Origin of the sequence: Maridesulfovibrio zosterae DSM 11974, assembly GCF_000425265.1 — a bacterium.
GTDB classification, from domain to species: Bacteria; Desulfobacterota; Desulfovibrionia; order Desulfovibrionales; family Desulfovibrionaceae; genus Maridesulfovibrio; species Maridesulfovibrio zosterae.
Map to the genome: position 1 here is coordinate 346029 of NZ_AUDC01000011.1, position 57671 is coordinate 403699.

Here is a 57671-nt window from a genome sequence, read left to right on the forward strand (position 1 = left end):
CATTGCTGGCTTTTGGACGCAAAACTTTCATAAATTCACCTACCCATGGGTATATATCAATATCGGGAAGGCAAAAAATCATAAGAGAAGGGCCGCTTTCTTTAGCCAGAGCGGAATTTAGACTTCCGCTGACGAATTCATTATTTGCAAAATTCCCATATGGTGGTGCATAAAGGACAATCTGTCTGCGGGCATTCTTAAAAACTTTGTGAAGTCCAATCTCTTCAATACCGGCGAAGATCATGACTCCTCCTCAATGAAGTTCAATGCTGAATACGTGTCTTCAGAATATCCAAGTTGACGCATACGGTCTGGACTGAACAACTCGGCAATGATCTTCGGGTCAAGATCAAGTTCTTTTGCTGCAGCCTCTATAATAGAAATATTATTATCATCGGCATGTCGAGCAATCTGCTCTGCTTTTTCGTATCCAACATACGGAACCAGAATCGTGATTAAAGACTTTCCAGCATAAACATTACGAGTACATTTTTCTGCATCAGGTACTGCATTTTCAAGGCAAAGACGGTGCAGCATAGGGACTGCATTATTTAAAAGATTCAATGATTCCAGCAAACATTGAGCCATTAGCGGCATAAACTGGTTCAACTCCAGATTGCCAAGCGCAGCAACTTGTCCGGCCAAAGAATCGTTGGACATAACACGTAAAGCCGCCTGCGAAACAGCTTCTGGAATAACCGGATTAACTTTTCCAGGCATAATGGTTGACCCTATCTGCAGTGGCGGAATACACAACTCCCCCATTCCGGCACTGGGACCGCTTGATAACAGTCGTACATCGTTACTGATTTTAAACAGATTTACTGCGCAAGCTTTAAGCATAGCTGAAACTTCCACCAAACTGTCCAGATTCTGAGTCACATCCACCAGATTTTCGGCCCGTGCTATCTTTAAACCTGTTATATGACGCAATTCATCGGTTACACGTAAAATATAATCGCGCGGCGCTCCAAGACCAGTTCCAACAGCGGTCCCCCCTAGATTGACCTGCTTTATTCTTTCCCTGCATTTGAAAATACGCCAGCGGTCACGGGAAAGAGCCTCAGCCCATGCTCCAAAGGTCATTCCAGCTGTTACAGGGACGGCATCCTGCAATTGAGTTCGGGCAATACGAATCAGGTTATTGTATTCCTGTTCTTTTCTTTGCAGGGTTGCCTGCATATCGGCAATAGGCTGTTCAAGTCTTTTTAGCTCATGAAGAGCTGCGACTCGGAGAGCTGTAGGAAATGTATCATTAGTCGACTGGTGCAGATTCAAATGGTGCAAGGGATGAACTTCGTAAGATCCGTAAGGTTTGCCGAGAAGCATACTTGCACGATTGGCAAGAACCTCATTTATATTCATATTGGTAGAAGTTCCGGCCCCGCCCTGAAATGCATCAACGGTTATATGTTCGTGATGATCCCCTTCAATCATTTCAAGGCAGGCCATTTCTATAGCCTGAGCAATGTGCTGTTCTAAAAAACCGAGCTTGGTATTTGTTCTGGCGCAAGCCAGTTTTACCTCAGCATATGAACGGATAAATATAGAAGAAAGCCTTTGACCTGAAAGCTTAAAATTCTGCATTGCCCTTGCTGTATGCGGACCGTACATGGCTGCAGAAGGAATCTCAATGCTCCCGAAAGCATCATTCTCTGTGCGGAAATTAGAAGACATTTTCACTCCATAAAAAGCTCCGGCTGACGGGGACGTTTTTAACAGTCACCCCGCCAACCGATTACGATCAGAACTTAGATATATAAATCGCGCTCGCCCTGTTCAATGCGAAGCAGACTGTCTAAAAGTTTTTTACGGCCTTTCTGGGGTCCATTCTCAACTTCCGAATTAATCAGTTCACGGCCTAAATCACGAGTAGATTCACTCGCATAATCCTGCAGATACTCGTTAAATGTCATCAGGGCATTAGGACGACAGAAATTTTGAATAAAACCATTTTTAGCAAGTTTCATAAATTCTTCGCCTGTGCGGCCTTCACGATAACAGGCTGTGCACCATGAAGGAATATATCCATGCTGGACAATCTCTTTAATTACTTCATCAAGACTTCTGCTATCCCCCACACAGAATTGCTGAACTTCGGGACGGTCATAATCGGGGTCTGTATACGCTCCGGGATAAGTTCGGGACCCTGCACTGAGCTGTGAGACTCCTATATCAAGAAGTTCACGTCTCATCTCTTTGTTCTCACGAGTACTCAAAATCAGTCCTGTGAATGGAACCGCAAGCCGCAAAACAGCTACAAGCCTTTTAAACTGGCTGTCAGTAATCGGATATGGTGGATTAAAAGCAACTTCAGCATTGAGTGCTGGTTCCAGTCGTGGAAATGATAAAGTATGCGGCCCGACTCCGAATTGTTTTTCAAGTTCAGCAGCATGAGCAAGCAATGCAATTGTATCAAAGCGGTAATCGTATAAACCAAGCAGAGTTCCCATTCCAACATCATCAATTCCGGCTTCCATGGCCCTGTGCATAGCGTGCAGCCGCCAGAGAAAATATTTTTTATGCCCGCAGGGATGCAGGTCTGAATAGGTTTTAGAATGGTAAGTTTCCTGAAAACACTGATAAGTTCCTATACCGACTTCATGCAGCTTACGAAAACCATCCACATCCAATGGAGCACAATTAATATTCACCCGGCGAATTTGTCCGCTCTTTTCAGACAAAGTATCATATACAGTACGTACCGTTTCTGCGATCCAGTCTGCTCCGAATTTAGGATGTTCGCCGTAAACCAGAATCAGACGTTTATGCCCTAGGTCCTCCAGAACACAGACTTCTTTTTTAATCTCTCCAGCAGTGAGAGTTCGGCGGATAAGTTCAGAGTTGGTGTCTTTAAAACCACAGTAGGAACAACGGTTGCTGCATTCATTAGTAACATACAAAGGCGCAAAGAGAACTATCCGGTTACCGTATATAGCTTTTTTAACTTTGCGTGCTGTTTCGAAAATAGCTTCATTCAGTTCAGGATTTTCAACCTGAAGTAGAATTGCGGTTTCTTCTAAAGTAAGCCCCTTCGCTTCGAGGGCCTTATTTAGAATATCCTGTATTCTGGCAGGATCCGCATCTGTGTTTTGATTGACAATATTCCATATTTTATCTTCATCAATAAAATTATCAAGTTTACTTATATCGAGTTTCATTTCATCTCCACAATAGAGTCAATAGACCTTCCGGCTTTACAGGATTTCTCAATAATCAAGATCAGCCATCGTCAGCCTATAACCGGCTGGATTATATTTTTAATTTAAGTTGTTATATTTTTTACTTACTTTGAAAAATCAGTCTTTTTCTTATCAAGCCTGTAATAAAGCATGCGTATAGATATACCCAGCAAGGCCGCGGCCCTCGTTTTGTTACCGGAAGTAGACTTCAGGGTTTCATCAATTTCCTGATCCGAAGGTCTGTTACGTCGCTTCCTGCCGGTCTGTAGCAGCAAATTTTCAGCTTTATCGGCAGTAGAAACAGTTGATCTGTCAATATTCTGCATAATGATGCTCAAATGATCAGGGACAAGCTCAAATGCGTCATGCATAACTGAAATCCATTCAATAGTGTTTTTCAATTCCCGGACATTACCGGGCCACGAATGTTCATTGAGCTTCATTGCCGCTTCCGAAGATATCTCAGCAAATTTTTTGCCGCGTTTTTTTGCAAATGTTGTAAGGAAAAGCTTTGCCAACGGAACAATATCTTCCGGCCGTTCACGTAAAGGAGGAACAATAATGCTACCTACTTTCAGACGGTAATATAAATCCTTACGGAATAGATTTCGTTCAATACGCTCACCCAGATCCAGATTTGTAGCAGCTATAATTCGAATATCGGTGTTTATTTTTTCAAGTCCACCGACACGGTAAAAACTTTTGTCTTCAATAACCCGTAATAATTTTGCCTGCAGTTCAACAGGTATTTCCCCTATTTCATCGAGAAAGAGCGTTCCTCCCTTTGCCAGATCTATTTTTCCTTTTGCTCCACGGGCAGCACTTCCGGTAAAAGCCCCCGGCTCATAACCGAAAAGTTCACTTTCAAAAAGAGAAGCAGGCAAAGCTGCACAATTTATAGCAATAAAAGGGAGTCGGGACTGGTCGGGACCGTAATGGATGATTTTTGCTACGATATCTTTGCCTACTCCGGTTTCTCCCTGTATGAGAACTGGAAGCTCCCGGTCTTCGTGATATCTTCTGGCCTGTGAAACGACCTGCCACATTGGTTCGGAAAAGAAACCGATGTTATCAAGACCGGCCTGTTCTTCCAGAAGATCCTGCAACCGAGAAAATTCAGATCTTATATCACTTGTTGCTTCAGCCACAACCTCATCAAACTTTCTGGTCAGCAAATCATTTTCAGCCAGCAAAGATTGATGCTCGGCAACCCGGGATAAAATAACTCCAAGTTCTTCCAGATTAATTGGTTTTGTCAGATAATCGTATGCTCCGGCACGCAAAGCGCCTATAGCCAGTTCCAGATCTGAATGCCCAGTATATAAAACGACATCAGGCAGGTAGGGACGAGATATTTTTTTAACTTCTCGAACCAATTCTATTCCTGTTTTACCGGGCATCTGTATATCAGAGAGAACCATTTCAAAATCATGGCTCTGTAAAATATACAACGCCTTGTCAGCATCAGCGCATGAAATTACCGCATGATCCAGCAGGGTCAGATATTCTGCCAGAGACTCACGGGTGGCTGTATCGTCATCCACAAGCAATATACGCATCTTATGCTCCGTTCCGATCTGCAGCTGGCAGGATTATCTTAACCACAGCTCCTGCATCTGCACGATTTTCCGCCTTTATAGATCCTCCGGCAGCCTGCACAATAGTCTGTACAATAGACAGTCCCAGTCCCATTGAATTACCGGGAGCTTTAGTAGAAAAAAAAGGTTCAAATATTTTTTCTCCCAGTCCTTTTTTAAAGCCGGGACCATTATCGGACACAGTAAGTTCCACGGTATCTTCACCTCGGGCTGCCACATCAATTCGTATTATTTTATCATCCTGATCCACTTCATCCAACGCCTGCATTGCATTGGCCACCAGATTTGCAACGAGTTCTTCAAAGCGAATACAACCACCGTTTACGGAAGGCAGCCCTATTGAAATATTTAGATCAACTTTAATTCCTCTTGCCAGAACCTGTGCATTTATTAAAGAAAGCGCAGAACGCACAGCCTGCCCCAGATCACAGGTTGCAGTTGCAGTCGTCCTGTTCTGACGCAGATGTTCCCGTAAGTGATTTACAATGGAATCTATCCTGTCGACCTGTGAAGCAACATCTCCCAATATACGTGCCAGCTCACTATCCGGTTGCATAGATCTTTTTGCCAGCAGCTGAGCTGAAGCAGTAAGAATACGGATAGCATTTAAAGGCTGATTTATTTCATGAGCTATGCCGCCGCCGATAACGGCAAGAGTTGTTACCCTGCTGGCCTGTTCCATGGCAGTACGTGCTTCAGCTAATGTTGCCTCGGCCTGACGCTGAGTGGTAACATCTCTACCGACAGACTGATATTCAACAACATTTCCATTTTCATCAAAAATGCCGGATGTAATGTATTGTACAAAATGTATCTTTCCATCTGCCCCCTTATAGCTCGGCTCTGTGATTATTTCGGGATTTTCAGGAGAGATTGAAAAAACCTGCCGGACAATCGAATCTCGCTCATCATTACTAAGAAGATCCATGAACTTTGACCCAAGCAATTCTTCAGGCTTTTTATTATAAAAGCGACAGAAGGCACTGTTAACAAAAGTAAGTCTCCCGTCAGGTAAAAACCTGCGGATCATTTCTGTCTGGTCTTCAACAACAGCCTGATAAATGGATTCTTTTGGCGTCATCGGTTAAATTTACCTTTATTTATTTTCAAATGCTAATTGAAGTGCACTTTTGCGCCTTCGCTTACCGGCTATAAGTTTCAGCTCATCACTGGTCAGTATTTTTAGTGCTCCTGGTGACGGGCAGACTGAGACACACGCAGGACCGTCCTCACGTCCAGAGCATAGATCACACTTATGGGCTACCGGAGCATCAGAACTTTCATGAATACGGCCAACCTGCATGGCCCCGACCGGACAGGCCGCCAGACATGCCTTACATCCGAAGCAAAGTTCCGTATTAATCCGTACAGCCGTGCCATCGTATATTATTGCTCCGACAGGACATACTGAAGCACAGGGAGCATCTTCACACTGCCGACACTGAATTGGGGCTGTAACCTGTGCCTCGTGGATAATTTTAATACGCGGGGAAAATGCCAGTTTTTTATTTCCGGCCTCAACCATATCTTCGTCCATGTGAGCTGCAACACATGCTATCTCACAGGATCGGCAGCCTATGCAGCGTTCAGGATCTGACAGAACAAAAGTATGCACTATTCATGTCCCCCGGATTTATTTCCATAACTGGTATGAAGCAGTTTGTGGGAAAGGTGGCCCAGTGGTTTTTCAAGATAATTTTCATAAAGAGCTTTTACTGACGGATTTCTATGCGAAGCCCTGATCGGCAGTTCTTTGTCATGGTTATGCAGGCTTTGTCGGCGACGTAAAATGGCATCCTCAATATCTATCCCCGGAAGCAGCTTGGGTTGCCCTCCACCAGCCACACATCCTCCGGAACAGCACATGACTTCCATAAAATCAAAATCAGCTTTTCCAGCCCTGACTTCATCAAGAAGTTTTGCAGCATTGGCCAGCCCTGAAACAATAACGGCCTGAACTTTTCTGCCAGCCACTTCCATGGAAGCACGAAATACACCTTCGTCTGTTTTGTTAAATACCACACCACTTTCGCTGACTTCATTTCCGGTTGTGACGGCTATTGCTGTTCTCAGCGCAGCTTCCATAACACCGCCGGAAGCTCCGAAAATTGTTCCGGCTCCGGAATAAAGCCCCAGAGGAGTATCGAAATCTTCTTCGGGCAACTGCTCCAGAAAAATACCCTTGTTTTTAAGCATGCCTGCAAGTTCAGTCACAGTTATCACGGCATCAACATCAGGAGTTCCTGTCGTCTGCATTTCCGGACGGCCTGCTTCAAATTTTTTAGCAGTGCATGGCATAACGGAAACACTGGCAATATGACCTGAACTTTTTCCGGCTATTTCTGCGCCGTAAGTCTTGAAAAGGGCCCCGGCCATCTGCTGCGGTGATTTGCAGCTGGACAGATGAGAAAGAAGATCAGGCCATGCTGTTTCCAGATGATTGACCCATCCGGGACAACAGGAAGTGAACATGGGCATATTTTCATTAGATTCAAGCCGCTCCAGAAGTTCGGAGGATTCTTCCATGATAGTTACATCAGCAGCAAAAATGGTATCATAGACAAAATCAAACCCAAGACGACGCAAAGCTGCGGCAAGCTGTCCTGGAGTAAGCGTACCCGGGGCAAGTCCGAATTCCTCGGCAATAGATGCTCTGACGGCAGGGGCACACTGGACCATTGAAATTTTTGATTTGTCTGCCAGCATCTGAGCCACTTTCCCGCAATCATTTCTAAAGTGAGCTGCAAAAAGAATGGATCTGTCATCTTCAGGCAGTCCACGTTCCATACGTATCTGTGCGATATTCTCAGCCTGATCATCAAAGGGAGTTAAAAATGCTGAACAACGTAACACGCACTGACCGCACATTACGCAACGGGATGTATCAATTGTCTGCGCTTTATTCTGCTCCCCTATTACTGCATCCACTGGGCAGACTTCTGCACAACGACGGCAACCTGTACATAATTTTGGATCAATGGAAACAATCTGGTGTAAATCAGTCATTATATTTCTCCGCCAGCTCGGGCTCCAGCACCGCTAAGAGCCAGCGCTGCTTCTAAATTGCGTCGTTTTTTAATTTTAACAGGATCGACTAGATCCAGGGCTTTTTCAGGGCAAGCCTGCACACATGCAGGCCCGGCTTCCCTGCCACGGCATAAATCGCATTTGCTGGCTAAAAGAGCCGGTTCGAATTGCAGATCTTCCGGATTAGACGGGTCTACGACTCTTCGCATTGCAGGTTTACCATGCTTCCATATCTGAGCTATTTCCATAGCCCCCATTGGACAGGCCATAAGACATGTCTTGCAACCGACACACCGGTTTTCATCAACCTGCACACCATCATTTTCCGTTCGATAGATTGCTGCATTGGGACATACCGCTGCGCAGGGAGCATCTTCACAATGCCTGCATCCCACCGGGACACAAATGTCTCCAACACGCATCAGATATAATCTCGGAGATAATGGACCACTAAGACTTCCAACAGAGACCCCGCCCTGCATATGGGCTGCAGAGCATGCCAGTTCACATGCCCTGCAGCCTATACATTTTGCTGCTGTGGCAAGGATAAATGGGCTTAAACGTGTTGGCATGACATATTTTCCTCTTTATGAATTAAATTCGTATTTTGCTCTTCAGCTGAAAGTCTGCTGACTGAAACAGCGCAGACTTTCAGCTGCGGAGTTCCGGTAACAGGATCTGCTGCCGAAGTAGTCAGTATATTTGAAGGGCTTTCAGAAAAATGAAAGGTCATAAAAATTAATCCCTTACGGACTCTTCTGGTAACCCATGCTCTTGCTTTCACAGTACCGCGGCGAGATCGGACTTTAATAAGTTCACCATCAGCAATTCCGTATACAGCGGCATCGGATGGATGAATTTCAACCAGCTCTTCCGGCCATGTTCCGGCCAGACCAAAGCAGCGACCGGTCATTGTTGATGTATGATAATGAGCTACAACACGCCCTGTGGTAAGAGTAAGCGGGTATTCAGCATCCGGCAGTTCCGCAGGTTCTCTGTGAGAAAGTGACACAAATTTACCCGGTCCTCTCATACATTTTCCTACATGCAGTATGGGTGTTCCGGGATGACTTTCATCCGGGCAGGGCCATTGAATGCCTCCTGATTCAAGCCTTTCGTATGTTATTCCACTATAGCTGGGGGTAAGCATACGCATTTCGTTAAATACATCTTCAACATCATTATATCTTTCAGGCCTGCCAAGACGTTTCAACAACTCAGCTAATATCTTCCAATCAGGCAGACTGTCTCCTGCAGGAGAAACTGCTTTACGTACACGCTGCACCCTTCTTTCGGTACTGGAAAAAGTTCCATCCTTTTCAGCAAAACTTGCCCCGGGAAGCACAACATCTGCCAACTGTGCTGTTTCAGTTAAAAAGAGATCCTGAACAACCAGAAAATCAACATGCCGCAGGCAATGCTCAACATGATTTATGTCCGGATCACTTCGCATAGGATTTTCGCCAAAAACAAAAAGACCCTTCAACCGGTCTTCCTCTATGGCTGTGAGCATTTTAGGAATAGTCAGCCCCGCTTCTGCAGACAACTCAACACCCCATGCTTTTTCAAAGCTGGTTCTTACTGATAAATCCGCTACCGAGCGATAGCCCGTAAAGACATTTGGTAATGCCCCCATATCACAGGCTCCCTGAACATTATTTTGCCCACGGAGAGGATTAACTCCGGTCTTAGGTCTCCCTATGTTTCCTGACAGCAATGCAAGGTTGGATACAGCCAGAACATTATTTGTACCTGCGTTATGCTGGGTAATCCCCATGGTATAATAAAAAGCTGTGTTTGCAGAGTTGCCTATAAGCTGTGCAGCCTTACGGATATCGTCAGCATAGACATCGGAAATAGCGGCAACTGTATCTGGGTCAAATTTTGACAACCCTTTTCGGAAAATTTCAAAATCTTCATTTTCTGCGGCAACAGTCTGAAGGTCAGCCAAACCAGATGTAATTATTTCTCCGGCAATAGCCGAAAGCAGAGCTGTATCAGTACCGGGTCTCAACCGCAGCCAGACATCGGCAGATCTGGCAAGATCAATCTCTCTTGGGTCAATAACAATCAGTTTAGCGCCATTGCGTTTGGCTTCTTTCATGCCAAGCCCTATTACAGGATGGCAGGCAGTTGTATTGGTACCTATTATACACACGCAATCTCCGGCTCCCATATCCCATAACTCCCGTATGGAGTTGGTCATAGACCCGCTTCCCAGTGATGTAGCCAGCCCGGCCACAGTTGGAGCGTGTCAGAGCCTTGCGCAATGATCTATATTATTTGTACCGATTCCAGCTCGAAAAAGTTTCTGAAAGAGATAGTTTTCCTCATTCGTGCAACGGGCGCTGCTGAAACCTCCAAGAGCATCCGGCCCATGAGTGGAAGATATTTCTGAAAATTTATTTGTGATAAGTTCCAGTGCTTCATCCCAAGTGGCTGATTTCAGCTCTCCATTTTTACGTATCAGAGGAGTTGTCAGCCTGTCGGCATGGTGAACAAAGTCAAAACCATACCGCCCCTTAGAGCAAATAGAGCCTTGATTAACTGACGGCTCCGGTCCGGGAGAGACACTGACAATACGCTCGTCCTCAACTTTCAGGGATAGAACGCAGCCGACACCGCAGTAAGGACAGATAGTGGTAGTATGTTGCATAATATGAATAGAGCATTATACATGCCATTTGCAGGATAATTTTGAGGATAGTTTTATTCAATAAAAACGGGATTATATTTAAACAGATAAAGAATACAGCTCACACAACTGAATATTGCATGCAAAGCTGCATATGCAAAGAAGTAAATTGCATGCAGTAATATGTGGCGCTCGGAATTAATAATCAATCTCTTCTTAATATTTATATTTTTCCAGATGCGAGATTTCTTTTTGAAGGGATTTTATATTTGAAATAATTTTCGGAGACTCAAGGATTTGGAGCAAGAAGCCTCTGCATTAAACAACGTACTGATACCAAACCTGCAAATTCACCGTTTCGAGTTACCGCGATTGGATCAAATGTATAATTGCCTTCACGGGACAATGCATTTCGTGCCACTTTATCTAAGGAACTTTCATCTGGCAGTACCAAAAGTTCTTTATCCATTACCGTTGTTACAGGCCGTTGAAAAAACAATGCCTTATCAGTTTCCTTACGTACAATTTCATCCATACGCCCTTTAGTTATCATCCCGATCGGGTACACTCCATCCAGTACGATAAGGCAGGACCATTCTCCGCTTTCACGTAAAGACATCATAGCATCGGCCACTGTCTGGTCAGCTGTGACTGTGCGGGCGGGCCAGACCATTTCACCAAGTGGACTTGAGGAATCCTGACTTCCAGTAAGACCTCTGCCTATGACCTGATAAGTACGAATTGAATGCTGCACACCCTTGACATAGATCGGCGCACGCCCCAGACACCTGAAATCATCTTTAACCAATGCCCATGTTTCATGCGAAATCAAAATCTGATCAGGAGGTGCATTCTGTTCCAGTCTGGCGGCAACATTCACCTGACCACCTATGATAGTGTAATCCATAAGCTGTTTTGACCCGAAATTACCTACAGTACAGAAACCTGTATTGATCCCCATACGCACCTTAAACGGAGTCGAAATACCTATATCAAACCATTCCTGCTGCATTTCTTTAAGTGCATCACGCATTTCAATAGCCATATCGACACAAGCGAGTGCATCATTTTTATATCCTTTTGAAACAGGATCTCCGAAAAAGATAAGAACTGCGTCTCCGATATATTTATCGATAGTTCCACCGTGCTTAAGAGCAATTGATGCCATACGGTCGAGGTAACTGTTGAGCAGTGAGGTCATATCCTCAGGCTCCATGCGCTCTGTGGTGGAGGTAAATCCTACTATATCTGAGAAAAAAATAGTCAGTTTTTTACGCTTGGCTCCTATAAGAGAATCCTGCGTGCCTGCAAAAATAGATTCGTAAACCTGAGGAGAAAGGTATCTGCCAAGTTTATCTGAAAGATCGGCAAGCCTGTAAGTCTGTTCTTTCTGAATTAAGGCCGAAGCAATACGCCGGAGAACCATAGGCGGACTAAGAGGTCTTCGAATAAAATCCACCACTCCGGCACTGAATCCACTCATTTCATCCTCAGTCCGCCTGTCACCGGAAATCAAAATTACAGGAATATGCGTAGTGGCATCATTTCCATTAAGATTTTTGCAGACCTCGTAAACATCTATTTCCGGCATATCTACATCCAGAAGTATAAGATCTGGTTGCTCCTTAACTACTATTTCAAAAAGATGTGAGCCTTTCATGGCCATTAGAAGAGCATAATCTTCACGCAATATTTTTGCAAAAAAATCCATTTCAGATTTAATGGCATCAACAATGAAAAGTACAGGACGGTTCTGTTTCTGCATGATTAATCTCCCCTTACGATATACTTTATAAAAAAGACTTACCCAACTGCAAGAGAGATTAAAACATAAATATGACTATTTCCTTACCAATCTGAGTCTGTAGATCTTTCTGAGTCAAGTGTAAGAATATAAAGTTCAAAACATTAAAATAGTTCAAACCGTAGCCTCGCCTGCGAAGCCAGACTTTAAACTAAATTTCATGTTAGGATTAAAAGATATACCATTCATTTTAATTTGATCAACTAGTAGATTCAATGAGCACAATTTCAATTTATCACTCTGCCCACAATTATCATCTTTACTAAATTCATCGTATGTTTAAAAGCATTTGCTACCACGGGGTCCAAATGCTAACAGACCTTCCGTCAATCTCCATTTGTTAAATTTCTTTATATTTCAAATAACATACTAACGAAATTTAAAAGCACCATTTTTGGGATTATAAAAATTACTTTCAATTAGAATAAAATTTCTTATATTCAACCTAACCATCTAAAATAATTGTTTTACACAAAAATGATTAGTTAAAATAAAAATGAAGAATGTAATAAAGTATTTTTTGATAATAATAATCTTGTACCAAGCAGGTTGCTCTCGCATGGTCGTTCAGGAAATTGATAACAACTCTTCTTTTTCTAATATCTCTCTTGAACGGCAATTAGATATTTTTTGCAAACCTCTTATCAAAGATAGAATTGATACAGGCATCGTTGTTGGGATGTTTAATAGTAATGATACATCTTTTTATACATATGGTTACGCAAACTATGAAAAAAAAGAACCAATGCATAAAGATACAATTTTTGCAATTGGCTCGGTAACGAAATGCTTCGTATCCTCTTTGCTTCTTGTTTTGGAGGATAAAAACTTAATCTCTTTAGATGATACTATTGGAAATATCTTTCCAAAATCAATTAATTATCGAGATGATGACGTTAAAAATATTACTCTTAGAGAATTGGCTTTGCACACCTCTGGATTACCGCGTGAACCTAAAAATATAGACACGGTATGTGCAGGAACAAGATATGCTTTCACAGGCCACAATATATACGAACATTTAACTTCTGAATATGTTTATGAATACATATCCAACTTAAAACTCAATAAGAATAGGCTTGTGACCGCACAGTATTCTAATCTTGGATTTGGTATACTAGGTTATGCGATCTCATTGAAGATGAATAAAAACTTATCGGAATTACTTGATCAATATATTTTTAAGCCTCTAGAAATGAATGATACCACCCTTAAACAACCTCAAAATACTGACCGGTTAGCTAAAGGATATTCTGGTGATTTCCCAATTTTTATGGCGCGAAATAAATTACTTCAAAATTGGATTTTTACCAGCATGATGGTAGGTACAGGAGGAGCATATTCAACCGCCCCGGATTTAATAAAATTTTTCAGAGCACATCTGGGCTTATCAGGAACCCCATTAGATCGTATTTTCAAGAAATCCCGTCAGGTCTATGCCAGCGATGGAGAGCTTTCATATTCGCTGGGCTGGCAGGTGGACTCTCTTAAAAGATATGACACTTCGATATATTATAAATACGGTTTAATTGCTGGTTTCAGCTGCTATGTAGGTATGAACATACCTTCAAACAGTGCTGTTATCGTTCTTAAAAACAATTTTAACTGGGAAGATAGCATTGGACATAATCTGATTTTAAGAATGGTGAAAAATTATCATCTTAAAAACTCAAGATATAAAAATAATCTAGCTTCCTCTTTACCTAAACATTTATAAGGTGCTTGTATCATTCTGCTTTGTTTTCCAAATACAAAGTAAATGCTTAATTCATCCTCCCAGAAAAATAAAAGGCATGGCCATCGAGGCCATGCCTTTTATTACTTTTAATTGTTTCGACTACTCTCTTCCAATAAATACAGGATGTTGAAATATGGCTTACCGCTATGCAGGGTCAGCCCAGACTCGCAGGTTCTGGATGTGCTGTAACCTTCCTTGCAGGAGGCAACCTGTGTAGAAAGTGTGCTCAAAGCTGAAGCATTGACCTCGGGATGAGTAAAGCCCTTATCTCCGGCAAAACCGCAACAGTTAATATCTTCGGGCAGCACAACATTATCGGCACACATAGAAGCCACTTCCACCAGATTTCCTGTCAAGCCCATAGCCTGAGTAGAACATGTCGGATGCACGGCCACAGTCTTGGACAGCTGGATGAAATTCAACTTACTCACAAGAAACTTCTGAACGAATTCAATGGGCTCATACAGATCCAGATGCTTATCCAGATGCTTCTTCATACGAGCCAGACACGGGCTTGTATCGCACAGTACAGGCCAGCGACCATTTTCCGTAGCCTTGAGCAAGGCTTTGCTGAGTTCGTCAGATTTGCGATCTGCCTCTTCGGATAATCCCTTGGTTTCAAAGGCCTTGCCACAGCATAGATTCTTCATATCCTCAGGAAAAATAACTTCGTATCCGGCGCGGTTCAATAGCTCTACTGCAGCGTCCATAAGAGGCTTCTGGCCGGGCCCATCATCCACGTCATAGCCCATGGTACGCACAGCACAGGAAGGAAAGTACACAACCTTCTGCTCCGACGTCTTTGCCTTGGACGGAGGAGTAGAAGATCCGCCCCGGAGTTTCATATCAACCAGATCAGGTACATGCTGACCCACTGTTTTTTGGGACAGACTATCCATGACGGAGATAATACCATGCCCCATAAGACCTTCAACAGCTCTACCGGTGCTCAGAGCCATCGACGCCATACTGGCTGCCTTGGAAAAATTATTGCCTATACGACGGGCCGTATCTTTGGTGAAATCACTCAAATTTTCATGGCGTAAGTACCGCATGTACGAAGCAGTATCCACAGCCAATGGACATCGTAACTGGCAAAGGCCATCAGTGGCGCAGATATCAAGACCATACTGTCTGAAGACCTGCTCCCAGTGATCGGCCCGTTCACTATCACCTTGCTCATGCAACCTCGCGATAGTGCGCTTAACGTAAATACGCTGACGCGGCGCAAAGCCGACTTCTTTCGTAGGGCATACGGAATCGCAGAAACCGCATCCATTGCATCTGTCAACAGACTCATGCAGTCCCCAAGGCTGCTTCAACCCCTTAAAATGTCCATCAGGATCATCATTGAGAATAACGCCTGGGTTTAGTATCCCCTGTGGATCTAAAAGGGCTTTCAGCTCCTTCATCATAGAGTAGATTTCCGGTCCCCACTCGCGAGCAACATAGGGAGCAATTGAACGCCCAGTTCCGTGCTCTGCTTTTAAAGATCCTTCAAAATGATTAATCATCACATCGACAATATCATCTGTAAGCCCTTTCAAATTATTCACTGCGGCCTGATCACCCAACGGAACAGGAAGGATGAAATGCATATTGCCATGGAAGGCGTGGCCCATTATCCCCCCGCGGAAACCGTACTTTTCAAGAAGAGTCTGTAATACTTCGGCAGCCTCACCAAGCATTTCAGGTGGGACACACCAATCCTCGGTGACGGTAAAATCATAGGGGCCGCCGACCCCGGTAAAAGCAGGATAGGTGTTCCGCCGCATATCCCATAAGCGATCGTATTCTTCAGGGTCCTTTACAAATTTATGATCCGTAAGGCCTGGAATATCCTTCAGACACTCTAAAATGGTGTCAATGCGCTCCTGTAAGATTTTTTCGTCCTTAGCCTGAGTCTCCAGAAGCACGCCGCATGCCTTATCATCCAGAGTGCGGACAATATCCGGTGTTGTAGAGAAGGACTCGACAGCCTTAAGAGTTATCCGATCCATGAGCTCAGCGGCCCTTGCAAGAGCTCCTTCCTGACTCAGCACGGAAATAGCTTTGATAGCATCTTCCAAAGTGGGGAACAGCATCAAAGATGTTGCTCTGCATGGTTCCAGAACTACAGTCTTAAGACTCACATCCAGAATACATCCCAAGGTACCTTCAGAACCTATCATCAAATGCTCGAGAATATCCAAGGGGTCCTCAAACTCAGTAAATGCGTTCATGCTGTATCCAGACGTGTTGCGAATGGAATACTTGCGCTTAATTTTTTCGACAAGCTCCTTATTGACCATGATGCGCTTGCGTATGTCCGTCAGGCCGTCCAGAAGTTCAGCATGGCTTTTACGGAACGCTGCACAAGAATTCTCATCTGCGGTATCCAGAAGTGTGCCGTCGGCAAAAAGTACACGCATGGACTTCACAGTATGGAAAATATTTTGCTCAATGGTACAACACATACCAGTGGAATTGTTAGCAGCCATCCCCCCCAAAGTAGCAATGGAGATAGAGCCGGGATCAGGACCGATTATACGTCCATAGGGCCCCAAAGCCTTGTTGACCGATCCGCCAGAAGCCATACTCTGAGCCCAGATAAAGTTGCCATTATCTAGGACTTTGATGCCGGTCCACGCCGGCCCACTGAACCGGACCATAACATCTTCTCCTACGGTCTGGCCGTTTATGGCAGTACACGCTCCTCTGAAGGTCAGACCAGCTCCGTGCTCACGCGCTAGGGATAACAAAGTCTGCAATTCACCTTCACTACATACATCCACTAACATTTTAGCTCTTGGTTCGAAGGGGCTGGCATCCAGTGACAACGCATGCACAAGCACCTCGTCCAAATAGACTTGATCCTTAGGGAAATATTCTACAACGGAATCAATAAATTTCTGGCTGGGCATAAACATACTCCAAATGATGAACTAAAAAACGCACCGCACAGTATTCAAGTGCAGTACGGAATACTTTAAATTTTCTAATATCAAAAACTCTCGCCTACTCGACGTCCCCCAGATGGTCAATGATCATGTGGTAATCCATCGAAAAAAATAGTTCATAAAATTAGAATTTCACGTAATTAAAATTAAATATATTTTATTATTTTAATCAGAAGAGTTGAAAAATGAGTGCGGTAAGTTGCAAATCCTCAGAAAAAAACATCTGTAAATTTTGGCAAAACTGTGGACCATGTAATGGCATTTAGGATTTGTTCTTAAATGTTATTTGTCATCAGGTTGTTAAATTTGATTATTGCAGCTTTACTGCAAAGAGCAATCCTTGCCCCGACTCTCCTGTTTAATAGGAAACGTCAGAAAAAAAGTTGTTCCCTTATTTTCTTCTGAGTTAAACGCAATTGTGCCACCGTGTTTTTTAACGATGGTATGGGTTATTGATAAGCCTTGGCCCGTTCCCTTTCCGACTTCCTTTGTTGTGAAGAATGGATCAAAAATTCTGTGTTGATTTTCTGGAGGAATACCCGTGCCTGTATCGCTGATACAGATTTCCACGAATTCTCCATCCAAGGCTGTGGAAATAGTGATGGTTCCTTTACCTCCATTCTTTTTGACCATGTCAGAATTAGCATGAGCAGCGTTAACCAGGATATTAAGGATAGCCTGATTAAAATCTCCAAGCACCCCCTCAATCAGGGGAAGGTCTTCTGCGAGGTTCATTACTATCTCAGAGTGATATTTCCATTCGTTGCTAGCTATTGTAATAGTGTTCTCCACGGCATCATTGACGTTCATCGGCTTTACTGTGTTAATGTCCATATGCGAAAAAATCTTCATGGCTTGAACTATGTGCGAAACACGCTCAGTGCCTTCCTGAGATTCGGAGAGAGCTTGGGGTATTTCATCCAACAGGAAATCAAGTCCTGCAGTCTCCATTGCCTGCTCTATGCAGGGCAAAAGGGAGGATACATCTTGATTATCTTTGACAGCTAGATAAAGTTTATTTTGTTTTTCAAGTAGTTGAGATATATTATCGAACGATTCTTTGAGAAACTTGATATTTCCAGATATGTACATAATTGGAGTGTTAATCTCATGAGCAACACCTGCGGCCAGTTGGCCTATGGATTCAAGCTTACGGGCATATGCTAGCTGTTGTTCTAGATTCTCTTTTTCAGAAATATCTCTGATCAACCCCATAAATCCAGTTACATCCCCTTTAGCATCATAAATTTTAAAAATAGCGGTCTCACCCGAGAATACTTGCCCGGATTTCTTTTGGTAATGAATAGTGTAAACGATATTATCATTAGGATTATCATTTTGCCGAATTAACTCACCCAACCGTTTAAATTCAGATTCATCCTTATAAATCGTTACGGTAGGTTTTCCCTTGAGGTCATCCACCGAATATCCAAAAAGGTCATTGAAAGCAGGATTCATGTCGACGATATTACGATCCATGTCAGCAATAAGGATTGCATCTCGAATTGCCCCGTAGAGTTGCTGATATTTCTCTCGAGATTGCTCCACTAATTCCATTCTGGCTCTTTGTTCACTGATATCCTGAAAAGTACCTCCTATTTTGACAATGCGGCTGTTATCATAGATTGGTTCACCCAACGCTCTGACCCACAACTTGCAGTCTTCAGCTGTCACTATTTCAAGTTCAAGATCAAAAGATTCACCTTCTTCTATGCATCGCTTTACAGCCTCGGTTATGACTGATTGATGGAGCGGCGCATAAAAACCAAGTGCATTCTGCAGATTAGGTGTGAACTCTGGACCTACTTTATGAATAAGATACGTTTCATGTGACCAGTATAATTCCATTGTGTCCAGATCCAGTTCCCAGCCACCCAACCCGGCCATATGCTGAGTAAGGGATAGGCTTGCTTCACTTGCTTCAAGCGCCTTTCGGTTGAAGTAGAACTTGGTGAAAAGACTTACTTTGCTACGAAGCATTTTGGTGTTCAACGGCTTGAATAGATAGTCTGCAACTCCAAGTTCATAACCTTGGGCGATACTCTCTGAATCCTTGAACACAGCACTGGCGATTAAAACGGGAATCTCGCGCATTTTATCGCTCTCACGCATTTGTCTAATAACTTCAAGCCCATCGATACCGGGTAGATGCATGTCGATGATTGCTAATGCATACTCCCGCTCTTTAAGAAGTAGCAGCGCCTCCTCTCCTGTAGAGGCTGAGATTGGGACAACATTATCCTCCATTTCCAGTATATTCTTCAATAAATATAGGTTTGTCGGCTCATCATCAAGAATCAGTATGTATGCTTTGTCTTGGATCATTCGTTCCCCTCGTTCCTATAATAGTACGAGATCAAGGCAATCTCGTTATTGTGTTGACAAGAACCTAGCCAGCATTTTTTTCAAGACGTTCATCTCAATCGGCTTGGCAATATAATCATCCATCCCTGCTTCCATAAACTTCTTCCTGTCACCATTCATCGCATATGCTGTCATCGCAATAGTGGGAATGCCCTTTCGATCCTCTCCAGCCTCCCCGAGTCTGATTGCCTGTGTAGCTTCAACACCATCCATAACCGGCATCTGAATATCCATTAACACAAGATCGAAATAATCTTCGCGCAACGCTTCCAATACTTCTTCTCCATTTGCAACAGATCGGACAACGCAGCCAAGATTCTCCAAGAGTTTTCCGATAGCAAAGCTGTTGATCTCATCATCTTCTGCCAAGAGAATACGTATGGCCGGACAGGTAATTTTTTCGCTGTCTGACAAGACTTTAAAACTTTGATCCTGCTTTTCGACAAACATAAACGGTATGCTGAAATAAAATGAAGCTCCTTGACCCAATTCACTCTCAACTGAAATATCGCCGCCCATCATATGTGTCAGCCGCTTGCAAATAGCCAACCCAAGCCCTGCGCCATGCTGCCCTCGCCTGAAGTCTTTTGGACCTTGGGTAAAAGGTTCGAACAATACATCAGCAACTTCTTTAGAAAGGCCCGTACCCGTATCCACGACGGAAAACAGAATTTGTACATGCCCCGATCGCGAAGTACCCACAAGGCAGGCTTCAATAGTAACACTTCCAGATTTGGTAAATTTTAAAGCATTACCTATGAGATTGGTGAAAATCTGCTGCAGGCGGATCTTATCGCCTATGACGCTAGTAGGGACAGCCGATTCAATCTCCACACGAAGTTCCACTTTTGCTTGATTGGCGTTAGACAAAAACAACTGCACAATCTCATGAATAGCTTTTTCAAGGTTGAATGGCTCAGATACAATCTGGATTTTACCGGATTCAACACTGGACAGGTCGAGGATATCTGAAAGCAGGCGGGTCAACCGTTTGGAGGACTCAATCCCAACAGCGGCATACTCTTGCTGCGTTTTATTCAGCGTGGTCATTTGTAAAAGTTGGAGCATCCCCATGATGCCATTGATCGGGGTACGTATCTCGTGGCTCATATTAGCAAGAAATTCAGTCTTAGCCATGCTGGCCGCTTCGGCAGATTTCTTGGCCTGATACAGTTTCTTCTCCGTACGACTGCGCTCTACCATTTCTCCAATTAGCTTTGCAGACGTGGCGAGCCTCTGTTTGGCCACATCGATTATAAATTTAGGACGAACTTCATATTCTTTGGAGAGATTCACTAAAATGTCCAGGTCAGTCTCATACAAATGCGCCAGCTCAGAGAGAGAGGTTTTGTCTTGTGGTGGAGTTCCATAGCCGAAATTAATAGTACCGATGATTTCCTCTCCGGCGAAAATTGGTTCGGCATAGAGATGTATTCCCCCATTACAAACAATGTCGACAGCCTTACCCGTCCTAATGGCTATGGAAGATGCTTCTGTCCAACATGACTCATGGCAAAGCCATTTACCGCTAGCTAAAGCCTCGGAGTTATCAGCACATCGGCAGAGTTTTCGCGATGCTTCATCCATATGCCGGCACCATCCAGAACTAAAAATACCTAATGCGTGATCCCCATTTTTTTCGTATACCGTAGCCGAGGTTTGTAAGAGGACAAGAAAATCGTTTACTATGCTATATAAGGTATCGTAACCCAAGGAATCGGCGATGAGACGAGACTTATTCAGCTCCACTAAGTTGCCGTAACTTGGGGCTGGTAAGCCAGCATTGAATATGGGCTTCTTTTCCTGCAACCATTTAAGTGAATTAAGCTTTATTTCGTTCTGCTTACGTTCGGTTATGTCCGCAATCATAGCAAAGGAGCCTATAAAATTACCTTGCTCATCTTTAATTGATGTCGCAGAGACTCTCGCCCACAGAGTCGCGCCATCTTTGCGTATGAATTTTCTATCGTAAGATTCGTCCTTCCCCTCATACCTCTTTTTCATACGTTCAGAATGATTCAGCAAATCTTCTGGAAAAATGAATTCTTCAATTTTTCGCCCAATAATTTCATTCTTTTCATAACCAAACATTCTGGACATTGCGTTATTAATATAAGTAATGACATGGTTTGAATCTATACTGCAAATACCTTCATTAGCCGTATCAACAACCATTCTGTAGCGCTCTTCAGATTTTCTTAACTCTTCCTCGACTCGTATACGTTCAGTAATATCATATATGATGGAATATAAAATTTCACGTCCGCCAAAACGAATCCGGCTGGATGAAACCTCAACGTATCTAAGAGTTCCATCCGCCAGTCTATGCCGGAATATGAATAATCTCCCATAGTTCAATGTGACCGAGTTCATGCGATTTTTGACATCATGTTCCGGAAGATCATTAATCTCAGTAATACGCATACTCAACAAATGTTCTCTCTTATAACCATAGAATTGAACTGCAGAAGCATTAGCATCGATTATTTGTCCTGTATCCGGGTCGATTAATAACATTACAGCAGAGTTATCGTGGAATTGCTTATGGTATGAATTATCGGAACGTATGCGCTCCATTACGCCATTCAGGACGAACTTACCGACTCCAATGATGATTAAAGTAGAACAAAACACCAAAGCAAACGTAAAATAAATTGAAGATTTCTTAGAATTATGTGCATTTTCATTGAATATTTTCGCCTTGTTCCCGGCAAAGTCGATCATGACTTCAAGAGCGGACAGAAATTGTTTACCTTGGGCATTGACTTCAGAAATGAGTTTGGCTTTCATTCCTCTATCAAAATTATGCATATAAGCGTCTAAAGTTTGATAGATGAGTGACCGCCACTGTTTGAATGAATCTTTGGCAAAATTTAAATCTTTTTTATCTCCAAGATATCTGATGGTTACAAAGTCAAAAAGCTCTTGAATCCCTTTGTTCTTTTCCTCAATCGCAGCTTGTTTTTTTTCAACATTGGACATCAAATTAGTCGTCTCCAGGTCGGAGAGAATACTCTCGATGTCATATAGTTCGCTGCGTAAATCTCGCAAGGCCGTACTGACGGCGAAAGGATGAAGATACAACTTTTCAGTCAGACCTGATAAATGCCATATTTGGTAAAGAGCTGACACACCAATCGCAAGGGCAAAAAACAGCATAACGCTAAATCCAACCTTAAGTTGGAATAAGCTAGTATTACTGATATTTTTCATAAAATTTACTCCTCACGACAACTAAAGACCCTAAACTTGGCTATAAATTAGAACTTGGCCATATAGTTTATGATCTTAAAATATTAAAAAGCTCAGAGCAATTCCTCAGTCTGAACATATCAGGCCACACATACTCTTATTTGTTCGAACTAGCTTAAACGAAATACTGGACGTCATCACACCAACATAAATATCATACTGTTTTTATTTGCATTTATATCCAAACAGAAACAAAAAGACTTATCATCAGGCAGATGGAGGACCGGATATCTCGCATCCGTATTAACATAACACATGATTTCGACAATATCCATGTCACAAGTAATTCAGAGAATACCTTTACTCCCATTCCCCATTCCACCTTACAATAATGTAAACTACCCCACCAAAAATCTTTTTTTTACCCTTATTACCCTCATCAAAAGAATGATAAGCATACGTAACCTCAAGGAAAATATTCATATTTTATAATAAATTTAACAGCTTAGAATAAAATACTTGCTTTTTTTACAATCAAAGCTATACTCCCCGACTCAAACTTAGATCTAGCATCGAAGAAATCTTTTCATTTTTATTAATTAAAATCCGAGAATATAATGAGTAAAACAATTATCGGCCTTCTCCGCGAAGGTAAAATACCTGTGGACAAGCGTACCCCGCTAACCCCCAGCCAAGCTAAAGCGATTAATGCTGCTTATCCTGATGTTGAAGTAATTGCCCAACGCAGTGAAATCCGTTGTTTCACAGATGAAGAATACGTCGAAGCCGGAATCCGCCTTGTTGATTCCGTTGAGGAAGCTGACATCCTGTTGGGTGTTAAGGAAGTTCCCATCCCCGACCTTATTGAAGGCAAAACCTACTTCTTCTTCAGCCATACTATTAAGAAACAGCCTTATAACCGTGATCTGCTGCGCGAGATTCTGAAAAAGAACATTCGCATGGTCGACTATGAAACCCTGACAGAACCTTCCGGCAAACGTATTATCGCATTCGGACGCTGGGCAGGAATAGTTGGTGCCTATAATGGTATCTGGACTTACGGAAAACGTTACAATCTTTTTGATATGCGCCGCGCCAACGAATGTTTCGACCTTGAAGACCTCAAAACAGAATTTTCCAAGGTTATACTGCCCCCCATCAAGATTGCTCTGACCGGCGGCGGCCGCGTCACCAAAGGTGCTATGGAAGTGCTGACAGGTATGGGTATCCGCAAAGTTACCCCCCACCAGTTCTGCAACTGCTATTTCGATTTTCCTGTTTACACACAACTGAATGTTCGTAACTACAATGCACGTGAAGATGGTGAAGCATTCAGCCGGAATGAATTCTACAAATCCCCGCAGAATTATGTCGGTGATTTTCTACAATTCACTTCGGAGGCAGACATACTTATCGCTGCCGCATTCTGGGCTCCGGAAGCTCCGGTACTGTTTACCAAAGAAGATATGACCGGCCCAGATTTCAAGACATCCGTCATTGCGGACATCACTTGCGATATCGAAGGGTCCATCCCAAGTACGAAGCAGCCGAGCACCATCGCCGATCCAGTCTATGACTACAATCCTTCGGACGATGAAGTCGACCCACCCTTCACTGATGAAGGTAACATTTCTGTTATGGCGGTCGACAACCTGCCTTGTGAACTTCCACGCGACGCATCGAGCAGCTTCGGACAGCGTTTGGCTGACCAGATTTTGCCGCTGTTGCTCGGCGAAGACCCTGAAACTGTAATCGAACGGGCAACCATTGCTTCAGAAGGTAAGCTGTGCGGCCGATACACCTACCTACAGGACTATGTAGACGGCGAATAGAGTCCTGTTTTGCGTGACACATCCGCTCCCGAGAAAGAAACCTACCGTGGTCATTCGTCGCATCTGGAATCATTTGTCACATGAGGATATTTTTGGCCGTCAGGTATTGAAAGTTAAACCAAAAGAGAGGATTTATGAAAGATTTAACGAAACTGCTTTTCATCACGGTACTTGCTGTAACTTTGTTCGCAGGTTCCGCCTTCGCTGGCACACTGGATACAGTAAAGAAACGTGGCTATGTGAAGACTGGTGTTTCCGGCAAAGTTGTCGGTTTTTCCACCACTGATGCTAAAGGCCACTGGAACGGGCTTGATGTCGATTTCGCCCGTGCCGTTGCCGCTGCTATTTTCGGTGATTCCGACAAAGTACGCTTCACTCCGGTAGCTTTCAAAGAAGCATTTACCGCACTTCAGTCTGGTGAAATAGATATGCTGACCCGTAATACAACATGGACCTTCCAGCGAGATACCAAGCTCGGTCTGGAATTCGTTGGTGTACTGTTCTATGACGGTCAAGGCTTCATGGTCAAAAAAGACTTAGGTGTTAATAGTGCTCTGGAACTTGACGGCGCCAGCGTATGTACCCAATCCGGTACAACTACCGAGCTGAACCTGTCCGACTACTTCACTGCTCACGGCATGAAGTACAAACCTGTTGTGTACGAAAGTTCCGATGAAGCAACCGTTATTTATGACTCCGGTCGCTGTGATGTCTACACCACAGATGCTTCCGGCCTTGCTTCCCGCCGTACAACTCTGAAAGACCCCAAAGCCCACATAATTCTGCCTGAAGTTATCTCCAAAGAACCCCTCGGACCAGCTGTTCGTCAGGGTGACCAGCAGTGGAGCGATATCGTTCGCTGGACCCTGTTTGCTCTGATCAATGCTGAAGAACTGGGCATCGACTCCCACAACGTTGACCAGATGCTTAAATCCAAGAACCCAGCTGTTCAGCGCTTCCTTGGGGTCTCCGGCAACTTTGGTCAGTACCTAGGTCTGAGCAAAGACTGGGCATACCAGATCGTTAAAAAAGTAGGTAACTACGGAGAACTGTACGATCGTAACGTAGGCCCCAACTCCGCTCTCGGTCTTGAACGCGGCGTTAACGCCCTGTGGACAAAGGGTGGCCTGATATACGCTCCGCCTATCCGCTAGTACCGACAACAACCATTCATATTAAGTCTATATCAGAAGGCCGTTTTCGGACGGCCTTTCTTTCCATTTCTAAATTCAGGATTTTATCACTATGGGTGAGAAAACATTAGACCATTCTCAAGGCAGACCGTGGGTTCGCCTACTCAATGATGCCCGTTTCCGGGGCTGGGTGAGTCAGGCAGTTGTGCTTGCCCTGATCATCGCAGGCGCAAGCTATGGAATATCCAACGTCGCCCAGAATCTTCATAAAGCCGGTATCACAACCGGTTTTGGATTTCTTTCGTCCCCAGCAGGATTTGATATCAGCCAGACGCTCATCCCTTACACAAGTAAATCCAGTTATGCAGATGCCCTGCTGGTTGGCGTACTCAACACCCTGCTCGTTTCCGCTCTCAGTATTGTATTTTCATCAATTCTCGGGCTGTTCCTCGGCATTATCCGTCTTTCGCCCAACTGGCTCGTTTCGCATCTTGCAGGAGCCTACACCGAGATGATCCGTAACGTACCGCTGCTCCTCCAGATTCTATTCTGGTATCTGGCAATCCTCGCCCCTCTGCCGGGGCCGCGAAAGTCATTAGATCTTGGGGGAATTATCTATCTGTGTAATCGAGGACTCCAAATCCCGTCTCCAGAATTTCTGCCAGGTTTTGGTATCACCTTTGCCGTATTCCTACTGGCAACTGCTATATCTATAGCGCTCATTGTGTGGAACCGCCGCCGTCAGCGTAATACAGGCAAGCACATTCCTGCCTACCTGATCTCACTCTGTATAATTATCGTACTGCCGATGATCAGCTATTATACGACTGGCAGTCCTGTTCATTGGGATATCCCCAAGCTCAAAGGATTCAACTTTTCAGGCGGTATAACAGTTCTACCTGAACTTATCGCCCTAACCCTCGCCCTATCACTCTACAGCGCTACCTTCATCGGCGAATACATTCGTTCGGGCATCATGGCTGTCAACAAAGGACAGACTGAAGCTGCCTATGCTCTGGGCTACCGTCCAGGGCTAGCCTATAGACTGATTATTATCCCGCAGGCGATGCGTGTAGCTATTCCACCACTCATCAGTCAGTACCTGACTCTGATAAAGAACTCCTCTCTTGCTGTTGTCATCGGTTACCCTGACCTGATTCACGTTTTCGCAGGAACAGCCCTGAACCAGTCCGGGCAGTCTGTAGAAATCATATCTATCACAATGATCATTTACCTGTCCCTGAGTCTCGTAATCTCGCTTTTCATGAACTGGTACAATAAAAAATTCGCCATGAGGGGATATTAATGCCAAAAACATGGACCCCGACACCACCACTACCGTCTCCTATTCAAAGTACAGGTCCCATCGGCTGGATGCGAAAAAATCTTTTCTCATCCCCCGCTAACAGCATACTGACGCTTTTTTCAGTCTACCTGCTCTATATTCTCATCACTCCACTGATTCAATGGGCAGTTGTTGATGCTACATGGCTGGGTAATTCCCGTGCTTGCTGTGATGAGGCTGCAGCCCTTGGTAAGAACGGAGCATGCTGGACTTTCGTTAAAGTCCGCCTGAACATGTTCCTTTACGGTTTTTATCCTAAAGCGGAGCAATGGCGCATTAACTTCATCATGCTGATATTGCTTTTTCACGCACTCCCTATCCTGCTGCCGGACATTATCAACCGCAAGAAACGTATCGGTTTCACCATCATGGCCTTGGTTGCGGCTTTGCTGCTTTTCGGTCCTGTTCCAATGATAATCGTATTTCTGTTTGCCGTACTACCGATGTTTTTCGGTAGACTCTCAACAAACGGATCGGTTCCGTTAATTACCCTGCAAGGCTTTGCAGGAGTTGCGTTCCGTCTGCTGGCGGGAATTGTAATCGGCTGCATTGCAGGATCAATCAGCAAAGAACTTGGAGCTGCCGAAACCGCTACATACATTGGTCTGGTTTCAGGAGTACTCATCTGGGTACTGCTTCAGGTTCGCAATCTGGGCGCCGGAGCATGGCAGTGGGTAATGCTTTTCACCTGTTTCCCTTTACTCGCTTTCATTTTGCTGAGTGGGAATGCATTCGGACTGGCTCACGTGGAAACCCATTACTGGGGCGGCCTGTTCCTAACTCTGGTTGTTGCCGTAACCGGAATGGGCACAGCACTGCCCATAGGAATTTTACTCGCTCTTGGAAGACGCTCGACCCTGCCGGTCATCCGCACAGTCTGTATCTGTTTTATCGAATTCGCACGCGGCATACCGCTTGTTTCAGTTCTGTTCATGGTCAGCGTAATGTTACCGCTTATGCTGCCGCATGATGTCAATTTTGATAAGCTTCTGCGCGCCCTGATAGGTATAGCCTTTTTCTATGCCGCTTACATGGCGGAAGTTGTCCGTGGTGGCCTGCAGGCAATCCCGTCCCAGCAATACGAAGCCGCGCAGGCTCTTGGCTGGACATACTGGCGCATGATGTTCAAGATTATCCTGCCACAAACGCTGCGCCTGATTATCCCGGGACTGGCGAACAACTTCCTGTCATTGCTCAAAGACACCACACTGGTAGCAGTCATCGGACTGTTCGACCTGTTAGGAATCTCCAAAGCCGCCATGGCAGATGCCGACTGGCTAGGCTTTACCAAAGAGTCCTATCTTTTTTCAGCAATGGTCTTCTGGATACTCTGCTTTTGCATGTCGAGATACTTTCTCTATCTGGAAAGAAAATACCACACCAGCTATCACTAAATTCAACGATTGGATTAACTATGAGCACACAAGAAAAAAATATTGTCACCGACGAAGCCCCGATTATTCAACTCTCCAATATCAACAAATGGTACGGAGACTTCCACGTACTTAAAGACGTAAACCTATCCGTTGCAAAAGGCGAAAAAGTTGTTATCTGTGGTCCGTCCGGTTCCGGTAAATCTACACTGATACGCTGCATCAATAGACTGGAAACCCACCAGCAAGGACAGATCATTGTTAACGGCGTAGAACTGAACAACGATGTTAAACGCATCGATCAGGTTCGCCGCGATGTCGGCATGCTCTTCCAGAACTTTAACCTCTTCCCGCATATGACCGTGCTGGAGAACCTGACTGTTTCACCTATCTGGCTACTCAAAAAGCCGTTCAAGGAAGCTGAAGAACAAGCATACGAATATCTCAAACGCGTTAAGATTGAACATCTTGCCCAAAAGTACCCCGGACAGTGTTCCGGTGGACAGCAGCAGCGTGTTGCAATTGCCCGCTGCCTGTGCATGAACCCGAAGGCAATGCTTTTTGATGAGCCTACCTCTGCTCTCGACCCTGAAATGATTAAGGAAGTTCTGGACGTTATGGTCGACCTGGCCAGCTCAGGCATGACCATGATCTGTGTAACCCACGAAATGGGCTTCGCCCGCACAGTGGCAGACCGCGTAATATTCATGGATGCCGGAGAAATAGTTGAACAGAACACGCCTGAGGAATTTTTCGAAAATCCACAGTTTGATCGCACAGCGACTTTCCTCAGCCAGATTATTTCGCATTAGTTGATTGGTTTGGTAATGGGTTACTTTATATAGAAGTGGCATGCACCATGAACTGCTCTATAGATGACAAATGATAGATCTGTTGTTAGAAATAGTCCTAACATCCTGATTTATTGATAGTAATTTCATTTTAATCACTTAAAAGAAGAACTGAGGCGGTGAAGCTTTCTATAGGCAGCTAAATCGAAACGAAAATATTTTGACCGATATCATTTCACCACCAAAACTATTTCTAGCTCAACTGAGCATCCCTGTTCATAGGATAATGATTCGTTCAGCTGTTCAATGCGCCGCGCAGGAGGGGCGACTTCTTTGCTTTGACGAAACTAGCAATTATCATTTGCAACTGGCAGTTGAAGAGGCTACCTCAAATGCTGTGACTCACTTTTCAGGAATACTAGGTGAGGAAGAACGTATTCATCTGGAGTTTTTTGTTGAAGAATTTGAAAAAATAGGATTTTCTTTTGCCGGGGTTATGCCACATATCCATAACGGCAGTGACAGGATAACTTTGCAATGGCTGGATGTAAGACTCGATATGGCCGCTATTCGAACTTATGGGGATAAAACAAAAGAAGTTTTCGACTATATAAAAACAGAACTTGAACGGGTTAAATCTCTACAATAATTTTGAAAAAAGCAATAATTATCACATGAAAAAGAATACTCACTATTTGTTTAATGTTGCTTTTGGCTGTTCCTGCGATAGCTTCAGATTTTAATTGTTAATTCCCGCCTTACGGTCAAACAGTTGATCTGCTTAACCAAGAAGGTACATTTCTTAAACATAAAGAAAAATGGTGTATCTTATTACAAAGACACTGGTGGCTGTGAGCTTAAAATAGAAAAGCACTTTAAGGTAAGCTTTTAATCAATCCTTGCCATTACACTTTTCTACAGCAAGTAAAGGCCAGTCATCTAACAGGACTAGCACTCGTTATTTAAAGCTAATCAATCAGAATATGTTACAACGCCGACAACAAACCAACCACACGCATCTCCTCACGCTCCTGAGCATAAGAATAAAATCCGCTGTAACCTTCCCTAATAACGCTCTTACGCTACTCAGGACCGCAGATTGAGAGAGCAGATACGTTGCGTAAAATATCTTAAATTTCATTAATATCGGAGCAAGAATAGGGAATTATGATTGTGTTTTCAACCAATTTTGCTTCGTCAGTTGCCAAGACTAAATTTCCTTTAAGAAAAATTCACCAGTCCACTTATAGCCTTCTTCCTTAAAATCTTTAAAATGCTTAGGATCAGTGATATTATTTTCAATAAGCCACCTGACAAATTGACCTTTAATATGTTTACCTTGGTGACCTGCTGGCATTTTTTTGCCTTCTTTTTTCAGGACAAATTCAACCTCAATTCCATTGTCATATTTCACCGCTTTCTTATGTGCTTGCGGTAATAAATCAATAACAAATTTATCTCTTAATTTCTCTGAATTGGAATTCTTCCATAACTTGGCAGCCTTTAATTTATCAATTTTCAAACGATAATTAGGAATCAAATCATTAGGGCTGACAAGACCAAATAACCCTGAGACGATTAACACTTTTTTATCAAAGTCAGATTTATTTTTCAAAGTTTGATAATCAATAGCGTCATAAACAACACCTGTATATCGTTCAATTGCTGGCATTGTTTTTGAGATTAAGACTTCCTTATTTACAATAATTGCTTTTTCGAGTGCTTTTCCCTTGAGGCCATATAGCTTTTTAGGATCAGCTTCTTTAATCGCTTCAATTAAGTCAGCAGTAATACCTGCTACAGACTTTAAAGAGTTATTATTTCCTCCATCAGCTTTGCCTTCAGATGGTGGGATTAAGATAATAGTTTTCATAAATAATTTTAAGAGTTTAATTTATTAAAATGATGACATTTAATTATAAGAATATAAACTAATCAGTCAAATAGAATTTATTTACACAAGACATTTAACTGTCAGAAACGGTGTCGTAATTTACATTTTATCTTCTAGTGTAAAATATCCGGTAAACCTCCTCCATCGGAAATTCCGGAAAAGTCCCAAAATGTGTTTCAGTTAATAAATTAATTCAATTAGTTAAATAGATAATTAGTCAGAATTAGGCATATCATTCAAGAGGCCAAGAGTTCAATTCTCTTCAGTTCCGCCATTAAAATTTCCAAGAAAAGGACCGTTTAGTCGTAAATACTGAATGGTCCTTTTTTCGTTTGGTGAACCGATAGGTCAACCGTTTGTCAAAATTTACTGTGTTTTTGCGTTGTAGCTCATGTCAATGAAAGGAGCTGGTGAGGGCGCCGCAGCCGGCTACAGGATTGCTCTACTTGACAAATAAAAGGCGCAAGTTATAGGTGTTATCGTGTAGCAACTCAATTCATCCTAATGGGCAGTTGCACGCACGTAATCCTCCGTCTGCACGTAGCACGGATACGTAGAGCCCCCATGCTAGCTTCCAGAAACCGTGAAAGAGATCCAAAGACCCAATCGCATGAAACATCCTTCCTCCAGAAATGCTCCTGTCGCTACGAAACCAGCGGATTCGATTCATGGTGAACGCAACACTGTTGAATACGACGTCTCCAGCGTGGCGAACACCTCCATAGACATAATCGGAAATGACAATGTTGTTCAGATACATCCCAGCGCCCGTCTGGGCGATGTTCGTATCATTCTTCGCGGCGATAGGCACCGGCTGTTCATAGGAAGTGATGTATGCATGGAGGCAGGGCTTCTTCGGCTTGTCCATGGCGGGTGCCTCATGGCTTTGGGCGCCAGGACCACCATCGTCGAGGCAGAGATGATATGCTTCGAGGTGGGGACCAAAATTATAATCGGTGAGGACTGCCTTATCAGCTCTGGAATGCATGCATGGACCGGGGATGCACACTCCGTTGTGGATGTAGAGACAGGAAAGCGACTCAACTACGGGCGTGACATTAAGATTGCAAACAATGTCTGGATCGGGTTTCAGGCATTGCTGCTCAAGGGCGCAGTTATGGGTCGTGGTTCAATTTTGGGAGCGCGCGCCGTGCTCTGCGGTGAGGTGCCACCTTTTTCACTTGCCGCTGGCAACCCTGCCCGGACTATCAAGTCCAACGTCACTTGGAAGACGGATGTGTTCTACGAACCGGGCATCAACTCCATGGTCCATACCGACTGAATCTCACCCATGAGGGGTGGCTAAGCCACGAAAAGGCTCGCCAGTATCAATCGAAAGTATAGTCAAGCTCAGCACAATTAAATGGCTTAGCCAGCTCTACCTTCGGAGGGGCTGTTTTTTATTTTAATGACTCTCAAAATCACCACCCCGTTGAACCGCAAATATTCCTCTTCTAAATTTTATTTCACCATTACTCATCCATAATGCATTCCTGTTTAATGAAAAAAATACCCACCTTGTTTAATTTATGCTATTCTAAAAACACGAACTGACTCGCTAAACCCCATAACACACTGTCATTGCAGGAGGAAATTATGGCTAATCCTAAAGATATGTATCAATGCCAAGTAAGCAACTGCGGTTACATTTACGATCCAGACAAAGGAGAGCCGAAAACCGGCACCGCTCCCGGAACAGCTTTCACTGAGATTCCTGACGATTGGAAGTGTCCGCATTGCGGGGCTACTAAAAAATCGTTCCGGCCATTGGCTGGTCCGGGCTCAACTCTTGCTGAAGGCGCTTAGACCATACACGCAAGAGCCTAATCTACATTGAGTCTAAAAAGAGGTTATATCTTTCGATATAACCTCAGATTGCTGACTAACCCCGCATTTTCCGTAAAAGCGGGGTTTCTTATGCCCATTTTCTGTTCGATTTAGTTCGAAAAACTTAAATTTGCGCAACCAAATCTAAAATGAGAAATAGAATGGTGTCGTCCACTGTTTTTGAAGATAACTAATTGAATAATATTTGAAAATAAGTGTGTTGCGCTTAAACTCTGGATCATAAATTTGACGTTTGGGGTTGGTCATCTGCTTCTCTTGTGAAAATCAGGATGGTGACTTAACCTTGTATCTACAATTACGTAGCAAGGTCACCTTTTTATGGCATATTGTTTGCTAGGTTTGATGTTGTGGACTAGAATATTGACTTTTCCCTCAGATGCAACCATGGAGCCGAAGATGAGCTGTGAATTTGGAACAAAAGCCGAAACATTGGAAGTGTTGAAGAAAGCGGGATTTAATATTCCTTCACTGTATTATTTCAGTCTTGCAGAATGGGATAATAATTCCAATTCGACTATTGAGGCTATTCAGCATGCTTTCCCCGGCGATGGAGAACTCACAATAGTTCGTAGCAGTTCTTTAGCTGAGGACAATAGTAAGACCTCGCAGGCAGGGGCGTTCAAATCCATTATGAATATTAATCCCAAGTGCAAATCCGAGTTACGTGCGGCGGTAGAAACTGTTTTTGCCTCTTATAATGGCTCCAGTAATGATCAAGTTCTTATTCAGTCGATGGTAAAGAACATCGGAGTAAGTGGGGTTATCATGACCCGCTGCCTTCAGGATGGTTCTCCATACTATGTTATTAACTATGATGACGAATCCGGAAAGACTGACTCTATAACCGGTGGAACTGGTGTTAGTAAGACTATATATATTTATAAGGGCGTAGAGAAGAAAGATTTTGATTCTTCACGAGTGCGTGCAATGATGAATCTTGTGCGTAAACTCGAGTCTGTATTTTCCGGAGTGCCTCTTGATATTGAATTTGCCATTGATAAAAAACAAGTGATGCATCTTTTTCAGGTTCGTAGGATTTGTACCTGCCAGCATTGGAAGCCAGATGTTGAGAATATTGTTTCGGATAAAATTGCATTTGTCGAACAGTTTGTCTCTCGATATTTAAAGAAACGTGCAGGACTTTTTGGTGAAAAATCGATTCTTGGAGTCATGCCGGACTGGAACCCAGCAGAAATAATAGGTATTACGCCTCGTCCTTTGGCAGCTTCACTTTATAGGGAAATCATAACCCGGAAGAACTGGAGCAGAGCGCGTGAAGAAATGGGATACCGAAAAATGCCTCCCGAAGAATTGATGATTCTTGTGGCGGGCAGACCGTATATTGATATCCGAAATAGTTTTAATTCTTTTCTCCCAGAAGGATTGAACTCCGTTACCGCGGAAAAGATAATTAACGCTTGGTTGGATTATCTGGATCGAAATCCACAGTATCATGATAAGGTTGAATTTGAAGTTGCCACTACTATTTACGATCCCTGTTTTGAAGAAGATTTTAAAACCCGATACCCCAAACTATTAAGTACTGAAGAATTTGAATCTTATAAACAAAAACTTCTTTCTCTAACTAACGAGAATCTCCTCCCCGGTGGGACTTTGCAGAGTGCATATAATAGAATCGCAACGCTTGTCGCCACCCAAAAAAAATACCCTGACATTGATCGTAGTAATAGTGTTTTTGAAGTGCTGGCTATAGTCAAGCAACTGCTTGAAGATTGTTCTAAATTTGGAACCCTGCCGTTTTCAATAATTGCGAGACATGGATTCATCGCCGAAACTTTTCTGAGAGCTATTATTCGTAAAAAAGGTCTTTCTAAAGAGCGCGTCAATATTTTTAAGAGGTCTATTGAGACTGTGTCCGGTGAAATGAGTAAAAATTTTAGACTAGTCTGTGCCGGAAAATTGGGCAAAGATGTTTTTTTGGAAAAATATGGGCATCTACGCCCGGGCACATATGACATTCTTTCACCAAGATATCTTGATCGTAGAGATCTTTTTTTAGATGTCCCAGATATACATAATAATAATCATCTCTGCCAAAAATTTCATCTAAGCCAAAAAGAAAGAGATACCATAAATAAAATTTTTTCCGAATCCGGCATTACTGCCGTAAATGCAGATCAATTCATGGATTATGCAGGTAAGGCGATTGCGGGGCGTGAATATGGCAAGTTTGTCTTCACTCGTAACCTTTCCAACGCTCTTGAAGGGATTTCCTATTGGGGAGAGCTGATTGGTCTTGATAAACATGAGATTTCTTTTCTTAATATTTCAGAAATTACCGACAGTTTATTTTCTCAGTTGGATGGCAATATTCGCGAGCATTTTATCGCTCTGGTTGATAAGGGCAAACATCAGTACGAGTTGGCTAACTCATTTAAGCTCAGTTATTTGATTAGGTCGTCAAAAGATGTATATATTGTTCCCCAACATAGATGTACCCCCAATTTCATTACGACTAACAAAGTAGAAGCCCCTGTAGTCAAGGTTAATACGAATTATGTGGAAAGTCAGGATTTAGACGGGTGTGTTGTGTGTATTGAAAGTGCCGATCCTGGTTATGATTGGATCTTTACTCGATCCATCGCCGGTCTGGTGACCAAATATGGAGGAACCAATTCACATATGGCGATACGCTGTGCGGAATATGGTCTCCCGGCCGCCATCGGATGTGGAGAATTATTGTTTGATAAGATCTCTTCTGCACAAAAATGCACGCTTGATGCCGGACAACAAACTTTAAGTCCAGCTTCTTCGGGCGCGGACTTGAGCTAAGATCATGTTTGAAAATTTACGTATTGGTTTAAGCATGCGGCGTAGTGATGCCTGTAATTATAATGAACAAAGAGATGGACTGGCAACCTCTTGGTATGATTTTCTGGGAATGGCTCTACCTGGTAGTACTTGGGTTGCGCTTCCCAATATTGGAGATAGTGTAGTTAGGACCGTGGACTCCCTTGGATTAAACGGGTTGATATTGACAGGCGGTGAAAGTATGGGAATAAATCCACAAAGAGACGAAAGCGAGACGGCATTAATCTCATTGGCTCTGAAACGAGATATTCCTATAATCGGAGTCTGCCGAGGTCTTCAGATGCTGTATGCTCATTTTGGCGGGAAGTTTGTTACCTGCGCAAAGGATGAACATGTTGCCAAACGACATTTTGTTTTTTTTGAAAAAAATCCTTTGTGGAACATGGAGAAGCAAAGAGTTAATTCTTATCATACCAATGCAATAGAGGTGGAGGGATTGTCCTATTGTTTACAGCCTTTGGCGTTGGATTCTTCCGGGCTGGTTGAGGGAGTGTTTTCGACTAAGCATAGGCTGGCCGGGATCATGTGGCATCCAGAAAGGGAAGATGTATTTGCGAAATCTGATCTTTCCATTTTTAGAAATTTTTTTGAATAATTCCGGTAAAGGATAATTAAATGAAGGCAATTATTCTCGCAGCAGGTCGCGGTTCGCGAATGAAAAATGAAACCACTAACAAACCTAAATGTCTTATTGAATTAATGGGACGGCCTCTTTTGCATTGGCAACTTGATGCATTGAAAAAAGCTAGCGTAGACCAGATTATGGTTGTTCGCGGTTATCTTGCAGGGAAGTTGAAAGGTGATTTTATCACTATAGATAATCCACGCTGGGCTGAATCCAACATGGTTGAAACTCTGCGTAAGGCTTCATCATGGCTGAAAGATGAGCCTTGTATCGTCTCTTATTCGGACATTGTTTATCGTCCCGAACATATTCGGGCGATTTGCGAATGTGATTGTGATATCGGCATAACCTATGATATACATTGGGAATACCTCTGGAAGTTGCGATTTAATAATCCGCTAAGTGATGCCGAAATTTTCAAGGAGAGTGAAGGCCTCCTTCTTGAAATAGGGGGACGGGCTGACAATATTGATGAAATAAAAGGGCAGTACATGGGACTACTCTATTTCACTCCGCGCGGCTGGGATGTTGTTGATGGACAGCTTTCGGAGTTGGGGCAAGAGCGGGTGGATAAACTTGATATGACTGCCTTACTAAGATTGCTTCTTGATAAGGGAGTCCAAATTGGTGCTATTCCTGTTCATGGCGGTTGGGTTGAAGCTGATTCGATGCAGGATATCAGAGCATATGAGGATGTTCTGGCGTGGAATGATGAATGGAGTCATGACTGGCGGAAGTAGCCGCATATAGAAGTTAATTTTTCAGGAGATGACAATGAAACATGGTGATTTTTCCGGTCTGGCTGAAAATTATAGTAAATACAGACCTGGGTATTCTGATATGGTTGTTGATCTTATCGGGAAAACTGTCTCTTGCAGTTTTCCCAAGGTAAAAGCTATAAAAGTAGTAGATGTCGGTGCCGGAACAGGAATTTTCAGTCGAATGCTTGCAGGCAAAGGGCTTGAAGTTACAGCTGTTGAACCTAATGATGATATGCGCATACACGGAATAGAAGACTGCAAAGATACTAATATTTCATACATTAATGGCTCCGCGGAAGAAACAGGACTTGAAAATGGTTGTTGTGCACTAGTTACAATGGCTTCATCTTTTCATTGGCCTGACTTTAATAAAGCTGTTGCAGAGTTCGCAAGGCTACTTAGGCCTGGAGGCTATTTTCTTGCTTTGTGGAATACTCGGGCAGTGGAAAGAGATCCTTTCACTAAGGACGTTGAAGAATATCTGCATAAACTTCTGCCGAAACTTAAACGTAAATCTTCCGGGCGGTCCGAATTTTGTGATAACTTACATTCCCGACTCTCTGGGTGCGATGAGTTTGAGGATGTAGTTTATCTGGAAGGTTTTCATGTTGAGCAACAAAATCAGGAAAGATATATCGGACTTTGGAATTCTGTTAATGATATCAGAGTTCAAGCCGGAGAAGAACAGTTCAAAAAATTTATGGATTACATTGAAAAAGAAACCAATAAAATTCCCTATATTAATGCCCATTACCAGACGCGGGCATGGCTTGCCAGACGCAAGTAGGATAATATGAGTAATTTAGGAAAAGTAATCTGGTTGACTGGTCTTTCCGCGTCTGGGAAGTCAACCATAGCGAGAAATATGCAGGAACTCCTCAAAGAAAAGGGAATTATCTCCCTTCTCCTTGATGGAGATCTTTTTCGTGAAGCTATGGCCGACCATAATTGCGGGCATGACCCTGAAAGCAGGATCCTTAATGCATACAGGATAAGCCGATTTGCCAATATGGCTGCAAGGCAGGGGCTGGTGGTCATCGTTGCAACAATGTCCCTTTACCATGATATTCATAACTGGAATAGAAACAATTTTCCAGATTATTTTGAAGTCCTTATCAAGGCAGATTTGACCATATTGCAGAAAAGAGACCCCAAGGGGCTTTATAAGCATGTGAAATCTGGATATGCGGAAAATCTGCCGGGTATGGATTTGAAAGCAGAATTTCCCTTGAATCCTGATCTTATAATTAATAATAACGATCACCTTGATGATGTAAGAATGCTGGCAGAATTGGTAATTCACCAGTGTGGCTTGTATTAAATTTTGGCTTTAAACTACTAGGTAAATAATTACTTAGCGAGTGCTCAGGAGAGGTAAAATTGGGAGAACAGAATCTACCAAATATCGAAATTATGAATAATTCTGCTGGTGTGGTTGTGTGGGTTAGTTCCTCTTGTCCTGAAGGACAAGCTGTTGCTGAGGTTCTTAAAAAGTCTTTAATAAGATATGGGCTCTATGTTGTTCTTTTAATTGAAACTGAAATGCAGACTACATGTAGTGTGTCTTTTGAGGAGCATCTTTCGTGCATCATTAAAATATTATGTGCCCAAAATGGAGTTGTGATTGTTTCTGCGGCAGAGAGTAGCAGCCGAAATATTAGAGGTTTAAAATATAATTTTTTTGATGCCATTGTTTCTGTAGAAAATGTTTTACTAGAGAAAAAGATAGACAGAGAAAAAGGGAGCGACTCTGTACTAATACATACATGGTCTATGGAGAATTTTTCAAAAGATGAAATAGCTGGAAATATTATTGATCAACTGAAAGTATATGGACAACTACCTACACCCTCTGTTCCTGAATCTACAACTTTGGTATTGCGTACTTTGAAAAAAGATTTAGCTGAGCAGATTAGGAAAAATAAAAATAATGAACGGAACTTTTTACATGTTGTGCGTGGTCATTTAAATACAATTCAAGATCTTACCAGTAAAAATAATAAGTTTATTTCCGAAGCAAAAGAACACAAAAGAAGGTATGAAGTTCTTGTTGACCACTTAAGTCAAGGCGATAACGATTCTAACCTGAAAAAGAGTCCGGAAAATCATTTTCAGGGAGACACCGCTCCTTTTTTTTCAGGAAGCCATACTTGGAATGAACATTTCAAGCTGGCAAAAGAGCTAATTGTAAGTGGAAAATTTAATTTAGCTCAAAAACAGTTGGTTGCTGCCGATTTATTAAACATAGGAGAACCCGATTTACTGGCTTGGTATGAAGCAGCCAATGCAGAACAATACAGATGCTTATCCGCTCCTTTGCATAGAGATTTGGCTAGTTGTAATAATAAGTATTCCTTTTATATTTCTCCCTCTGGTCGTGCAGGAGCCGCGTTTATCCCAAATTTTTTATCTCTCCATCCCCATCTGCATGCGCCTAGCTTTTTAGTTTCAGATAAGTATGGAACAATGAAGGGTTTGGAAGATTATTTGGTTATTTCCAATGAAAGATTCAATAAAGGTGGTATACAGTTCGGGTACAATGATCATGGGCATAGAGCATGGAAAGCTGGTTCTATTTCTCACCTATTTAAGGATGAAACTTTTATTCAATTTGTGCGAGATCCGATATCTTCTCTAAAATCATCGCTGACGCATAGTAATTCTATTGTAAGTAATGAAGAACAGTTTGCTTTGGTTTCTCCTATTTGGAAGAAAAAAATATATATTGATTTTTCTGAAATAGACAATTTTAACGCAGATTCTTTGTCTTACGATGATACTAATATCAAACCACCAAAACCAGAGCGGACGATAGCCTTTTTTGCAAGGCTAAGGTTATACTATCAACAAGGATTTGAATGTAGCACCCAATTTCCGAAATGGGAGGTATTTGATGCTGCTGAGTTTATGCCTGATACAATTAATATTGGTATGCCTAAGCTTTTATCCGTGATTGGGGCTCAGTCAGATTACTTTCACCCTATATACCAGAGACTCTGTTATTCTGGAGTTAATCATTGTCTGATGTTTAATAGTATTAATATTAAGTTTAATTCTCAAAATATTTCTTTTTTTCTTGATTACGCTGGTAATACAATGTTTTCAGACCTTAATGATAAATGTGAAGTGGCATATACCGATCCTGACGACCTCCTTTTAGATTTAGGTTTAAGTGAGCACAGGCTAGCCTTATGTTGTTGCCACAAAGATTGGTTCGCCTTACCTGCCGAAGAGCGTAAGCGATTTGTTAATGATGGATGGGGCGATAAAATCTTGCGGAAAGTGATGATACCAACATGGGCTAATACTTATCAAGTATGGAAAAAGAATCCTTACGTACAACCTGTTAAAGAGATTTCTAAAGAGATTAGGCGTGAATTTGGGTCAATCATTGCTGAAGATACGAAACTTTTTTTAGATCGATTTGGAGATCGTTGTATAGATTGGGATACGGATTTTCTGCTATAATAGAAAGTGTGGCAAGATCACGTTAGGAAAAATTACCGCCTCGGTGGCAATTGGTGTATCAAGGAGGTGGGCGTGTTCTTAATCCCAATTCACTTTTTCTCTTGAATGGCTACTTATGGGGCTGGCGGTAGTTGCTTTAATTCTTCGAAAAAATTTCAGATAAAGTAAATCAACAGGCCAGCTACTTTTTAGCCGACCTATTGATTTTAGATAGTTGTATAGGTATGGAAGCTAGCGCGGAGTTACTTCTTTGATAGCCAGCCCTGTCGGCTCTGATACGGGAATGGCTTTATAATCTGATCTGGTAAAATCAAGTTTTTTTAGATCAATGGCCTTTAAGGTCTGGTCGTCATAGTCAGCAAAGTAGACTACTCGGTTAGTCTGATCTTCAATTGTTATCCACTGAGTGTAGTCAGCCAACTCTCCATTGAGAGTTTTCTTTCTACTAATTCCTTCCATAACTGTAACCTGTTCAAGTAAGTGGCGGGCGAAAATGATAGCCTCGTCAGCATTTGCAGGTTGATATGCGAATTCTTTTAGTACCGCAGTTCTTACGAAACGCGAAGGTGGAGTGCAGTCTCCAGGTAATCCAAGTATGCCTGATCCATTTCCGGACCCTGAAATTTTAACTTCATTGAGTTCAAGATCTTTTTGTATCCATGGTGATAGGTTTACGTAATTACGTAAATTGGCAAGCTGCATGGGGAAAGGCGGTTCATTCGTCATAACGCCAATCGGATTGTCATATATGTTTAACTTCCCATCAATCCATTCGGCTACAATACTATTCCCATTTGCGTCGTGCACAGCAATATGCAGGACTGGCTTACCATCTAGCTCTTTTAGGCTATCTGCCCAGACCAGCACTTTGGGGAGATTCTTTTTTACTTCTTCAATGGTGCTGAAATTACCCAGAATCCAATCAGGGACCAGAGTTACTTCCAGCGCGCGTGACTCCGAACCTTTAGGTACGGTTTGATAGCCAACGGAAGGAAGCCAAAGAGCTTTTGCAGTAAGTCCTTTTTCGTTCATGCCGTCTGTAGAGGCGGTCAGTCCTAAAATTGAAAAACCTACAAAACCATAACGCTGCTTCCACTGTAGTCCTTTGGCTTTGTTGGGAGACTTTGAGATCCATTTTTTGCCTCTGGGGTATACTGTTGCTTTTGCCTGATCGCTGATAGCAAAGTCCATGCTACGACCAGTCATAACAGTGTCATCCTTGGCTTTGATTACAAAATCCGTACACGCCTTTGCAGGAGCAGCATACAAGATTACTGCTAAGATTATTGCAAATATTTGGGCTATCATAATTTCTCCTGTTATAATGGTTTTGTAAGAAGATCTTTAAGTGTTAGTGGTAATCAACTTTATTAAATGATTATCTTTATAAATATCTTCTATATGTAACTATTAATATAAAGTGGAGAGTGAAGCAATCGTTGATGGTCCTGCTATGCATCATTTAGTCTCCTTTTCCATAGCACGCCCCTTATCGTACGGGCAGTATCTGTCCGCACCTGTTCATGATCGTTCATCGTACTTGCCGCCTTATCAGGATTGATGGCTATGCCTATTATCCAAGTATAGAATTACCTAATGCTGTCTGGTCTAGAAAAGCTTTAATGTTAGTAGATTTAATAGCCGCTGACAGGCTTCCGTTACCTGAGCAGAATAGAATCATAACCGAATCCATCATAACTGGAGGACTCAGTTCTTCAGGGCACAGAGGTATGTGAATGAGTAGACGATAATCTGTTCCAAAATTGAGGTCTGCATAACGTTGTGTCCAACTGCTTATAAGAGCAAGCTTGTTGTTCAAACCCGGTGAGCTGTTTGGTTTGGTGGAGGCGGAGAATGTTGCAATTGATTCCCTTATTGCACACGGGCTTGAGTACTCATCTGGGGTGAGTAGAAAGCCGATCTGATAGTTGCCAGCATGGAGCATTCCAAGTTCGGGAGTGCGGTTGCGTGTATTTATTGCCATCGCTCCCATGTCAGCTTTGCTTTTTTTCAGAAACCATGAAGTTATGATATCGTTGGTTGATATCCACGGAACTTTGCTGTCCCCTTTGAATATCTTTTTTTGTTCTGCCACCCACTTCGTGTTAATCTGAAATATGCCACCGTTAAAAGTAACATCGTTTGACAGTATGTCCTGCTCTTCGCCATGTGTCAGGCCTACTTTTTCTCTGGATTCTTTTGTGCTCCATATTGCTTTAGAATCGAGCATCCAATCAAGCTTGCTGTTGGAACTTCGGCTTTCTTGTTTTGGGAACCATATACTCCCGAAAGTGCCACCTGTATTATCTACTATACGTTGGAACGATCTTATTCGTTGAGGAATCATTGATGCAACAGGCTCAGATGGATTCAACATACTATAAATCCTGTAGGCGGTGAATCCGTCTCCAAGGATGTGGCTCATGGAGAATAACACCATAAATCGATTGTCACTTCCTGTGCACAATCTGATTTTACAAAGCGGCTCATCCTTGTTCAAACTGTTGAATCCATGCTTAGTGAAAAGTTTTAACATGGCAGGCGATAGACGTTCTGTATAGGTTTCTGCCAGAATGGAGTCAACAGAGGTTCCGGATTTGCAGATATCTGTTACAGACGCCTGCTCATAAAATGGTGAGAGCTCAGGTTTCACAGGATGATAGAAACAAGGCTTAGATATTTGGTTTTCATTGCTCAGCCTTGATGCCAGCCAGGGATTAGCCGCTAGAACCTGAGAGGCTCGGTTTTGTAGAAAGTCAGACGGAGGTTGTCCCTCGAAAATTGTAACAAATGTAACTGGAGCATCGTACATATTATGGATAATTTCACATTCTTGGAGTGGAATAGATATAAGTTTTTCTTTCATAATTCGTCCGTATGTTTTAAAAAAATTAATATTTGTAGTGTGTTAAAACTAAAAGTTTGATTTCCTTAAAAGAGAATGACATATTCATTTTTATGAAAAGGTCTCATATTCTTTTTTTGCCGTCAAGGAGGTTGGGTAATGGTTCAGATTCTCAAAGAGTCAGTCCGAAAAAATATTTTATTAGCAGCTGAATCGCAGTTCGCAAAATCAGGTTTTAAAAGGGCAACGATAGCAGCTATTGCAAAAAAAGCAGGAGTTGCAACAGGGAATATATACAAATATTATTCAAGCAAAAAAGAGCTTTTCGAGGCTGTTATAACTGAAGAGTTTGTTGATAAGTTTTTGCGATTGACCCGGAACAGAATAGGTGAATTCGAGCAGTCTCAAGGAATTGATCCCTGCCGTGACTATATGGAGAATAGGGCCGGTGAATTGCTTCATTTCTGGATCAAGAATAGACGTAAGACTGTAATTCTTTTGGCTCATGCAGAAGGTACACGGTATGAGGATTTTGTACGGATTTACATACAGGATATGAAAGAGCTTGCTATTGCACAGGTTCGCAGACAACATCCTCAAATAAAAATGACAGATATGTTACTATTCCTGCTTGAGAAGGCTCTTACAGATTCTGTAAGAGGTATTGTATTAACTCTCGAGCATTTTGACGATGAAGAATCCATTTTGGAAGCTTTTGGTGCTGGTACTGCTTTTCAGCTAGGTGGGCTGCTAGCTTTATTTGAATGGGCCAGCAAACGATAAGAACAGTATATATACTTGATACTATTGTTGTTATTTAATATGTTAGCTGTAGTTTATATTTAATATTGCGATCAGTTGAATAGATTAACCAAGCAATTGAACAATCTCTACAAGTGTGCAGTTTTGCGACCAAACCCATGCTGTTGCAGAAATGCACAAAACTTGTAACCAAACACACGAACAGGGCTGTGAGGGCCCCCACAGCTCTATAGAAAACAATAAACCGTCAATTCATTTCAGGACGGCTTAGTTGAAGAAATAAAACTAAAAAAAATGATGAACCCAAAATAATTTTTACTGTTTTCATGAGTTCGTTAAGGGTTTGCATTCAATAGAATGCAAACCCTTTTTTGGACAAATCAGCCCTTCTGATGAGGAACTGATTTCTTTCCTGACACGCAAAGGCGACAAAATCACCGGAATCCTCACCGGGCAGTCAGTATATTTCAAGCTCCAGATAGCCACGCAGGTTCCTAACACCCTGACCATTGCGAGTATCACTCCCAGAAAAAAGTAAACTGTGGGGAAACTGCAAGTCCAATTCGTGCGCAGCTATGTTTCATCAATAGATAAAGAAGACATCCCACTGATAGAGCTTCTCGAAGCTCTAAGGTTCATCAAGAAAGCTCAGGATTGTACACCGGACGAAATTATTGCTGCTGTCGGTAAAAGGATGGAAGACCTTACAAAAGACGAATTGAAAAGACTTGTTCAGTTTGCGAAAGCATACCCGCCTATGGTGCGAACCCTTTGTGGAAGTCTTTGCGAAAACATTCCTGAAGGCTTAGCTAAACCCTTTCTCATCGAGTCATTGCGCGCGACTTTGAATCCATGTACGAAATACAAATTGCCAATATCTGAAACGATTCTGAAAAATAAAAAGGCATGGGGTATAGTTTAAGTGCCCTTCTAGGGCATGCTTCAATGAAGATGACAGCAGACGTATACTGTCATGCTCAACGAAGCGAGAAGCAGCGCGCAGTGAGTTTATTGCCGGAATTGTAACGTATTTTGACTGATCGATTAGTTTTAGATTACGAAGGCCAGTCCTGTTGTGGGGCTGGTCTTTTTGTTTGGTTAATAATAGGATAGTAAAATATTAAACTTCTTAAGACTTCGCGGTAGCTCTAAGGACTTGTTATGTCTATCAACAAAGAACTCGAAAATTTGTATAAAACCCACTGGCTACATTTACAACAAAAACTACTAGCCCTCAGCGTGAACCAATATACCAATCCATTTCTATTATCGTTTAACGAAACATTACTAGCACAAGCCGATTTAAGAGTAATGATTTTCGGACAAGAAACTAAGGGGTGGGGGGATGAACTACTTCCCCCCCCAGTCGACATTATGACTATATATAATAAATTTTTCTGCCAACAAGAATTTTATAAAGGATATGGGCGCAGTTCATTCTGGAAAGCTTTCAGATACTTCAAAAAGCAACTAACAGAAAAAATACCTCGGAAAAAATCAATATATTTTAGCTGGAATAACATCAACAAAATAGGGAGACCACTAGGCAAAACAGGAGTTGATGCCGAAGTTCGTAATATTGAACGAAAGACATTTTCGGTGATAGCAGCAGAAGTGAATCTGTTCACCCCAGATATTGTCATCTTTTTAACTGGTCCGCATCGAGACAAGGATATCCGGCACCACTTTAAAAACGTTCAATTTACCCCTATAACGACTGACTTTCCTACCAGAGCAATAGCAAGAGTAAGTTCGGATACATTGCCCACAAAAACTATTCGCATGTACCATCCATCATATTTTGGTGGATTTTATAAAGTTCGAGACCATGGGTTAAGTGAACTGATCAGACATATTTAATGCAAATTATACAAAACAATGGTTTTCGCAAACACTAGAGTCCAGACCTTGACTATCAATATCAATTATCAAAATTATCAAAACTCAAAGAAGCTTACAAAACGGGTAAAGGCGACTTCTCGCTTTCGGCAAAACGGAAAAAAGACCAGAATAAATACCTGCAAGAACAAGAAGAGATAAAAACAAAATAAAAAGCGTTTATTACCTTCTCTGATTTCTGGGAACAAAGTTACTGGCCAACGCAAAACTATAAGTCTGTCGGATCTCTCAGAGCTGAATCAGCACTTTATAGAAACTGGATATGCTCAAAGATAGGCAAAGTTCAGCTTATTAGGCTCAAAGCTAAAGATGTTGAAAAAGTTTCATCCGAGATGTTTGCAAAAGACAGGAGTATAGCATCTGTCAACTATGCTTTAACCGTGTTGTTTATCCTTGTCTAATCTTTTTTAGGTATCAGTTTAAAACTTCTTCATCGGCTTTACGGGTTAAGTGAAGAGTTCTGTTTGTTCTATCCAAAAGTTCAGAATGATCATGTGTCACTTGTATTACGGCTGTCTGGTTAGTATCTAAGGAAGATTCTAAAAGAGACCGCATAGTGTTCTTGAGTTTTTTGTCTAAGCCTGTGAAAGGTTCGTCCAATAGTAAAATCTTTGGATTGATCGCAAGGGCTCTGGCAATTGAAACACGTTGGCACATGCCTCCTGAGAGTTGATGGGGAAGCATTCCTTCGAATTTAGAAAGTTCCATACATTTAAGGAAATAGCGTGAGCGGTCTAACGCTTCATGTTTCTCTACTCCTAAGGCTCGTAGCGGCAGAGCAACGTTATTTAACGTTGTATCCCAAGGCAGCAGGCGCGCTTCTTGGAATACGTATCCTATGTGAGATGTTCCTATCTCTACGCTTCCGGAATCTGTTTTTTCCAGACCGGCTATTATGCGTAGTATGGTAGATTTTCCGATACCGCTGGGGCCGAGTAGCGCCAAAACTTCTCCATGCTTAACGTCCAAGTTAAATCCCGAAAGAATTGTGTAATTTCCGAATTTTTTATGGATATCTGTTAATTTAATAATGGAGTTCATGTCTGCCTCCTTTCTATCGCTTTGCGAGCAGGACGCAGAAGAAGAACTTCAACCCCTCCTATTACCAGCATTGCTAATATTGTCAGTGCATAGAGATCATCTGTCTGAAGATTGGTGCGGGATATGGCCAAAGCGTGCCCGATACCTTCATTGGTTCCGAACATTTCAGCTAGTACTACCAGCCGGATGCAGTTGCCCGTGGCTATAACCACTGAGGATAAAAGCGGACTTGCTAAAGCCATGGCGTAAATTCTAGTCAAACGCATATGTAATGGCATGCGGTAGACTTTAGCCATTTCCATAAGACTGCTGTCTACGCTCCTCATGCTGTCGGCCACGTTTACGTATACGATAGGAGCTATCATGGTAGAAGTAATGCTCACCACCATAGTTGTTCCCATGCCGAACCAAAGCATAAAAACAACCACAACAATTATGGCTGGGATGCTTGTAAGAATCCAACGGATTGGCGCGAGCATCAGCCGTAAAGGTTCCATCAAACCAGCCAGAACGCCCAGAACAGCTCCACTGCCAATTCCAATCACCAGAGCCAAAATGATACGTTTTAGAGTAGGAACCAGATGCATAATCAGGAATGTTTTATTCCCTAACAGCTTAAATAATGCGGCTAAAGTTTCTACAGGCGCCGCCACCACCAGTCCCGAGTAATTACGGGCAAGTACTTCCCAGCCTAAAAGGAGCATCATAAGCCCGAGAAGATTGAAAACATAAGGGGGCAGCTTATCAATACGTGATTCAATCATTGACCAACCTCAAACAGATCACTTTTCGGCATGGTTCCTCCGATAGCGGCAGGTGATATGTCATTGATTCTGGCTAGAAAGAATAAAGCATTGTCTTGCGCTTTTTTGCCACTTAAAGTGTGAATGTTGATTTCTTTAACTGCCCCTGAATTTAGTTGCGCTGCAAGGGCAGGGAATTTCTGTTGCGTAAGGGCTAGAGCTTTGGATGGATTTTCACGTACCCATTTACATGCCTGTTTATGAGCTTTGCGAAAGTTTTGTATTAGTTCAGAGCTGTCAGACTTTTCTCCGAAAAAAGTCATGCTAGTTGCCGCCAAGCTATGACCCGGGAAAGCTCGCGACCAAGCCTTACACATGCTTACCCGTCTAACCAATAACGGAGCGCCTTTGGCATGTTTAGCTATGGACCGTGACATCGCTACGGATACAGTCGGCTCACTGAGCATTGCATGGTCACCCTTACCGGCGAGTAAAAGATTAACAGCTTCCAAGGCTCCGCTCGTGTGCCTAATTGATAGGTTGTTAGCTTTGTTACCTGTGGTGGCTTTGAAGAAAAGTTCCGGCATTTCCCCCGGGCCGAATGGGAACAGCAGTGTTCCTTCAAGAGACTCCAGTGTGTCAGGACCAGACCTTACTGATACAATCCAAACCGGAGATTCATAGAGCAGAGCTATTCGTCCATGAATCCCCCTGTTGAGCAAGGTGCTGGCAGCAGCAGTCGTGATTATTGCTGCGTCTATTTGCCTGCCTACGATCATGGCCCGAAGCATGTCGGGTGAATGCCATGGTATGAATTTTACTTCAAAAGCCTGTTCCCATGCCCTCTCCTGTTGAGACATGGCAATAAGGGGAACAGTTTCAGCAATAGGCGGTCCTGAAAATATCAGGGAGGGTAGGTCCTTGCACTGAGCTGGTCCGGTAAAGGAGATGAATAGTGCTATCAATAGTAATATTTTCATATTTTTATCTATTTTTACGGGCAATGACCAATTCCGCCGGGCCCAAAGGCATGTTCATAGTTTTGGTTTCTACTGTAGCGAATCCAGCTCCAGGTAAATATGAAGCGATCTCTCCCTGTTCAAAGGAAACATCTTGTCCTTCGAGGGCAAGAGAAAGACGGGACAAGACAATATCCGGTGGTTGGGTCCGTTCGCAGGTGAGCCCTTCGTGGAGGCTGATGAAGACTCCTCCCGGATTGAGGGCGTTATGTATGCGTGAGAACATGGATTCAAGATCTTTCGCATAATAAAGAGTTTGGCTGGCCCATATCAGATCGTAACCTGTACCGAAATTAACTTCATTATAGTCTCCGGGAATCGTGGTTATTCGCGATTCAAGCCCTGCTGCAGTTATTTCTTCGCGTGCAACCTCCATAATTGGAGGCATATCGCACAGGGTTCCTTCCATAAAAGGATGGTTTGAAACTACTGCCATGCACATGATGCCGGGGCCGCAGCCGAGGTCCAGCATGCGTCGCATGCTCGGGTATTCCGGCAGAGATGAAATTAAGGCGGACGTTCTTTTTGCCATATCTGCTTTTTGATAGCAGGCTAAATGGCGAACGGAATTTTTCCACTTTTCTTCACTGTCTAATTTATTCTTATTTTTAATTTCCGGAGGACCTTGAAGTATTAAGGCCGGGATACGAAGAAGGTTATGGTGTTGCATGCGGGAAATGTTTTTGACCATACCTCCAAGATAAGTTGGGCTTTTTTTCAGCAAGAAAGATTTTGAAAAAGGCGTATTGGTGTATGTTCCATTTCTTTTTTCAGCAAATCCCAAGGCCGTCATGGCGTCTAGAAAGTAAATAAGATTGGTTTCATCAGTCTCCACTTCCAATTTTTCGGCAATAACTTTGGGATCATGAATTTTATCCAGTATATCCGTCAGTTCCATCTCAATGACAGTTTCCAATACGGCCATACGGGCTGGACTAACCATTAATTCAAAAAGCAAGTCCGATTTCAGGGGTTGTGTTAAGGCGTTAATCTGTTGTGTCATGTTCTTAAAAACTCCAGTTGAGGGTTACACCGTATGTTGTGGGAGCGCCGTCTTCGACCATGGCCTGCCCTGTTCCGCTGGCTACCTTTTTAACAGCATAGGGAGTGTCAAAAATATTTTCGGACCATATGGAAACCTCTAAGTCACCTGTCTTATAGCCTAAGCGCAGGTTTACAGTTTGGTAAGCATCTCCTTTAAGGTCATTGGCTGCGTCAAAATACTGCTCGCCTGTACCTAAGAGGTCGGCAACAGCAAAGAAGCCGCTTGAGTGATTGTATTGAACGTCAAGGTTATATGTATATTCCGGAGCCCAAGGCAATTTTTTGCCACTGTAGTCTACGTTTTTTTTGCCTACTGTGGTTTCCCAGTTATCAATTTCAGAGTCGGCATATCCAAAACCGGCAATAAACTGTAATTCAGGGATTGGTTTATATCTTCCCTCCAGTTCAATTCCTTGAGTATGAGCTTCGGCAGCATTGCTGAATTTCCATGCTCCAACTCCTCCGCCGGCTACAGATTCTCGAACCTGCTTGTCGGTAATATCTGTATAGAAACCAGTAAGATTAAAGGTTAACTTATTTTCAAACCAGTTCGTTTTGATGCCGGCTTCGTAATTAAGCGTATGCTCTGCATCATAAGCAAAGCTGTCAGCGTCTGTGGCTGAATAGAAGTTAAATCCTCCAGCTAAAAATCCTGTAGAGACTGTGGTATATGCTGTGACATGGGAGTTAAAATCATAGGCTATAGACCCCATGGGTAGAAACTCTGTGTCATCAACGGGTTCTTTATAAGAGGTAGGGCCTGTATTTGGGGTGTAGGTCTGTTTACCTGTGTTATAAGACATATCCAACCGTGTACCACCTGTGAGGCGTAGGCCGTTTATTATTTCGTAAGTGGCCTGACCAAAAAGTGCGTATTCTGTACCTTCACTGTTACCTATCCGCATGGAACTTAGAGCGGGCTTTACGTTGGTAAAGTCGATTCCGGCATCAATATTTTCGTAACTTCCGTCAAAACCCACCAGCCAGCTCAGGTCGCTTTTACCCTTGGAAGCAAGACGTATTTCTTGATTCCAACTATCCATGTCCATATTCAGGTCCGAATATGACAGAGCTTTTGCGGTTCTATCACTGTCTAAATGGTGTTCCCGGGCAAACGTGCGATGACTGGTGATGGAGGTTAATTCCATGTTTGACCATGAGCGTTTGATTTTTGCAGATTGGCCGATTTCGTCTTCCGTTGCTCTATCACTTTCGTTACTGGTTACCTTGAAACGATCAGTCGCACTCGGTCCTTCCATGTATCGCAGAGCACTGATTCCAAGATCACGCCTTGCCCCATCCAGATTAAATGAAATGTCCCAGTCCTCAGTCGGGGTCCAACGCATGGTACCGCGCCCGTTGAAGGTTTTTCTTCCATTAACGTCGTCGTCATTTGTTAGAATATTTGTGTTGTATCCTCTGGTCGTTAAACCCTGTAGAGATATACCGTAGTAGAGCTTATCTTCAGTAACAGGTCCGCTGGCACTGAGTCCTAAGCGGGCTGTATAAAAGTTGCCTAATTCTAGTAACACCTTCTTTCGTTTTTCATTATCAGGTTGCTTAAGAACTATATTGATAACACCTGATTCACTGTTTCTTCCATATAGTGTGGCTTGCGGTCCGCGCAGAATTTCTACTCGATCAACGTCAAATAGGTCTTGATTGGTCATATAGCCTATCGGATAGGGCACATCATCTACATAAAGCCCCATAGGACTGAATAGAGACGTATCAATAGTGGAGATTCCTCGGCAGACAATTGACCCCCCAGAACTGGTGTTCTTTATATAAACGTTTGGTGCAAAGCGTGTTAGGTCATCAAGTGTATCTATTCCCCGTGTTTCTATGAACATATTGTCCATTACCGAAATATTACCCGGAAAATCTTTTGTTGTACCCTCACGCTTGGAAGCGGAAACAGTAACGGCTTCCATTGTTACAGTTTTTTGCTTGTCATCAGAAGAAGGTTCGTCAGCCGCTAAAACAGGATGCGAAAAAAGGAGACTTAATGTGAATGCAAGAATAAAAATTTTGCTTTGTTTCATTGTGTTCGACCCTTTGAATATCAGTTATTTGTTTGAAATTGATAATCATGGTCAATACATTTGTAGAGTGGAAGCGGCTAATCTTGTCAGGGCGAAAATTGCCGATGTTAGGACTTTTTGCTTATGGAGTTAGCAAAAGACGCTGGCTGGTTAGGAAATCTTTGGGTAAAATACCAAAACGTTTTTTAAAAGCTTGGCTGAAATGACTTAAGCTCAAGTAGCCCACTGTGTAAGCAACTTCAGTTACGTTATGATTCCCCTGCTGTAAAAGGTCATGCGCTTTTTGCATTCTGTATTCTCTGAAGTAACCGAAAACAGATGTGTCGTAGACTTGACGAAAGCCGATCTTTAATTTTTTTTCATTAATACCTATATGATTTGCAAGTTCGTGTAAGCTTGGCGGATTTTCCAAATCCCTAACTAAAATTTTGCTGGCACTGCGGATGCGTTCAACGTCTTCTGGGCTTAAAGGCTGCACTCTTGGGCATATGCTGGTTTCGGACCTTATATAATCCTGAAGTTGTATAGCTAGAAGATCCATAACTCTTCCTTCTATAAACAATTTGCGAACTCCGCCCGTATGTGGGCATTCCAAAATTTGAGTCAGCAGATGTTGCTTGGTTGGATTACAATCTCCAAACCAGTGCATAGGATTATTTCTACAACCTTCAAGAGTCCTTTGAAAAGATCGAGGTAATATATCCATGCTGTCCATAAAATAATCACGAAGAAATTTCGGTGAAACAATTATGCCTAAGACGCAAGACGATTCCTCTTTAGAACGTTCGATAATTCCACAAGTTTTTGGAAGATAGAATATACCGTTAGATCCAGTTTGCATCTCGTCTTTTTGATTGCGCAGTGTTCCACCGGAGAAGGTACATCTATTTTTACCGGAATAGGTAAACCCGAACTGTATAGGTGCATCATCTCTGTCAAAGGGAACTTTAAGAAGGCATTGAGTTGTTGTTCTTGAGATGGTCAGCGTAAGGCCTGGCCGGAGTGAAATATTCTTGAAATATTTAGACCCCAAAATTCCACTTTCTGCCGAAAATTGAAGTGTGGTGCATTGTTGAGCTGTTTTGGTCGGAGGAATAGCTGATTTCACTTAAAATATCCAAAGATTATAATGTTAATATGGTTCAGCATATAATTAAATAGAGAATGATTGTCAATCTCAATATAATAATGGAGCCATTAATTTATATTAAAATTGTATAAGCTGAGATTATGCGGCTAAAGAAATCCCAATCTGTAATTTTGAGATCTCTTTATTTGGAAGTGCTGAATTAGAAGTGTTATTTGTTAATTTCACTTCGGGCAGCCTCAAGGTCATTAAGGACAACAAGATACCTGCTGGCTTTGATTCTAAAATCTTTTAATGCGGCAATACTATTAAGCTCCTCCTTAGCTTGTTTCCAATCTTTTTGTTCCCAAGCGCATAAAGCTAAGAAAAAGCGAGCCTCAGGCTCGTCTTTAGTTTTTAGTATCTGCTTAAAAACGGTTCCGGCTTCAGTGAATTGTCTGGCTCGGAAGAGAAGCTTTCCTTTTTCCATCGCAACTGAACTAGTTCCTGCATGTTTATTTAGATAGTCTATAGCTTGTTTAACTCGTCCTGCTGAAGCCAAAAGAGCGGCAACCTTAATAGATTGAGCTGGCTTAGGAAAATTTCCGTAGGCTCTTTGCAGCGTAGTTGCTGCTAATAACGGAGCTTCCTGATAACTATATAAGGAAGCCAAACTTTCAAGTTCATATTTGGATGGAGTTGTTAAACTATAGCATATTTCCAGGGCCGCTCCTGCTTCGAAGAATTTTTCGCGATCCATGTTGAGCTTGGCAAGCAGTTTCCAGTAGTCTGCTTCTTGTGGATTCTGGTTCAAATAGCGTAGCAATATTGACTTTGCCTGCTTAGGTTGCTTGGAGTCAATGAGAGCATGAATCGTCAATCTGATCCATTCCCTTCGGGGATTTTGATTTTTTGCCAATAAATATTTTAAAACTCGAGCTGATTCATGGAATTTTTCTCCTTGGTAATAAGCAGAACCCGCCTGAAAAAGTAATTCCGGTTTAGCTGGATTTTGTAGAGAGTATGCTTTTTCAAAGTGATTTGCAGCTGCGGCATAATGTCCAAGCTCGTAAAGGGCTACTCCGGTGTTCAAACACAGAAATTCATTATTGGAAAAGGTTGCATGACCTATGCTAAAAACCTGTAGAGCCTGCTTCTTTTTTCCTGATTGATATAACGTATCTCCCAACATTAAATATGTTTTTGCATTAACCACTTCCTGAGTGGAGTTCATAAAGTTCTTAATTACTGTTTCTGCTTCAGTGAACTTTTTTTCGTGCATAAGAAGTTGTGCTTTGTATAAAGTCTGGCGTTCTTCTGGAGATAATTTTGCTAAGCATAACCCCGTCAACATCAGGTAAAATGCCAGTGTCCCCACAAAAATAAATATTCGTTTCATTGTGTCATCTCGAAGTTGAAAGGTAGCAGTACCCATGTGTCTACCGCACGGCCCTTGTATTGCCCGGGCCGAAATCTCCAACGTTTAGCGGCGCTGATTGCCGTTTTTTCAAATATTCCTGATGGAGTGGCGGAATGAATAGAAACTTCGGAAGGAATTCCGTCTTTAGTAACCAGCATGCGCACCACCACTTTTCCTTCTATGCTGTTGCGTTTTGCATTGTATGGGTATTTAGGAGGATAACTGCGTAGTGGTTGGGGAAGATCATCAACCTCATCCATGTTGAAGCCTATCCCTTCGATTTTACTTACAGGCATAGATATTCCACCTTTAAAAGCGGGGTTTACGTCTGCGCTGAAGGTCGGAAGGCTGAGATTTACTATGGGCTTCACGTGTTTAGGTTTTGACTTAGCTGAGAATGTTTTCGGTAGCCGTTCAGGAGGCTTTACTTCCTTAAGCTTCTTACGCTGTAACTCTTTTTTAGGGATAATTTCTTGAGGCAGGGCAATGCGGATAGCTCCTTCTATTATTGAGAATTCACTTGGCTGCTCTGCATCATTTAGCAATAATACTCCGATGTAAATAAGCCCGACAATCATGATCGATGCCATGCTGGCAGCGACAAAATCACTTGAATTCTTGTGTCTAAAAAATATCATTGTTTTTTGGCCGCGATACTAATGTTTTTTACACCTGCTAAACGGCACTGGTCTAGTACCTGGACGGTCGCTCCGGTCATGCTCTGTTTGTCGGCTACAATGACCACAGCCCCTTCAGGCGTTTCTGCCAGAAAACGTTCCATGTAAGCCCGCACCGATCGAATATCTAAAGGCCTACCTTCTACGAATATTTGCCCTTGAGCTGTGAGTCCTAATATTACGTTTGCTTTTTCTTTGGTTTCAGCCGTCTGAGCCGAAGGCCTCTGAACGTCAACACCGGCTTCACGGACAAAACTGGTGGTTACAATAAAGAAGATGAGCAGGATGAATACTATGTCGATGAGCGGAGTCATGTTGATTTCACTCTTGCGGGTTCGACTTCCACGCATGTAACGAATACTTTTCATTAGCTACTCTCCGTAAGACCGAGTGTCGTCGGTTTGTTCCTGTAGGCCGATGCAGAACAATTTCATGCGGGATTTAAGCTTTTCTGATCTATGAAAAAGAATAGTACCCATGATCAATCCTGGTACTGCTACGATTAACCCGCTTTGCGTTGTTAGTAATGCTTCAGCTATACCTGATGCGAGTGCACGAGCATTGCCTGTGCCAAACTGAGAAATGACGTCAAATGTTGCAATCATGCCTGTTACCGTACCCAACAAGCCTAGTAGTGGTGCTATAGCCGCCAATATTAGAATTGTGCCGATGTAGCGTACAGTCTGCGACTCTTGCCGCATGCGAATTGACTCCAATATTTCCCTGTTTAATTCTGAATCTTCACAGCGTTCGGCCATGTATCTGGAAAGAATGTCCCATTGCCATTTAGCCAGCCCTGTTTCGCACATGTTTGATTTTTTCTTAAAAGTTCTTAAGCATTGCTCAGGACTACATTCTTTTCGCCGCTCTCGCATAAGGCGTATCCCTTTAACAATAGCTAGGGTCCATATTGCCAGAGAGAGCATTAACAACGGAATCATGATTTCTCCACCAGCTTGAAAAAGATCAGCAATGCGCTCAATGAGATCACGCCACTGCATCGAACTCCTCCCGTTGTTTGATTTGTCCTTTTTTCATGAGGGCCACGGCAAAGCCGGTACCCTTTTCTTCCATGTCACCAATTATCTTATCAACTCTTCGTTCAAGTATATGATGCAAGATCATTATTGGAACAGCCACGGCCAACCCTAACTGTGTGGTGACTAAAGCTTCTGATATCCCTCCGGACATCATGCGCGGGTCGCCCGTGCCGTAAAGAGTAATAATTTGGAAGGTGTTAATCATTCCTGTAACAGTGCCTAATAATCCCAGCAGAGGTGCAACTGCGGCCAGTACGCTTAAAGTGGGTAAAAAACGTTCCAGCAAAGGGAGTTCTTTAAGTAATCCTTCTTGAAAAGCATTTTCGATAATTTCTCGTGTGTTTCCCACATATTTTAGAGTATGAGCAATAATTCGGCATGTCGGGAATCGGGATTGTGTACTGCAAAAGTCACGGCATTGTTTCCACTTTCCCTGAGAAACCATCTTTATTATTTTTTCCATGTTGCGGTCTGAGTTGCTACGTATTTTGCACAGTGTATAGAACCGTTCTACGCATAAGATTATGGCTAGAACCCCGACTAAAATGATAGGCCAGACCAGTAATCCTCCTGCATTCAGCCACTCCAATAAACTTTTTTGGTTTTGGGCAAGTCTGGCTAGGGCTGCGCCGTTCGAAATATCAACCGGAAAGTTTTTGCCTTTACCTTCAAAGAAGTCATTCATGGTTGTAGACAAAGACCACCCAGGTTCACCTTTAACAGCCGCGAGCTTGTTGCCTTTGCTGGTAGGGCGTAGAAAGCCCAATGTTCCCTCATCAAGGCGGTAGGCTGCTGTAAATGTACCTATTCTGACCAGTTCGCCTGTTTTGTTTGTGCCATCCGTTCCTATAAATGATCCGGTGCGATGAATGACTTTCCCAGAGGAAGTCATTTCTTCCATATATAAAGTAAGTAGTTTTTGAATACCCTCCAACCCAGGAAAGTTCTTGGATTGAAGCATTTCGCTTAGCACCATAGTTCGCTCAGGATACTCTGGAGTCGTCAGGCTTTCATGGAAATATTCCCTAGCCTGTTTTGCTGAGGTGCGTATGGTCCCGTCAATAGTCTTGAGTTCTTGTGCTTGTGCAGCTAATTCTTCATTGAGAGTTTTTTCTTGTTTAAGCAATAGATTGTAGTGTTTTTTAAAAGTAGCAAACTGTTGCTGCTTAAGGCTAATTGCTTTTTTTAGTGTTGCTTTTTCTACTCCGAGTTCTTTTTGTTCATTTGCAATTAATGCTTGAGTTTTGGCAGCATTATATTTTGCTGCACTTGCCACGGTATTTACAGCCTGCCGAGTCTGTGACCACTCTTGGGCCTGAGCACCAACAGAGAAAAGTAACAATACTAAAATGGTTAGTGTGAGATATTTCATTGAGCAACTCCAATAGGAAGGTCGAGTAACTCGACCGCACGTTTTTTATCTGCCATTTCTTCAGCATGATGCAGAGTTAGAGAGTAGGAATTGTTTAACGGTTTCCATGAGTTAGTATTATTATCCCATACTCCGGTCTCAGATCCGTCCATTGTCTGATAAAACATGGCTACACGGCCTAATCGGAAAATAGATACTTGGGTTGGCTCACCATTAATCTCTAATTGCTGTTTGGTTGTTGATATGTTTCGCCCGTACTCAGTCTCCACCTGTAAGGCTTCGAGCACCCGGCGTAGTTTTTCACTAAGTTCAAGGTT

At 42.7% G+C, this 57671-nt stretch carries 47 protein-coding genes (2 of these 47 cut by a window edge); 19 read left to right on the forward strand and 28 right to left on the reverse strand.

The window, feature by feature from the left end; genetic code table 11:
* From H589_RS0105780 to H589_RS20300, 10 genes are all read right to left on the reverse strand, one after another.
* Positions 1–244, reverse strand: partial view of a hypothetical protein gene (locus tag H589_RS0105780; protein ID WP_027721159.1) — the beginning only. 347 nt of this gene lie to the left of the window's left edge; only the first 244 of its 591 coding nucleotides appear in the window; it begins with the start codon at positions 242–244; the stop codon falls past the left edge of the window.
* Entirely contained in the window at positions 241–1677 is a 1437-nt protein-coding gene (locus tag H589_RS0105785) for an aspartate ammonia-lyase (RefSeq protein WP_027721160.1), read from the reverse strand. The genes H589_RS0105780 and H589_RS0105785 overlap by 4 nt, the downstream gene beginning before the upstream one ends.
* A 74-nt stretch (positions 1678–1751) precedes the next feature.
* On the reverse strand, positions 1752–3161 hold the full coding sequence (gene hydG / locus H589_RS0105790; RefSeq protein WP_027721161.1) for a [FeFe] hydrogenase H-cluster radical SAM maturase HydG: 1410 nt from the start codon (positions 3159–3161) through the stop codon (positions 1752–1754).
* Positions 3162–3286: 125 nt separating this feature from the next.
* Complete coding sequence (locus H589_RS0105795) at positions 3287–4741, reverse strand: sigma-54-dependent transcriptional regulator (protein ID WP_027721162.1); 1455 nt, start codon at positions 4739–4741, stop codon at positions 3287–3289.
* Between the two features lies 1 nt (position 4742).
* Positions 4743–5861: a PAS domain-containing sensor histidine kinase gene (locus H589_RS19210; RefSeq protein WP_051249639.1), complete on the reverse strand. Its 1119-nt coding sequence runs from the start codon at positions 5859–5861 to the stop codon at positions 4743–4745.
* 15 nt (positions 5862–5876) lie between these two features.
* Positions 5877–6395, reverse strand: coding sequence for a 4Fe-4S dicluster domain-containing protein (locus tag H589_RS0105805; RefSeq protein WP_027721163.1), 519 nt, complete (start codon positions 6393–6395; stop codon positions 5877–5879).
* Entirely contained in the window at positions 6395–7786 is a 1392-nt protein-coding gene (locus tag H589_RS0105810; RefSeq protein ID WP_027721164.1) for a [Fe-Fe] hydrogenase large subunit C-terminal domain-containing protein, read from the reverse strand. The genes H589_RS0105805 and H589_RS0105810 overlap by 1 nt, the downstream gene beginning before the upstream one ends.
* Complete coding sequence (locus H589_RS0105815; protein ID WP_027721165.1) at positions 7786–8379, reverse strand: 4Fe-4S dicluster domain-containing protein; 594 nt, start codon at positions 8377–8379, stop codon at positions 7786–7788. The genes H589_RS0105810 and H589_RS0105815 overlap by 1 nt, the downstream gene beginning before the upstream one ends.
* Positions 8364–10463, reverse strand: a complete 2100-nt coding sequence (gene fdhF / locus H589_RS19215) for a formate dehydrogenase subunit alpha (protein WP_084146881.1) — start codon at positions 10461–10463, stop codon at positions 8364–8366. Before fdhF ends, H589_RS0105815 begins: the two co-directional genes overlap by 16 nt.
* Before the next feature lie 268 nt (positions 10464–10731).
* Positions 10732–12207 (reverse strand): adenylate/guanylate cyclase domain-containing protein, encoded by a 1476-nt coding sequence (locus H589_RS20300; protein ID WP_051249641.1) that lies wholly within the window; start codon positions 12205–12207, stop codon positions 10732–10734.
* 598 nt (positions 12208–12805) lie between these two features.
* Here H589_RS20300 and H589_RS0105835 point away from each other — a divergent pair.
* Positions 12806–13963 carry a serine hydrolase domain-containing protein gene (locus H589_RS0105835; RefSeq protein WP_027721167.1) on the forward strand — a complete coding sequence of 386 codons (1158 nt, stop codon included), beginning with the start codon at positions 12806–12808 and terminating at the stop codon, positions 13961–13963.
* 107 nt (positions 13964–14070) lie between these two features.
* Here the strand turns inward: H589_RS0105835 and H589_RS0105840 are convergent, their stop codons facing one another.
* The 3 genes from H589_RS0105840 to H589_RS20310 form a co-directional block, all read right to left on the reverse strand.
* On the reverse strand, positions 14071–16887 hold the full coding sequence (locus tag H589_RS0105840) for an FAD-binding and (Fe-S)-binding domain-containing protein (RefSeq protein ID WP_035075154.1): 2817 nt from the start codon (positions 16885–16887) through the stop codon (positions 14071–14073).
* Positions 16888–17244: 357 nt separating this feature from the next.
* The gene (locus tag H589_RS20305) at positions 17245–19248 is read right to left on the reverse strand and encodes an ATP-binding protein (RefSeq protein ID WP_051249642.1); all 2004 of its coding nucleotides are present in this window, start codon (positions 19246–19248) and stop codon (positions 17245–17247) included.
* Positions 19249–19293: 45 nt separating this feature from the next.
* Positions 19294–22500 carry a PAS domain S-box protein gene (locus H589_RS20310; RefSeq protein WP_051249643.1) on the reverse strand — a complete coding sequence of 1069 codons (3207 nt, stop codon included), beginning with the start codon at positions 22498–22500 and terminating at the stop codon, positions 19294–19296.
* Positions 22501–23096: 596 nt separating this feature from the next.
* Between H589_RS20310 and H589_RS0105855 the strand changes: the two genes are divergently transcribed.
* From H589_RS0105855 to H589_RS0105880, 6 genes are all read left to right on the forward strand, one after another.
* The gene (locus tag H589_RS0105855; RefSeq protein WP_027721169.1) at positions 23097–24311 is read left to right on the forward strand and encodes an NAD(P)-dependent oxidoreductase; all 1215 of its coding nucleotides are present in this window, start codon (positions 23097–23099) and stop codon (positions 24309–24311) included.
* A 134-nt stretch (positions 24312–24445) separates the two neighbouring features.
* Complete coding sequence (locus tag H589_RS0105860; protein ID WP_035075157.1) at positions 24446–25465, forward strand: amino acid ABC transporter substrate-binding protein; 1020 nt, start codon at positions 24446–24448, stop codon at positions 25463–25465.
* Between the two features lie 91 nt (positions 25466–25556).
* Positions 25557–26750: an amino acid ABC transporter permease gene (locus tag H589_RS0105865; RefSeq protein ID WP_027721171.1), complete on the forward strand. Its 1194-nt coding sequence runs from the start codon at positions 25557–25559 to the stop codon at positions 26748–26750.
* Positions 26750–28183: an amino acid ABC transporter permease gene (locus H589_RS0105870; protein ID WP_027721172.1), complete on the forward strand. Its 1434-nt coding sequence runs from the start codon at positions 26750–26752 to the stop codon at positions 28181–28183. The genes H589_RS0105865 and H589_RS0105870 overlap by 1 nt, the downstream gene beginning before the upstream one ends.
* Before the next feature lie 20 nt (positions 28184–28203).
* Positions 28204–28974, forward strand: coding sequence for an amino acid ABC transporter ATP-binding protein (locus H589_RS0105875; protein ID WP_051249644.1), 771 nt, complete (start codon positions 28204–28206; stop codon positions 28972–28974).
* Positions 28975–29239: 265 nt separating this feature from the next.
* The gene (locus H589_RS0105880; RefSeq protein WP_027721174.1) at positions 29240–29602 is read left to right on the forward strand and encodes a hypothetical protein; all 363 of its coding nucleotides are present in this window, start codon (positions 29240–29242) and stop codon (positions 29600–29602) included.
* Between the two features lie 561 nt (positions 29603–30163).
* Here the strand turns inward: H589_RS0105880 and H589_RS20315 are convergent.
* On the reverse strand, positions 30164–30826 hold the full coding sequence (locus tag H589_RS20315; protein WP_051249645.1) for a YaaA family protein: 663 nt from the start codon (positions 30824–30826) through the stop codon (positions 30164–30166).
* A gap of 940 nt (positions 30827–31766) precedes the next feature.
* On the opposite strand from H589_RS20315, the gene H589_RS20895 reads away from it, so the two are divergent.
* The 8 genes from H589_RS20895 (at position 31767) to H589_RS0105925 (ending at position 40381) form a co-directional block, all read left to right on the forward strand.
* Positions 31767–32129, forward strand: coding sequence for an acyltransferase (locus H589_RS20895; RefSeq protein WP_169433107.1), 363 nt, complete (start codon positions 31767–31769; stop codon positions 32127–32129).
* Between the two features lie 314 nt (positions 32130–32443).
* Complete coding sequence (locus H589_RS0105895) at positions 32444–32653, forward strand: rubredoxin (protein ID WP_027721175.1); 210 nt, start codon at positions 32444–32446, stop codon at positions 32651–32653.
* A gap of 438 nt (positions 32654–33091) precedes the next feature.
* A complete protein-coding gene (locus tag H589_RS0105900) occupies positions 33092–35488 on the forward strand; it encodes a PEP/pyruvate-binding domain-containing protein (protein ID WP_035075162.1) in 2397 nt (798 codons plus the stop codon).
* A gap of 34 nt (positions 35489–35522) precedes the next feature.
* Complete coding sequence (locus H589_RS19245; protein ID WP_169433108.1) at positions 35523–36122, forward strand: gamma-glutamyl-gamma-aminobutyrate hydrolase family protein; 600 nt, start codon at positions 35523–35525, stop codon at positions 36120–36122.
* Positions 36123–36142: 20 nt separating this feature from the next.
* Positions 36143–36892 carry a phosphocholine cytidylyltransferase family protein gene (locus H589_RS0105910; protein WP_027721177.1) on the forward strand — a complete coding sequence of 250 codons (750 nt, stop codon included), beginning with the start codon at positions 36143–36145 and terminating at the stop codon, positions 36890–36892.
* A 34-nt stretch (positions 36893–36926) separates the two neighbouring features.
* Entirely contained in the window at positions 36927–37700 is a 774-nt protein-coding gene (locus tag H589_RS0105915) for a class I SAM-dependent methyltransferase (protein ID WP_027721178.1), read from the forward strand.
* A 6-nt stretch (positions 37701–37706) separates the two neighbouring features.
* Positions 37707–38234 carry an adenylyl-sulfate kinase gene (locus H589_RS19250; RefSeq protein ID WP_035075165.1) on the forward strand — a complete coding sequence of 176 codons (528 nt, stop codon included), beginning with the start codon at positions 37707–37709 and terminating at the stop codon, positions 38232–38234.
* Between the two features lie 59 nt (positions 38235–38293).
* Positions 38294–40381: a hypothetical protein gene (locus H589_RS0105925; RefSeq protein ID WP_027721179.1), complete on the forward strand. Its 2088-nt coding sequence runs from the start codon at positions 38294–38296 to the stop codon at positions 40379–40381.
* A 231-nt stretch (positions 40382–40612) separates the two neighbouring features.
* Here the strand turns inward: H589_RS0105925 and H589_RS19255 are convergent, their stop codons facing one another.
* Both H589_RS19255 and H589_RS0105935 read right to left on the reverse strand, forming a co-directional pair.
* On the reverse strand, positions 40613–41689 hold the full coding sequence (locus tag H589_RS19255; protein WP_051249648.1) for a linear amide C-N hydrolase: 1077 nt from the start codon (positions 41687–41689) through the stop codon (positions 40613–40615).
* A gap of 265 nt (positions 41690–41954) precedes the next feature.
* Positions 41955–43247 (reverse strand): hypothetical protein, encoded by a 1293-nt coding sequence (locus H589_RS0105935; protein ID WP_027721180.1) that lies wholly within the window; start codon positions 43245–43247, stop codon positions 41955–41957.
* Positions 43248–43385: 138 nt separating this feature from the next.
* Between H589_RS0105935 and H589_RS20325 the strand changes: the two genes are divergently transcribed.
* The 4 genes from H589_RS20325 (at position 43386) to H589_RS0105955 (ending at position 45848) form a co-directional block, all read left to right on the forward strand.
* Complete coding sequence (locus H589_RS20325; protein WP_051249649.1) at positions 43386–44009, forward strand: TetR/AcrR family transcriptional regulator; 624 nt, start codon at positions 43386–43388, stop codon at positions 44007–44009.
* A 322-nt stretch (positions 44010–44331) separates the two neighbouring features.
* On the forward strand, positions 44332–44526 hold the full coding sequence (locus H589_RS0105945; protein WP_027721181.1) for a hypothetical protein: 195 nt from the start codon (positions 44332–44334) through the stop codon (positions 44524–44526).
* Positions 44527–44529: 3 nt separating this feature from the next.
* The gene (locus H589_RS0105950) at positions 44530–44910 is read left to right on the forward strand and encodes a hypothetical protein (protein ID WP_027721182.1); all 381 of its coding nucleotides are present in this window, start codon (positions 44530–44532) and stop codon (positions 44908–44910) included.
* A gap of 239 nt (positions 44911–45149) precedes the next feature.
* Entirely contained in the window at positions 45150–45848 is a 699-nt protein-coding gene (locus tag H589_RS0105955) for a hypothetical protein (protein WP_027721183.1), read from the forward strand.
* Between the two features lie 453 nt (positions 45849–46301).
* Here the strand turns inward: H589_RS0105955 and H589_RS19265 are convergent, their stop codons facing one another.
* The 12 genes from H589_RS19265 to H589_RS0106015 form a co-directional block, all read right to left on the reverse strand.
* A complete protein-coding gene (locus H589_RS19265) occupies positions 46302–46928 on the reverse strand; it encodes an ABC transporter ATP-binding protein (RefSeq protein ID WP_051249650.1) in 627 nt (208 codons plus the stop codon).
* A complete protein-coding gene (locus H589_RS0105965) occupies positions 46925–47692 on the reverse strand; it encodes an ABC transporter permease (RefSeq protein WP_051249651.1) in 768 nt (255 codons plus the stop codon). The genes H589_RS19265 and H589_RS0105965 overlap by 4 nt, the downstream gene beginning before the upstream one ends.
* Entirely contained in the window at positions 47689–48651 is a 963-nt protein-coding gene (locus tag H589_RS0105970; RefSeq protein ID WP_156891660.1) for a substrate-binding domain-containing protein, read from the reverse strand. Before H589_RS0105970 ends, H589_RS0105965 begins: the two co-directional genes overlap by 4 nt.
* A gap of 4 nt (positions 48652–48655) precedes the next feature.
* Positions 48656–49693, reverse strand: a complete 1038-nt coding sequence (locus H589_RS20330; protein ID WP_051249652.1) for a class I SAM-dependent methyltransferase — start codon at positions 49691–49693, stop codon at positions 48656–48658.
* A gap of 4 nt (positions 49694–49697) precedes the next feature.
* Positions 49698–51779, reverse strand: a complete 2082-nt coding sequence (locus H589_RS0105980; RefSeq protein ID WP_027721186.1) for a TonB-dependent receptor — start codon at positions 51777–51779, stop codon at positions 49698–49700.
* Between the two features lie 121 nt (positions 51780–51900).
* A complete protein-coding gene (locus tag H589_RS0105985) occupies positions 51901–52887 on the reverse strand; it encodes a helix-turn-helix transcriptional regulator (protein ID WP_027721187.1) in 987 nt (328 codons plus the stop codon).
* A gap of 190 nt (positions 52888–53077) precedes the next feature.
* Positions 53078–54244, reverse strand: a complete 1167-nt coding sequence (locus H589_RS0105990; protein ID WP_027721188.1) for a tetratricopeptide repeat protein — start codon at positions 54242–54244, stop codon at positions 53078–53080.
* Complete coding sequence (locus H589_RS0105995) at positions 54241–54903, reverse strand: energy transducer TonB (protein ID WP_027721189.1); 663 nt, start codon at positions 54901–54903, stop codon at positions 54241–54243. Before H589_RS0105995 ends, H589_RS0105990 begins: the two co-directional genes overlap by 4 nt.
* The gene (locus H589_RS0106000) at positions 54900–55310 is read right to left on the reverse strand and encodes an ExbD/TolR family protein (protein WP_027721190.1); all 411 of its coding nucleotides are present in this window, start codon (positions 55308–55310) and stop codon (positions 54900–54902) included. The genes H589_RS0105995 and H589_RS0106000 overlap by 4 nt, the downstream gene beginning before the upstream one ends.
* 3 nt (positions 55311–55313) lie before the next feature.
* Complete coding sequence (locus tag H589_RS0106005; RefSeq protein ID WP_027721191.1) at positions 55314–55943, reverse strand: MotA/TolQ/ExbB proton channel family protein; 630 nt, start codon at positions 55941–55943, stop codon at positions 55314–55316.
* Positions 55930–57354, reverse strand: a complete 1425-nt coding sequence (locus tag H589_RS0106010) for a MotA/TolQ/ExbB proton channel family protein (protein ID WP_027721192.1) — start codon at positions 57352–57354, stop codon at positions 55930–55932. The genes H589_RS0106005 and H589_RS0106010 overlap by 14 nt, the downstream gene beginning before the upstream one ends.
* Positions 57351–57671 carry the 3' portion of a DUF3450 domain-containing protein gene (locus tag H589_RS0106015; RefSeq protein WP_027721193.1) on the reverse strand. 435 nt of this gene lie beyond the right edge of the window, so only the last 321 of its 756 coding nucleotides appear in the window; its start codon lies beyond the right edge, outside the window — the gene reads right to left on this strand; it ends in the stop codon at positions 57351–57353. Before H589_RS0106015 ends, H589_RS0106010 begins: the two co-directional genes overlap by 4 nt.

Coding starts and splice junctions, on each gene's coding strand:
- H589_RS0105915 (WP_027721178.1), top strand. CDS start 36,927: ATGAAACATGGTGATTTTTCCGGTCTGGCTGAAAATTATAGTAAATAC.
- H589_RS0106005 (WP_027721191.1), bottom strand. CDS start 55,943: ATGCAGTGGCGTGATCTCATTGAGCGCATTGCTGATCTTTTTCAAGCT.
- H589_RS0105840 (WP_035075154.1), bottom strand. CDS start 16,887: ATGCCCAGCCAGAAATTTATTGATTCCGTTGTAGAATATTTCCCTAAG.
- hydG (WP_027721161.1), bottom strand. CDS start 3,161: ATGAAACTCGATATAAGTAAACTTGATAATTTTATTGATGAAGATAAA.
- H589_RS0106000 (WP_027721190.1), bottom strand. CDS start 55,310: ATGAAAAGTATTCGTTACATGCGTGGAAGTCGAACCCGCAAGAGTGAA.
- H589_RS20305 (WP_051249642.1), bottom strand. CDS start 19,248: ATGATCCAAGACAAAGCATACATACTGATTCTTGATGATGAGCCGACA.
- H589_RS0105990 (WP_027721188.1), bottom strand. CDS start 54,244: ATGAAACGAATATTTATTTTTGTGGGGACACTGGCATTTTACCTGATG.
- H589_RS19255 (WP_051249648.1), bottom strand. CDS start 41,689: ATGATAGCCCAAATATTTGCAATAATCTTAGCAGTAATCTTGTATGCT.
- H589_RS0105870 (WP_027721172.1), top strand. CDS start 26,750: ATGCCAAAAACATGGACCCCGACACCACCACTACCGTCTCCTATTCAA.
- H589_RS0105880 (WP_027721174.1), top strand. CDS start 29,240: ATGATTCGTTCAGCTGTTCAATGCGCCGCGCAGGAGGGGCGACTTCTT.
- H589_RS20325 (WP_051249649.1), top strand. CDS start 43,386: ATGGTTCAGATTCTCAAAGAGTCAGTCCGAAAAAATATTTTATTAGCA.
- H589_RS19210 (WP_051249639.1), bottom strand. CDS start 5,861: ATGACGCCAAAAGAATCCATTTATCAGGCTGTTGTTGAAGACCAGACA.
- H589_RS0105815 (WP_027721165.1), bottom strand. CDS start 8,379: ATGCCAACACGTTTAAGCCCATTTATCCTTGCCACAGCAGCAAAATGT.
- H589_RS20330 (WP_051249652.1), bottom strand. CDS start 49,693: ATGACACAACAGATTAACGCCTTAACACAACCCCTGAAATCGGACTTG.
- H589_RS20315 (WP_051249645.1), bottom strand. CDS start 30,826: ATGAAAACTATTATCTTAATCCCACCATCTGAAGGCAAAGCTGATGGA.
- H589_RS19265 (WP_051249650.1), bottom strand. CDS start 46,928: ATGAACTCCATTATTAAATTAACAGATATCCATAAAAAATTCGGAAAT.
- H589_RS0106010 (WP_027721192.1), bottom strand. CDS start 57,354: ATGAAATATCTCACACTAACCATTTTAGTATTGTTACTTTTCTCTGTT.
- H589_RS0105955 (WP_027721183.1), top strand. CDS start 45,150: ATGTCTATCAACAAAGAACTCGAAAATTTGTATAAAACCCACTGGCTA.
- H589_RS19245 (WP_169433108.1), top strand. CDS start 35,523: ATGCGGCGTAGTGATGCCTGTAATTATAATGAACAAAGAGATGGACTG.
- H589_RS0105835 (WP_027721167.1), top strand. CDS start 12,806: ATGGTCGTTCAGGAAATTGATAACAACTCTTCTTTTTCTAATATCTCT.
- H589_RS0105935 (WP_027721180.1), bottom strand. CDS start 43,247: ATGAAAGAAAAACTTATATCTATTCCACTCCAAGAATGTGAAATTATC.
- H589_RS0105785 (WP_027721160.1), bottom strand. CDS start 1,677: ATGTCTTCTAATTTCCGCACAGAGAATGATGCTTTCGGGAGCATTGAG.
- H589_RS0105970 (WP_156891660.1), bottom strand. CDS start 48,651: ATGAAAATATTACTATTGATAGCACTATTCATCTCCTTTACCGGACCA.
- H589_RS19250 (WP_035075165.1), top strand. CDS start 37,707: ATGAGTAATTTAGGAAAAGTAATCTGGTTGACTGGTCTTTCCGCGTCT.
- H589_RS0105855 (WP_027721169.1), top strand. CDS start 23,097: ATGAGTAAAACAATTATCGGCCTTCTCCGCGAAGGTAAAATACCTGTG.
- H589_RS0105995 (WP_027721189.1), bottom strand. CDS start 54,903: ATGATATTTTTTAGACACAAGAATTCAAGTGATTTTGTCGCTGCCAGC.
- H589_RS0105865 (WP_027721171.1), top strand. CDS start 25,557: ATGGGTGAGAAAACATTAGACCATTCTCAAGGCAGACCGTGGGTTCGC.
- H589_RS0105965 (WP_051249651.1), bottom strand. CDS start 47,692: ATGATTGAATCACGTATTGATAAGCTGCCCCCTTATGTTTTCAATCTT.
- H589_RS20300 (WP_051249641.1), bottom strand. CDS start 12,207: ATGCAGAAACAGAACCGTCCTGTACTTTTCATTGTTGATGCCATTAAA.
- H589_RS20895 (WP_169433107.1), top strand. CDS start 31,767: ATGATATGCTTCGAGGTGGGGACCAAAATTATAATCGGTGAGGACTGC.
- H589_RS0105795 (WP_027721162.1), bottom strand. CDS start 4,741: ATGCGTATATTGCTTGTGGATGACGATACAGCCACCCGTGAGTCTCTG.
- H589_RS0105910 (WP_027721177.1), top strand. CDS start 36,143: ATGAAGGCAATTATTCTCGCAGCAGGTCGCGGTTCGCGAATGAAAAAT.
- H589_RS0105875 (WP_051249644.1), top strand. CDS start 28,204: ATGAGCACACAAGAAAAAAATATTGTCACCGACGAAGCCCCGATTATT.
- H589_RS0105860 (WP_035075157.1), top strand. CDS start 24,446: ATGAAAGATTTAACGAAACTGCTTTTCATCACGGTACTTGCTGTAACT.
- H589_RS0105900 (WP_035075162.1), top strand. CDS start 33,092: ATGAGCTGTGAATTTGGAACAAAAGCCGAAACATTGGAAGTGTTGAAG.
- H589_RS0105980 (WP_027721186.1), bottom strand. CDS start 51,779: ATGAAACAAAGCAAAATTTTTATTCTTGCATTCACATTAAGTCTCCTT.
- H589_RS0105895 (WP_027721175.1), top strand. CDS start 32,444: ATGGCTAATCCTAAAGATATGTATCAATGCCAAGTAAGCAACTGCGGT.
- H589_RS20310 (WP_051249643.1), bottom strand. CDS start 22,500: ATGAAAAATATCAGTAATACTAGCTTATTCCAACTTAAGGTTGGATTT.
- H589_RS0105810 (WP_027721164.1), bottom strand. CDS start 7,786: ATGACTGATTTACACCAGATTGTTTCCATTGATCCAAAATTATGTACA.